Raw genomic sequence first — 49890 nt, 5'->3', positions numbered from 1 at the left:
ATACTAATACTTTAATTACATATAAAAATCACAGTATTATTTCTATAATGTCATCAGAAACCAAAAATCAACTATTAAAAATAGCAACATATTTAAAGTTTAAAACAAAATAATAAATTTAAAAATCAGTCGTAATGAATAATTTACATCGACTGATTTTTTTATACCATTTTTTACTAAAAATCAATTTTAGCATTTCTTCTTTCTCTTCCTATGTGTAACACACTATACTTATTTCATATTTTCAATATTATTTTATTTTTAAATTTTTTCATTCTTTTTAAATTATCTATTTCTACATATTGGTAAGGATAGAAAGGATTACCTTATGAAAAAATTTTATAAACTCTTATTTATACCAATCTTTTGTCTCGTCATGCTATCAAATACTACTTCCACTGTTTCTGCTGCAAATAACTGGGCTGGTTTTCAACATGTTACAATTGGATTGTCTTTCAAAAAGTGGGGGTTAGCATCTTTCTATACCACTGTCATTCCAAGCAAAAGTTCTTACTATTCTAAAATTAATATGAAATTGCAACGATATTCTGGTGGTAAATGGCATACTTTAACTAGTGGCACTAATGGAGATACTAGTATTAATATGTATAGCCGTGGCTATTATGTAACAAAAGGTTATACATACCGAGTTTACAGCACTGCCACAGTCTACAAATCTAAAGGCGGTAAAAAAATAAACAGTGATACTTTCATCTACAAAAACAAATATTAAAGTTCTAAAAAACTAATCAATTATTCACATAATCCTTACTCGTCACAAAAAAGGCAGGTTTTTCCTGCCTTTTTGACGTTCCCTCGAAATCTTTGTTTACAGCCTCAAAATTTTTTTGCCAAAAAGTTCCCTTTTTTTCTAAAACGCTAGTTTACAATATGTAAGAGAGATATGGTAAAATTTTTATTGCAACTGTTAACCATTAAGCACAAATAATAACAAGCAATCACAAAAACATAACGAAAACCCTATTTTTGTTTACATTGACGTGATTTATTAAATTGAATATAAATTTCAATTCATATCTTAATACCATCTACACTCTCTTACATGACAAAGCAGTGTGGAAACTCATCACTTTCACACTGCAAAAAACGATCGGAGTTTTCCACTTCTCCGATCGTTTTTATCGTACTCTATTTTGTTTTGGTTGTACTTCCGAATCCGCCATTTCGTACTTCTGTTACATCATCGTCAATTGTAACGCCATACTGCATAAAGATTCCCTGTACCATACCTGTTCCCTGTTCAACAGAAACTGTTTTTCCTTCATTACTGTCATTTGTTAATTTTACGAAGATATGTCCTTCATTATCTGAATAAAAATAGTCACTGTCGATAATTCCAACTGTGTTATTCATCTGCAGACGGAATTTAAATCCAAGACCGCTTCTTGGAAAAATATTTAATACCCAGTCTTCTTCGATAAAGACTCTGATTCCTGTTGGAATCTTAATTGTCTCACCTGGTTTTAATGTAAAATCAACCGGACTAAAGAAATCGTATCCTGCTGATCCTCTGGTTGCTCTCTTTGGAAGTTTGATTCCATCGTAAATTGCTTTGATCTCTTCATCTGAAGTTCCTGGAAAACTGTCTTTCCAGCTTTCTTCAAACTGCTCAAAGCTTACTTTATGAAACTGTGCAATTTTGTTCATCTGTATCTCCTGTAATCTTCATTCTTTATATTTCAACGCCACTTATTTTATCAGACTCATCTGTTTGTTTCAATAGGATGAAAGTTTTTTCAATGATTCAAACTGATATCCTTCTTTCTTCAGATTCGTGATCACTTCATCCAATGCTTCCGCATTTGACTGTGAGACGTTATGCATTAATGGGATGGCTCCATTATGTGTGTATTTCTTAAAATGTTCCACTACGTATTGCTTCCCTGGTTGCTTATTAACATCAAAGTCCACATATGCCATACTCCAAAATATCGTCTTATATCCCATTGATTTTGTTAATTTTAAAGTCTTTTCATTGTATTCCCCCATTGGAGGGCGAATGAAATGATCCATCTCATATCCTGTTGCCTCTTTACAATACTCAGCACAATCTATAATTTCCTGTTTATTATCTCTGTCTGATAATGTTGGCATACTTTTGTGATGTACCGTGTGGTTTCCAACAATATGTCCTTCCTTCTTCATCCTCCTTACAAGCTCTCTCCCCTCTCTGATAAACGGTTTCGTTACAAAAAAAGCTGCCACAATTTTTTGTTTTTTCAAAACATCCAGAATTTTCGGAGTAAATCCGTTTTCATATCCACAGTCAAATGTAAGAAAAATCTTCTTTTTCTTGCATTTTGGATTTACATAATACGCATCATATTTTGACAGATCAATATGATCAGATACTTCCGGAGTCTGGTGATTTTCATTTCTCTTTAGCCACCAGCGTTCGATTCCTTGTGCCGTCTCTCCCGATGTTTCCTGATATTTCTGCTGGTCTGTATTCAATAGCCTTAATGTACTGGAAGTTGTTTCATTTGATTGTACATTTTTCTTTTCTGCTAATCCCTGACAGGCAGTCAACAAAACCATTACCAAAAAAACAGCTGTCATACATATACTTTTCATCGTTCACGATTCCTTTTTTATATATGTATGAGTAATTTCCTGTATTTATAAATCTTTCATGAAATCTTTTAATGTTTGAATATCCTCATCTGTAAGTTGCAGCTCTTTCGCACTTGCGATCTCTCCCCAATGTTCCTTAAGTTGTCTCGCATCTTCTTTTTCTTGTTTTATTTTCTGACTTTTTTTAATTTTTTCATTTTTTTCATAATTTTGTTTTTTCAGATTTTTTTCCATGCGATTGGGAAGAATATTTTCCAAATAGTAAAGAAGATTTATCTTAATCTTTCTCTTTGTATGTTCCATATTGGTCAATCTGTCAAACAGAAACACTACTATTCCAAACATTACTCCAACGATCAGCTGTCCTCCCCAGAAATTAATATCTGAATTCATCAAAATTCCTTTTACTGCTCCAAGACAGCCTAGTCCAATACACAAGATCCCACAGATTTCTGGAATCTGTTCCAGAAAAAATGAATTTATCCCCATGATCTTATTCGCTTCAAGATATTTATCCACAATACAGCTGATATTATTCACTTTAGCATTCAATGAATAATAATTCTCTATCTTTTTCTTTAGCGTTCCGATCCAGTATCGTTTTGGCCTGTCCATTTCTTCGGACGAAGCCAATAATTTGTGATAATTGCGCCAAACAATAAGCTTTACCAATACTGCTGCAATCACAGAAACAATTAGTCCCTGCACAAAAAAAGTTTCTCTTAACATTTCCATAGCTGTCTCTCCTTTTATATTTGTTGTTTATCATTATAAAAGGATTGCTTTGAAAACTTAAGAGAAACCGTCCTACAAAGTTAGACTACATTCTGTCTAATATTCCAAGAACAAGACGAACAATGTGTTTTATTGCCGCTTTTTCAAATTCTTCGTAACTTCCTGCTGCTTCCTGATCTGCTTTATCAGAAATCGCACGTAATACGATAAATGGAATCTGATTTAAATGCGCTGCCTGTGCCATTGCTGCACCTTCCATTTCAGCACAATATCCATCAAATTCATTGATCAGATAATGTTTCTTATCATTGTCTGAAATAAACTGATCTCCACTAACAACTCTTCCTACATAACAATTAATATCTGGATTCACTTCTTCACATGTTTTCTTCGCAAGCTCGATCAGATCTTTATCGGCTTCAAAGTAAGACGTATCCATCCTAGGAATTTCTCCAACTTTATATCCAAAGACTGTCGCATCCACATCATGTTGTACCGCATCTTTTGAAATTACGATATCTCCGATTTCGATATCTTTATATAATCCACCTGCTACACCTGTATTGATCACCGCTTCTACATCAAATTTATCTGCAAGAATCTGTGTGCAAAGTGCCATATTGACCTTTCCAATTCCACTTTGTACAACTACTGCATCTTTTCCTTTTAACGTTCCAGAATAAAAATCCATACCTGCACAAGTTACTTTTTCTTTATTCTCCATAGCTTCGATCAGCTGACTGACTTCTTCTTCCATGGCTCCGATAATACCAATCATATCTGTTCTCCTTATCTTTGTAATATCATTTAATTTCAGTTTACGGGAAATCTTAAATCCTGTCAATTACGAAACCTTTCGTCCAATGCTTGAAATACGTGCTTTCTTGCTCTATAATTCATTATGTATATTTTCAGAAAGTTTTTCTAATATACAATTTTAATTTTACAGGAGGATAATTTTATTATGGTATATAAAACAAAAGGAACTTGTTCTAGTGAAATCGAATTTGAAGTAGAGAATGGAATCTTAACAGACATCCATTTTGTTGGCGGATGCCAGGGAAATACAACTGGTGTTGCTGCATTAGCAAAAGGACTTCCAATTGATGAAGTCATCGACAAATTATCTGGAATCCAGTGTGGTTTCCGTGGAACTTCATGTCCAGATCAGCTTTCTAAAGCGCTGATCGAGTACAAAGAAAATCATTAATGGGGTGAGAAAGAATCATGAAACGAATCGTATTAACCGGTGGAGGAACTGCCGGACATGTTACACCGAATATGGCACTTGTACCAAAACTGATCGATGAGGGATATAATATTTATTACATTGGATCTTACGAAGGTATGGAAAAGAAACTGATTGAAGATATCGGTATTAAATATTTCGGAATTTCTTCCGGAAAATTGCGTAGATATTTTGACATCAAAAACTTTTCTGATCCATTCCGTGTGATCAAAGGATTTTTTGAAGCGAAAAAAATCTTAAAGAAACTCCGTCCAGATGTTGTATTTTCTAAGGGTGGATTTGTTACTGTCCCTGTTGTATTTGCTGCAAAGCAACTTCATATTCCGGTTATCATTCATGAGTCTGATATGACACCAGGATTAGCTAACAAATTAAGTATTCCTAGCGCAAGCAAGGTATGCTGTAACTTCCCTGAGACAGTCAAACTTCTTCCTGAAGGTAAAGCTGTTTTAACAGGTTCCCCAATCCGTGAAGAATTATTTACAGGAAAACGTGAGGAAGGACTTCGTCTTTGTGGATTTAACGAAGATAAACCAGTACTTCTTGTTATCGGTGGAAGTCTTGGATCTGTTGCGATCAACAATGCGATCCGTAACAATATTGATGCATTACTTGAGAAATATCAGATCATTCATCTTTGCGGACGTAACAACCTTGATGAAAGCCTTGAAGGCAGAGAAGGTTACAAACAGTTTGAATATGTAAAAGCTGAATTAAAACATTATTTTGCATGTGCTAACGTTGTTGTATCCCGTGCTGGAGCCAATGCGATCTGTGAACTTCTTGCACTTCGCAAGCCTAATATTTTAATTCCTCTTGGATTAGAAGCCAGCCGTGGAGACCAGATCCTGAATGCTGAATCTTTTGAAAAGCAGGGTTACAGTTATGTACTTCAGGAGAAAGATGTTACGAGTGAGACTTTATTAAATGCTGTTAACAGCGTTTATGAAGACCGTGATAAATATGTGGAAGCAATGAATACAAGTGAGCTTGCAAATCCAATTGAAACGATTGTGAATCTTGCCAATCAGTTAGCTTCTCAAAAAAGAAAACGATAATCTTATTAATTACTTATTTAAAAAGCACGAGACTGCTACTTTCTATGGCAATCTCGTGCTTTTTATTTTCAAGAAAAACTATACGCTATTATTTATTTTTCTATTATTTAACTTTATAAGATTTTACTGTGCTGTAAGCTCCATAAAGTTTTGTTTTTCCTACAGTTTTGTATGATCTTACTCTTACATAATATTTTTTCTTAGATTTTAATTTACTGATAGTTTTCTTATATGTTTTATAAGATTTTACTGTATATGTCTTCGCACCTTTTAAGTTTTTCTTTGTTGCGATCTGAACCTGATATCCTGTTGCATTACTATCTTTTGTCCATGTGATCGTTAATTTCTTTTTAGCAGTTTTTGCTTTTACGCTCTGTTTTTTAGGTGCAACTTTGATTGTGATCTTCTTTGTAACAGTATTATAGTTGCTTCCGCTTGCTGTTACTGTGATTGTTGCGATCCCTGTTCCTTTTACAGATACTGTTCCATTAGAAGAAACTGTTGCTACTTTCTTATTACTTGAAGCATAGCTTACTTTCATCCCTGTTGTTGCTTTTGCACCAAGGTTGAAAGATTTGCTTCCAATTGCTGTATTAACTGTTGTTTTTGCTTTTGTTGTAAGCGTTCCTTTTGCTTTATTAACCTTTACAGAAACTTTTACATCCTGATATTTTGCAGATTCAAATGTTACAACATAAGTTCCTACAGCAACATTTTTATTGAAAGTAAGAACTCCATCTTTATATTCATAAGAGTCTTCACTCAGTACTTTAGATCCATTTTTTACTTTTGCAACTGTATATGCAGCATCTTCTGGAACTTTAGATGTATCAACAAATACCTTTATTCCTTTTGGATTATATGTAACATCTTTTGCTGTAATTGTTGCATCATCTGCTAATAAAGGTTTTACCATAGCTGTTACTTTCACAGTTGCATATGAACCTGATTTTGATTCTAATGTTACATAATATGCTGTATCTATGCTTGCTTCTACACTACTATTTAATGTTAACACTCCATCTTTATAGCTATACTGATCCTCTGTTAAAGATGGGACACCTTTTCCTGTTCCCTTTGTGATTTTTGTTACTTCAAAATCATTTCCTGCTGGAAGATTATTAAATGTTACCTTTGTACCATCCTTGCTTCTTTCCACATCATTTACTGTAACATCTACATAAGGTGCTACTTTCAGATTTAAATTATCAATCACAATATCTTTTCCATCACACGCTGGAACCTGTGTTACACCGCCTTTTCCAGATTCTTCATAGGCCTCTGTTTCTCTTAAGATATATGTAATCTTTTTAATTGTTTTTCCACTTAAACTCTGTGTGTGTTTATATGACATATGGTTACCATGAGGTTCGCTGAATGAAATTGCTGAAAATGCAATTTCTTTTGGCTTTAACCATAAATTATCCTCATGAAGCATTCCATATTTTGCTCCATCTGTAGTTTCAATGATCGCACCTTCCATGCTCTTCTTTGTAACATAAGAAGGTAATCCTTCAACAGAAATCTGCCAGTTTCCCCATTTTGAAGTTGATGTGATACTTGCTGTCGCATTCTCTAATTTTGTTCCTTCATCATTTGTTGCTCTAAATGTTCCATCTCCATTTAATTCTTTATAATTATCAAATGCTGTATTAGAGAATTCTGCATTTTCAAGATATTTATATACAGATAATCCCTTATTTTTATTTTCCTGATATGCATTATAATATGACTCATATAATGCTGCTGGAATTCTGATCTGAACATTTGCAATACCATTAATATTTACACCTGTTGCTGCTTCCCCTGTTTCATTATTTTGCACATTCTGTGTAAAATATGTTGCTGCAAATCCTGTAGATTTCTGTGTAGTTGCTGAAGTTACTGCATCATATTCTCCATTTTTATATGTTGCATCAACGATATCTCCTTTAGATAAATTTAATGTTGATACATCTGATACCTTATTTAACTCCCCATAATAGTAATCTGCATATTCCATATTAACTGTTGCATAATAATACCCATCAATATCTGTTAAAGTTTTTGGATCCTTTAATCCTGTTGCTTCGTCTGCTTTGACGATCGCTACATTATGAAATACTGCTGGTACATTTACAGGTCCTGCCAGCATTGCAGCTGCCATAGCTACAGATAGACCTTTTTTCCACATTGTCTTTCTCATGTGAAACCTCCTTTTAAATAAGTTAAGTAAAATAATAATGTGCTTATATTTCGGCATAAGTACTGAAATACCTACATACATTTATCTAAATTTTTGCACTTGTCATAGCATCTTTATTAGTTGTGACTAACTATATGATCAAAAAAAGACACCTCAAAATAAGATCGGGTATCTTTCTAAATGTTTTTGTTATGCTACAAACTTTGTGCAAAAATACAGACCCCAATAAACAATACAAGTTTCAGGAGAATGATAATGATTTCATTACCTTTTAATTTTTTACCTGAACCCAGATGAATGTTCTGTTTCGGGCATACATCAACACATTGCATACAATGAATGCATTCTCCTCCATTCTTCTGGTCCCTTTTGATCTGGTAATCTACAGGGCACTTGATCTCACATGCACGGCATTTCGGTATACAGTTGCTTCTGTCTCTATCTAGTACAGAAAACGGCAATACCGGTAACCATGCAAAGATTGCTCCCATCGGACATAGATATTGGCAGAAAAATCTTTCTTTAAGGCACATACCTACCAGTATCAGTACAAAGATGATCCATCCGGCTAAATATCCGGCATCTGGAATCTTACCTGTGTACAACATGGAAAATACTTCCCAAGGACTGGTTCCATGGAATTTTTTTGTAAATCCTAATGCATAAATCAGCATTAAGACTAATAACATGATATATTTAATTTTTTGAAGTTTTCGTCCGGTCTCTTCTGATACCCACGGAAGCTTCTTTTTCACTTTTTTCTGAACCCATTTTGAAAATGCATACATTCCATCTCCCAAGGTTCCAAATGCACAGGCATATCCGCAGAAGAATCTTCCAAACAAAATGGTAAATCCACATAAAGCGATCAGCATTACTAAGAATGCATTCTGCTCGATCGGCTTGCCTGCTCTGATCTGTTCAATCACATATCTCACACCAGAAAATGCCGATGTGTATAATGCCGGCATCCATAGGAAAAATATGATCTGAATGATCTGTCGTCCAAGACGTCTTATGTCTCTCTTTTGTCTAAGGTCCATTATGACGCCTCCTTCAAAGCATTCTGTACAGCTGCAATGATACCTTTTGAACTGTATGTTGCTCCACTGGCTACATCGACATCCACTGTCTGCTTTTGTTTCATTGTATCTATTATTTTTACTGCATTATTAAAATATGCACTATCTTCATTTTTGGCTTCTTTGATCTGAATGTCATCAATAGAACCATTCTTTATGGTCACATTCACAACGATCTGACCTCCAAACCCTTGACCACTACCTTGATAAGTTCCGTCTTTCCAAGAACCTGAACCACTATTTTGGGCTGCAATCTTCGCTTCTTTTTCCGCTCGGATCGTTGCAATATTGTGGTATACAAGACATATTCCAATGATCAAGGCAAGATTTAAAAGCCTCATTAAGAAATGCTTATACTGCTTTAATTGTTTCATCTTCTCTCTGTTCCTCTATTTACTTGTTAATCTTTGAAATAGCATCTTTATATGCTTTAACCAGTGCATTGCTTGAGCATGTTGCTCCACTGACTGTATCGTATTTTTCTGGTATTTCAAATCCATAACTGATCAACTTTGGTACCATAGTCTTCTGTGCCATGTTGTACCAAGCAGACATATATCGATCTGACCATTTAATATTCTGAATATTCTTTACCTTATTGTCAGCAGAAATAACAACTTCTAATGTTAATTTGTAAGCATCAAATTCTTCATCTTCATCTGGCTCACACACTGCTGATCCCTCATAAATTTTGTCTTCTTTCTCAACTGGTGTTGTAGTATTATCATCTTTTGATGTATTATTATTATTATTGTTGTTGTTATTACTGTTGTTGCTGTTATTACTGTTGTTATTATTGCTATTTGATGTATTAGAATTTGTGTTATCTTTCTTAGCTACAGCTTTCTTCAATGCATTTCGTACTGCTTCCATGATTCCATTTGAACTGTAAGTTGCTCCACTGACTGCATCAACTTTATCTGTATTGGCTGTCTGCATTGCAATAATACTGTATGGAACTTCAGACCATGCCTTGTTAAAGTATGCTGCATCGTCTTTTTCATTTTTCACAAGTTTGATCTCTACGATCTTACTTTTTTTAATTCTTACACTGACTATGATATTTCCACGGAATCCTTTTCCTGTTCCTTCATAAACACCATCTTTATATACTCCAGTGACATTATCTGTTGTATCTTTCTTTGCTGTTGAGTTACTGTTGCTTTCTGAATCTAAACTGCTTGATGATCCTTTTACTGCTGCTTTCTTTAATGCATTACGTACCGCTTTGATAATACCATTTGAACTAAATGTAGCTCCGCTGACTGAATCTACATTTGTACTTTGTTTCTTGATCATTAATGGAAGTAAAATTCCTTTTGCACGGTTAAAATAAGCTGCATCATCGTGATTTTCTAAAATCTTGATGCTTTTAATCTTATTATTTTTAATTGTTACAGATACTTTAACAGTTCCATGATATCCAGATGCAGATCCTGTAAATGTTCCATCTTTATATGTACCTGACTCATCCGCTGTTCCAACGCTTCCTGCTGACTTTGAAGAACCGCTTGCTTTCGCTGCTGTTTTATCCTCTTCCCCTGTCAATGCATTTTTTACTGCTTTGATAATACCATTTGAGCTGTATGTTGCCCCACTGACGACATCTACTTTTAATGACTGTTTTGCAAGAATATTTTTAATAACTCCAGCAGATGCACGATTAAAAAATGCTGCATCGTCTGAATTACTTAATACTTTAATTGCTGTGATCTTATGGTCTTTTACAGTTACAGATACCTTTACAAGTCCTCGATATCCATTTGCCTGTCCTTCATAAGTTCCATCTTTGATCTTACTTAAATCAATATCTCCAGCATTTGCCTTCTTTGCCTTCTTCTTTTCAGCCGTTGTTGCCGCTTCTACCTGATTCACTCCTGCATTTTTCTGGGACTTTGCTTTCGGAGCAGTGTATCCAAACACACTATTTCCAACCAAACTTATCACGAAAATTGCTGGAACAAACTGAATCAGATTGACTTTTTTTAGTTTATCAATAATTTTCATATTTTCCTTCTCTCTATTTTTTGACTACTTGATACTCATTTTCTGAACTAAAACGTTCTTCAATCCCCTGTGAAATAAGAATTTTATCATTATTGTCCACAAGGATTATATTAAATTCACTGCTATGTTTTTTCCAATACGAAATAGCTTTATCTTTCCCCATAACAAACAATGTTGTTGACAACGTATCCGATAATGTTCCATTTTTACTAATGATCGTTACAGATTTCAGGTCTTTCTCAGATGGTTTTCCTGTTGCCGGATCAATGATATGATGATATCTTTTTCCATTTTTCTCAAAATATCTCTCGTAAGCTCCCGAAGTGATGACTGCTTCATCTGCAGCTTCATATGCTCCGATCATATTTTCTGTATCATCTGGTGACTGAATTCCTACTTTCCAGTAACTTCCATCTATTTTTTTACCAATTGCCTGAACATTTCCCCCAAGACTGATCACACCGCTTTTTACACCATCTTCTTTGTAAACTTTTGCAATTCTTTGGGAAGTATACCCCTTTGCAATTCCGCCAAGATCAATCTTCATATTCTTTTCAAGTGTTACTACATTTGTTTTCTTGTTGATTTTGATCTTCTGACAATCTACATTCTTTAACAGACTTTGAATCTCACTGTCAGATGGTACACGATATTTCTGTGTTGGAAATCCCCATAACTCAACGATGGGATAGACCGAAATATCAAAGGCATCTCCTGATTGTGCTGATTTCTTTTTAGCAAATTCAATTAGTTCTAATGTTTCATCAGAAACTTTCATCTTCTTCTTTTGATTCAGCTGATAGATTTCACTATTTTTATCAACCGCTGACCATAACTGATCTAATCGTTCAATCTCTGATTTTGCATCATCAACTGCCTTTTGTGCATTCTTCCCATATGCTTTTAAATTCATATAGGTATCCATCGCAAAGACCTGTGCACTTGCTTCTTTTGTATTCGCTTCACTGGATACTTCTGTTGTCGTTTTGATACTCTCTTTCTTTCCACATCCAACTGCTGAAACAGCACACAAAACTCCTAATAATCCAATGCATATTAACTTTTTTAATTTCATTTGATTCATCCTTTTTGGTTAGTACTCACTAACGTATAGTTTATAATTATTTAATCTTTGATTCAAGCATTATTATCGAGATTTTTTATCACTAAATATACTATTTCCCATTATATAGAAAATCTTGAGATTTCAAGGGGATTTATTTGCATCAAAAAAGGAACCGCCCATGCTGTCAGGCAATTCCTTTTTCCTTTGCGATTTTTATTTTTTAATTTCGTAGTAACCGTTTGTCTTCTTTGTAACCTTACTTACCTTAACATAGTAAGTTCCTTTTTTCTTTGGAAGTTTTACTGTTTTATCCAGATGTTTCACAGAAGTTTTTACTGTTTTAATTGGTTTTTTCTTACCACTCTGATAGATTGTAAATTTAAATCCACCCTGATCTGCTGCTGTTGATATTTTTAGTTTCTTCTGTTTTTTTGTAGATGTTACTTCTGTTTTATACCAACGTGCTGCTCTTTCATTTGTTGTATAAACTTCTTTCGCATTTAATTTCTTTGCTTTGGATTTCTTATAGGCTACTTTCTTGCTGTAATATTTTCTTTCATAAACAACTGTATTTAACTGTTCTTTGGAAGCATTTAATACGAGACGGTAAGTCCCTTTTGCAAGACCATAAGCCGCTGTTATATCACTTTCTTTTGTGCTCATTGCACTAAATATTTTTGTTCTTCCAATAGTCACCCATTTTCCTTTTTCGCTTTTCTGAATCTTATAGCTTGTTTTTCCACCATTTTCTACTAATGATGCAACAAGGAAACCTGCATATCCTCTTTTTGTCAGCTTAAATGTGTGGTAGGTTTCTTTTCCTTCCCCTTTCTGCATGTTCAGATCATCTTTTACTAATCCTTTGCATTCATTTTCTAACACATAAGCTGTAAGCAGTCCTTCTTTACAGTTTCTTGGGAAGTCTACATAATATGTTTCTCCTGCTTTTACATCTGCCTTTACATATGTTAATGATACTTTTTTGATCAGCTTTTGATCTGCATCATAAATAGCTCCTGCCTGCTCATTATCTCCTGCTATCACTAAGAATAAGGATCCTGATTCAACCGGTGTGATCTTAATCTTTTCAGGATTTTTAAAGTAATTGCGGTTATAATATTTGATTCCTCCAGTCATCATATAATATAATGCATCTTCAGCGTTTCCAAACTTATAAACTTTAACATCTGTTTTGTTCCACTCTGCAGGTTCTATTTTTCTTGCAGCTTTTTTCATCGTTACTTTCTTTGGAAAATAAGCCTGCTGTACTTTTGCTGCCGCATCTTCGGATGCTGATACCTTTGCCTGTGGAAGCAACATCGTTGCTGATATTGTTGCTGCCATTAAAATACTTAATAATTTACCTCTTGTTTTTTTCATCCTGTTTCCCTCCTTAATTAAATGCATTGAAGTCCATGATCGTATAAGTTCCATTGGTTTTCTTTGTAAGTTTGTTTACTTTGACATAATAGGTTCCTTTACCTTTTGGAAGATTTACAACACCTATACTTTCATTTGTTTTTACTTTTATAGTTTTAATTGGTTTCTTCTTTCCTTTTTTATAAATAGTAAATTTAAAACCTCCGCCATTTGTTGCCTTTGTAATATTGAGAACATTCACCTTATCTGAAGCTTTACGTGTAAATTTATACCATCTTGATGCCGTTTCCCCTTGTGTATAAATATTTTGTACATAGGAATCTTTTTTTATCTTCTTGGCTTTCGATCTCGTATACGCTACATTCTTGTTCATTTTACTTATTCCATATGAAAGACAATATACCTGTCCTTTTTGTGTATTTAATGCAACACGATATTTTCCAGCTTGAAGACCATTGATCACATACTTGTTAATATCAATATAATCATCGGTTCTCGGCTTTATTGTTTTTTTGTATCCTATGTTTATCCAATTGCCTTTCACATACTTTTGTACTTGCACTGTTACGTTTCCCTTATCTTTATGCATAACTTTCAATGCCATTTGTGAAAGAGATCGTTTCGCAATTGAAAATGAATGATACATGGTATTTCCAGTTGCAGATTCTCCATAAGAATTTCCTGCTTGAATTGTTCCAAATCCGTCTTTTAAGACAGCTACTACAATGGATTGTTCTTCTATCTTCTTTGGAAGTTTTATATAAAAAACATCTCCAGCCTTTGCTTTTATCATATATTCTATTTTTTCGTCTGCTGTTAATGTTTCTATTCTATTTTTCTTCGACTGATCATATATCTGTATACTTCCATCATCAGATGCTGTCATAACATAAAATAGTCCTGAATCTTTAAGTGTCACCTTAATCCAGTGGTCTTTTTCTTTATAATTATCATTGTAATAATGTAATCCACCGGTTGTAACATATTGCGTCATTTCATTTCCAGTGTCAAATAAATATGCAAACAGTTCTTTTTGATTCCATTCTTCTGGTTCTATATACCTTGCAGATTTTTTAGAAACTTTGGCATTTGTAATAATCGTTGTTTTCGCTGTTTTCTCTGCTGCAAACACTGGTGCTGCAAATAATCCTGCACAAATACCTGCTGTTAGTAAAACTACTATAAACTTCTTTATTGTTTGTTTTACCATAAACAGCCCCCTTTCATTATTCCTTATATGTTTCTAACTCATACACTCCCGTTGTCTTATCTGTGAGCTTTGAAACTTTAATATAGTATGTTCCTTTTTTCTTTGGAAGTGTTACATATTTTTCATCATCATCTTTCTTCACTTTGACTGTTTTGATGACTTTTCCTTTTTGATAAACCTTAAACTGGAAGCCTCCGCCAACAGAGTATTTTGACAAGAGTACTCCTGTTCTCTTCTTTGTAGAAGAAACTGCAACTTTATACCATCTTGCTGTATGTTCTTCTGTTGTGTATACATTTTGCAAACTTGATTTAACATTGATTGCTTTTGATTTCTTATATGCTACATTTTTGTTTGTCGTCTTTCTCTTATATTCAATATTTATTATATTGTCTTTTGGATTCTTTAATACCATACGATATTTACCCGGTTGTAATCCATATCCAAGTGCTGTTCCATATTCTGCTGGTTTTATATTGGCACTATATCCAACTCTCTGCCATGTTCCATTGACATTTTTTTCGACATAAGCACCAACTTTTTCAACCTTTTTCCCTACTGGTGCGATTTCTAAATATACTCTTGAACGCTTTGAAATTGAAAATGGATGATATGTTGTTGTTCCTTTTCCAACTTCATAGTAGCTTTTATCATTCGCCATTGAACCAAATTCTGATTTTATAACACCTGTTAAGATAAATACCTTACTAATCTTAGTTGGCAATTTTACATAAAATTCATCGCCTGCTTTTACCGCTGTTGAAAAATCATCACTGCCTCCATTTATATCTTTTTTCAAAACTTTTTTCTTCGTTGCATCATACAATGGTATTTTAGATTCGTTTTCTGCTATAGCTGCAATTGCAAAAAGTCCTGGATCTGCAACTTTAATTTTTACCCAATGATCTTTTGCTTTATAATTTTTATTATATAAATGCAAACCTCCAGTAAACATGTACTTCAGAAAATCATCTCCTGTATCAAACTGATACGCTGTCAGTTCTTCCTTGTTCCATTCTTCTGGTTCAACATTTTTTGCTGCCTTCATTTGTGCCGCTTTGTTGATCTTAACTGCCGCTGACACTGACGGACTAAACATTCCAATACTTAGCCCTGCTGCCAGCAAAACTACTCCTACCTTCTTAATTACCTTTCTGAGCATAAAAATCCCTCCTTACTTAATTGCATTCAATAAAATATATACCATTTGTTTTCTTAGTCAGCTTAGAAATTTTAATATAGTAATTTCCTTTGTAATTTTAATAGTATCCGATTTCATAAACTCCATTTGTTTTCTTCGTAAGTTTTGAAATCTTAAAATAGTATGTGCCTTTTTTCTTCGGCAGCGTTACCATTTTTCCACTTGCTTCCTGTGTTACCTTAATTGTTTTAAATACTTTCTTGCTTCCTGCTTTATAAATCGTAAATTTATATCCTCCTGAAACTGTATCTTCCCCAAACTCCAGTCTCCTTTTCTTCTTACTGGATGTTACTTTTACCTTATACCATCTCTCTGCTTTTTCGCCTGTTGTATAAATATTAGAAATCTCTTTATTTAAAGAAATACTTTTTGCTTTTGATTTCTTATATGCTACATTTTTTGACTTGGAACTCTTTGTAAATGAAACTGCATTCAATTGCGTTTTTGGTGCTTTGATCAACAGTCTGTATTCACCCTTTTGCAGTCCATGAATAAAATCATCGTCATAAGATGCCGGTTCGATCTTTACTGTATTATCAAGTCTCTTCCATACACCTTTTTCTTTTTTCTCGATATATGCATAGGTTTCTCCACCTTTTCTGTTGATCGCGGAAATATTAAATTCTACCGCAGATCTTTTTGATATGGAAAATGGATGATATGTCGCTGCACCTGTTCCTGATTCATAATAGGTATCTGATGCCTTCATTGATCCAAATTCATCCTTGATCACACCTGACGTAATAATGATTTTATCAATCTTAGCTGGCAATTGAATATAAAATGTTTCTCCTGTCTTGGCAAGTCTTCCATATTCCAGATCTCCGTCAGATGTTGTCTGTGCCAAAACTTTCTTCTTTGTGGAATCATATAATTTTACTTTCTGTGAGCCATCTCCGTCTGTATCTGCTGATACAACAAAATATCCTGGATCTTCTACTGTAATCTTTACCATACGATCACTCTGCTTAAAATTCTTGTTATATAAATGAGCTCCACCTGTTAACAGATAGTTTTCAAACTTGTCTGTTGAATCAAACTGATACGCTTTGATTTCTGTACGATTCCATTCCTCTGGCTCAACATAACGTGCCTGCTTTGTTATATTATTATTCGTTCCTGCAAAAACAGCTGCTCCCTGATAATTCATGGATACTCCGATTGCTGCTGCCATTATCATTACTGCTGTTTTCTTTAATATCCTGTTCATGCTGTATCCTCCCATATCTTATTCTATTACCTTATTACCTTATCTATCATAAATAACCCGATCCATGAAAATATCATGTTCTTCTATCGGAACTTTATCCAACAACAATTTTCTGTAACATATCATAATCTTTGGAAATCGTGTTCCTCGTAGAAAACGATCATAAAATCCGGCTCCATGGCCTAATCTGTGGCCTTCTTTATCTGCACCTACACATGGAATCACTGCCATATCAATTTGTTCTTTCGGTAAGACTTTACATTGTTTTGAAGGTTCCATGATTCCATATGCACCTTTTTCAAAGTCAGCCAGTGTTTTGATCTGTCTTACTTCCATAATTCCTTTTCCGATACACAATGGAACTCCTACTATCTTTCCCTGATCTAATGCAAGTGCGATCAATGGCCACGTATCTACTTCATTTTCCATGCTTGCATAACAAAAAATAGTTTCAGCTTCCTTATATTCTTTTAATTCTTTGATCTGATCAAAAATCGATTGATCTGCTTTTTTGATATACTGTTTATCTAGTTGTTTGATCTTATCTTTTATCTGTTGTCTCGCTTCTTTTTTTGACATGATGTCCTCCAGATGATCAATATATTTAGGTACGAAAAAATGAACCTAATTTCTTAGGTTCATTTTATCACAATTTGTTCACAAAGTATCGTTTTTTATTTATAAAGTCTCATATAAACTCATAATTTTTTCACCAGTTGCTACATCTTCTGAAAATGCTGTTGCACTTCCTGCTGCAGTTCCCATCTTCAGTGCTTCGTTGTAATCTCCGTTGCTTCTTAAATATCCTGTTACAAATCCTGCAACCATAGAATCTCCGGCTCCTACAGAGTTCTTAACTTCACCCTTTGGACAAGGTGTCACATGAACATCTCCTGCTTCTGTAATAAGGATCGCTCCGTCTCCTGCCATGGAAACTAAAACGTTTCTTGCACCCTTTTCCTGAAGTTTCTTTGCATATTCTACAATCTCATCATTTGTCTTTAATACAACACCAAACATCTCTCCTAATTCGTGATTGTTTGGTTTAATTAGGAATGGATGATATTTTAATACATTTAACAGTAGATCTTTTGTTGCATCTACAACGATTCTGATATCTTTTTCCTGAAGACGTTCCATGATCTTTTCATATACATCAGATGGAAGTGTTGCTGGAATACTTCCTGCCAGGATTAATACATCTCCATCCTGTAACTCATCAAGCTTCTCATACATCTTCTGTAACTCGTCATCATGGATCACTGGTCCCATTCCATTGATCTCACTTTCTTCATTTGATTTTACCTTAACATTGATTCGTGTCATTCCTTCACGGACTCTGATAAAATCAGGTGCGAATCCAAGCTCTTTTGCTCCTTTTTCAATGACATCTCCTGTAAAGCCTGCAATAAATCCAAGCCCTACACTTTCCATTCCAAGGTTCGCAAGGACATGGGATACGTTGATTCCTTTTCCTCCGCAGAAAATATATTCTCTTGTTGTACGGTTGATCTCTCCTAATGTCAGATTGTCTACCTTGATTACATAGTCGATCGCTGGGTTAAATGTTACTGTATAAATCATGAAAATACCTCCTCAATGGTTGTGATTTCTCTTAATTTGTTATTCTTAAGATGATCTGTGATAATGTTTGCTTTCTTAAGATCCGCAAACTTAAATGTTGATATTTGATCAAATTTGCTCTGGTCTGTAAGTATATATCTTTGCTGGCATTGTTCCATTGCTTTTCTCTTGATCGCAGCTTCCTTCATATCTGGAGTTGTAAACCCTCGAACCTCATCAATTCCGTTCGTTCCAAAAAATCCTTTGGTAAAATTGTACTTATCAAGCTGCTCTAATGCTTCTTCTCCAACAACAGCTTCTGTCACTGCCTTTATCTCTCCACCGATCAAATGCACTTTAAACCCTGCATTCATTAACTTTCTTGCATGTGTGATTCCATTCGTAACATAGATCACATCATACTCTTTCAGAAAATCAATGATCATCTCTGTTGTCGTTCCTGCATCCAGATATACCATATCTTCTTTATTAATAAGAGATGCCGCATACTCTCCAATCTTTCGTTTCTCGCTCTGATGCTTCTTTGCTTTCGTGATAACTTCTTCTTCTCGTGATAGAACAGACTTTACTGCGGTTGCTCCACCATGAACCTTGATCAGCAATCCCTGTCGGTTCAATTCTGTTAAGTCTCTTCTTATTGTTGATTCTGAGGTGTTAAACCACTTTGTCAGATCTGTTACTGTGACTGACTGTTTCTCTCTTAAAATTTCTAATATTCGTTCAAAACGTTCTTGTGCTAACACATTCTTCACCTCTTTTCTCTCTATTTTAGTATATCACTCTTTCAGTCAAAGTCAATCATTTTCTTTCATTTTCAATCATTTATATTTTGTTCATACTTTGAAGATAATTTAAACACTTTTTCAGAATTTCCTCGTATAATAAAAATAGCGCAAAAAAAGAAATGGCAGAAAATTAATCTGCCATTTCTTTTTTTGCCTTTTGTTCTTTCACTAAGTTACCGCTTTTCCTTCAGCATGTTCTTACTTCCAATATAAGTTGCGATCATATATCCAACATAGATAACAATCACAATGATCAATGATTGCACTACCGCCTCTGATATATTGATCTGTCCTAAGGTTGAAATCAGAATGGAGGCTGTTTTAATTCCAACATAAGAATGAACCAACGCCAGACTTAATGGAAGACAGAAATATAAAATAATCTGTGCCTTGATCGCACGATTAACCATTTTTTGTGAAGTTCCAATCTTACGCAATAATTGATATTTTTCAATATTATCTGCATTTTCACTCAATTGCTTCAATGCCAATACGGCCGCACATGTAATTAAAAATACCAATCCTATATAGATTGCAATATATGTCATGATCGTACTTAGTCCCGTACTTTGTTCATACACTTCTTCTTTTGAAATCGCCATTGAATAAGGCGAATTCTGCATCTTGCCTGTTCTGATCAACTCTTTTAAATGGTTGTTATACCTTTCAGATACTTTCTTGGCATTTCCTTTCCAATTGATATTTAAATACAGTGTTGAATTATCAATCTTTAGTGTCTGAATGATATTATCATTTAACACAACTGTTCCCATATCTGTTTTGACTGGTGCCACCATAAAAGTATCCTTTTGAAGTTCATACTTTATTTTATATGTTTTTCCATCCAGTGTAATCTTCTGCTTATCTTTGGCCGTCTTCTCCATTGTCGGAATCAGATTTGCATAATTGCAGTTTAATATATATTCGTCTGTTTTTAACGTTAATTCTTTTTCTCCGATTGCTTTTCGAAGCTTGTTATACTCAGACAGCTTCACAAAAGTTAATGGCACTTCATACAGATTCTTTACATAATCCTTTGTATAGTCTGAATATTTTTCTCTTCCTTTTAACAATGGCTCCATTTTATATCTGCACTGCTTAAATACACCATTTTGATAAACTGTGATCGGCAGAGTTTCTTTTGCATCTTCTTCAATCGATAATCCAAGCGAGTTCATTTTCTTCACAAACTTCTGCTGTAATTCATCCTGATATCCTTTTTGACTTAAACTATAAAATGAATAATCAAATTTCGTCAGATCTTCCAAATCCGTTTTCACAGAAGATGCCAATCCGCTTCCTGTTGCAAATGCACTGATCGCCAGAAACAACATCAGACACAACATGGACATAGAAACAAATGTTGTCGTAATCTTTGAGTTAATCTGTCGCAGAACAAACAGGTTCAATCCATTATAGTAAAATTTCTTATTTCTTTTTGCCAGTTCTAATAAAAATCCTGACAATGAAAAGAAGAATAGAAATGTTCCAATGACACCTAAAATGATACTCATTTTAAAATCATTGTCCACACCAAGCATCTGATTCTTTGTGATCAAATGATACGCTATCCCTATACATGCAATGGACATTACAAATAAAATCACTGATAGAACAGGATTTTTTAATCTCGTTTTCTGGTTCTTTTTTGCTGCATTCAACAGATTGATCAATTTATATTTTGATATTGTGATTCCATTAAATATCATCACAATAATAAAAATAATTGCAAAATACATAATTGTCTGAATAAATGCAGTTTGCGAGAAAACAAACTTAAATTCTTTCATCTGCACTGCAAACATTTTAGCTGTCAGCATTGCTAAACCTTGAGATAAAAATACGCCTGCAATCAGTCCAGCAATCAATGCGAAAAAACCAATTAATAAAGTTTCAATTAACAAAATTTTTGAAACCTGTCGTTTCTCCATCCCCAACAACAGATAGATTCCCATCTCCTTATGTCTTCGTTTCATTAAAAACTGATTGGCATAGATGATCAGAAATCCCAAGATCACTGCGACAAATACAGAAATCCAATTAATGATCACTGACATCAAATGCATCATTGATTTCTGGCTTTCATTCAATTTTAAAACTGCCTGCTGTGCCTGAACAGAATTGAACATATAAAACAAGCAGATTCCAAACGTCAATGTCAGAAAGTAAATCGTATAATCACGAATACTTTTTTTGACATTACTAAATGCAATTTTAGAATACATTCGTACTGTCACCTCCAAGCAATGTCACAACCTCGATGATGCGGTCGAAAAACTGTTTCCTAGAATCACTTCCACGAACTAGTTCATTAAAGATTTTTCCATCTTTGATAAACAGAATACGTTTGCAATAGCTTGCTGTAAATGCATCATGTGTTACCATAAGAATCGTTGCATTTAATTCCACATTCATCGTATCCATGCTGTCGAGTAACATTCTCGCAGCCTTGCTGTCCAAAGCTCCTGTTGGTTCATCCGCAAGGATCAGAGATGGATTTGAGATCATTGCTCTCGCACTTGCCACTCTCTGCTTCTGCCCTCCAGACATCTGATATGGATATTTGTTTAACACCTCTGTGATCATTAATTTCTCTGCGATCGATCTTACTCTGTCCTCAATCTCTTTTGCCGGAACTTTCATGATCGTAAGTGCCAGTGCAATATTTTCAAATGCTGTCAATGTATCTAACAGATTAAAGTCCTGAAAGATAAATCCCAGTTCCTCTCTCCTGAATTTTGAAAGATGCTTCCCTTTCAGTTTGGTAATATCCATTCCATTGATCAAAATATTTCCGGCCGTCACATGGTCGATGGTTGATATACAATTCAGCAACGTAGTCTTACCACTTCCAGAAGCTCCCATGATTCCAATATACTCACCCTTCTCTACTTCAAAACTGATCCGGTCGATCGCCTTTGTCAGATTTGCTTTACTACCATAATATTTTTCAATATTATCAACCTTCAATACAGAACTCATTCTTCCATCTCCTTATCTTTCTTTTCAAATCATTTTGTTTTACCCTTTTGTTCCTCTTATTGACTTGTCTATAATATATCATTAGCCAAAAACTGTATCCATCGATTTTCCTTACATGAAACTTACAATTTTGTCATATTGATATTTCCCATGAAAACTACTATACTAAATTTAACATGACTATATAAAGGAGGAACTCAACATGTATTTAAAAAATGAAGACGTAAAAATTGGAACAATTCCTGACGCTAATGGTTCTGACACACCACTTAGAAAAATGGAATTCTTAACGAAGAAAGAAATGAAAGACAGCAGCCGCCTCTACGGAAAAGTCATCGTACCACCAGGATGTGCCCTTGCTTATCATACTCATGAAAATGAAGGGGAAGCTTATCATATTCTTCAGGGAACTGGTCTTTACAACGATAATGGTACAAAGTATGAAGTACACGCTGGAGACACTACATTTACAAGTGATGGTGCCGGACATGCCATTGAGAATATTGGAGATGAAGATCTTGTATTTATGGCACTGATCTTATTAGATAAATAATCTGCTTTTAAATCATTGATCATCTAAGAATAAAAATATAATATAAAACGCTGGTCCAAATAATCATTGGTCCCAGCGTTTTTCTATCTCTATTTCTAAAATTTAAATTCATGAAATTTTGGTTTCATCTGATCAAACGTATAGATTCCATTAAATCCAATTTCTTTCAGTATCTTCTGCGATTCCATAACCCTGTCTCCAACACGGTCCGCATTATGTGCATCAGATCCGATCGTAATAATCTTTCCACCCATATCATGATAAAGCTCTAAGATTTCCCTTGACGGCATCAGACTTTTCAGATGATAAGCACGACTTGAGGTATTCAATTCAATTCCTTTTCCATCTGCGATCACAACTTCAAAGATCTGTTCAATCAAATCTTTAATTTTTTCAAGCTCAATTTCACCATTCAGATCGTATCTTTTGATTACATCGAGATGTCCCAGAATACTGTAATCTTTATATGCCTTTACAACGTCTAAAATTTCCTGATAGTATCTTCGATTATATTCTAACTGAGTCTTCCCTTTCTGCGGCTCCTGTCTCCAGTACTCTTTATTCTCTACCTGATGGCAGGAAAAGATTACAAAATCAAACGGATACTGTCCAAATGTTTCCTCATACGCTTTTGTTGTATGTACCTGAATTCCAAATTCGATTCCTGTCTTTAATGTGATCTGCCCTTTATATTTTTCTTTCATTTCTTCCATTTCTTTAAAATAAGCATCATAATCACAATTGACTACTGTCGGTACATCATAGTCAGAATGTTCTGTAAAACATAGTTCATCCATTCCTAATTCAATGGCTTTCTGAATCTCCAGCTCCATTGGAAAATCTGTATCTTCACTAAAATATGAATGTACATGGTAATCTGCAAACATTGTAAACCTCCTGTTGGATCATTCATTTAGAAAAATCATCGAGCTTCTTGGAAAACCAATGGTAACAATCGTGTATTCTTCTTCTTTTGACTCAATCTTGAAACTTAACTGCAATTTGTCACAAAGCTTCTTACACAAATATAATCCCATCCCGGTTGATTTCTCATAGTTTCTTCCTGTAGTTCCAGTATAACCTTTATCTGTCACTCTTGGCAAATCTTTTGCTGCAATTCCAATTCCATTATCCCGAATCTCTAAAAATATCTGATTCGTTGATTGTCTTGCCTCAAAGGATATCTGTGGATCTTCTTTTTTATATTTTACCGCATTGCTGATAATCTGATTTAATATAAATAACAGCCACTTTTCATCACTAAATATTTTCTGGTCCAGATTGTTCATACTAATTTTAATCTTGTTGCTGATCATGATTCTTGCATTGGATCTGACAGCTTTTTGTACCATATCTTTTAAATTTAATTCTTTTACCAGATAATCTTTTTCTACGCTATTGCTTCGTGCATAATAAAGTGCTTGTTCAAGATAGTAATTAATCTGCTGTAATGCCTCATCCATTGCTTCTGTGATTTCTGACGGATGATTCTCAAGAATTAACTTGGCTGCTGCCAATGGTGTTTTCACTTCATGAATCCACATTTCAATATATTCCCGATAGCCTGCTGCCTCCGTTCTATACTGAAGTATTTCATCATTCATAGACTTATTACAGCTTTGCAGAATATCATAAATAAATTCTCCCTCAAAAAAATCTGGCCGCTCCATCATTTCAGAAAGCATATTTTTCTGATCCAGCATATCAAGTTTAATTGTCATTTCTTTATAATATCTGAACTTTTTCATATACTGTTGTCCAAGATAAATAAGCTCCAGTAAAATACCGATCACTAGTAAATAAATCATCAAATATCTATTCACTTCAAAAATATAAAATAATCCTTCTATCAGACATAGAAATATAAAATGAGTTGCCATCTGTGCATAATAAATACTTAAAAATCTTCGCAGTCTCATACCATATACCCTTGCCCTCTTTTGGTTTTTATGAAATCTTTTAACCCTGCTGACTCTAATTTCTTTCTGACACGATTAACATTTACAGTTAATGTATTATCATCAATAAATTCATTGGACTGCCATAATGTTTCCATCAGATGATCTCTGCTGACAATCTTACCTTTATTTTGTAAAAGCGTATACAATATTCTCATTTCATTTTTGCTCAATTCAATAACCTGATCTTCATAAACAACCGTACTGTTATTTAATTGTAATTTCAAGCCATGATATTGTACTGAATTCTCTACTTCTTCTTTCCGAGTTCTTTTCAGCATTGCAGAAATCCTTGCTAATAAAATCTGTGTATTATATGGTTTCGTCACAAAATCATCTGCTCCAAGATTCATGCTCATCAGTTCATCCATCTCACTGTCACGGCTTGTCACAACTATAATCGGTACTTCTGATTTTTCTCTGATGGCTCTACATACATAATAGCCATCATATAAAGGCAGATTAATATCCAGTAAGATTAAGTCTGCGTTTTCTCTTAAACAATCTTCCACAACGGTATCAAAATGTTCTATTGCTATAATCTCATATCCATATTTACTTAATAATATGCTAAGTTCATTACGAATGGGTTCATGATCTTCTACTATGATTATCTTTGCTTTCATTTTCTTTTTCCCCACCTTTCCTTATGAGTTCTTATAATAATGAATTCTTATAATATCATATCATAAACTTTTGCAAAAGAAAAAGCGCCTCACATTTGAGACGCTTTCGGAAGTTTTTTATTTCTTATTTTTTAGGCTGTAAAGATTCTTTTCCACCCATATATGGTCTTAATACTTCTGGAATTGCAACGCTTCCGTCTTCTCTTAAGTTGTTCTCTAAAAAAGCAATCAGCATTCTAGGTGGTGCTACTACTGTATTATTTAATGTATGAGCAAAGTAGTTTCCGTTTTCACCTTTCACACGGATACGAAGTCTTCTTGCCTGTGCATCACCAAGGTTAGAACAGCTTCCTACTTCGAAATATTTCTTCTGTCTTGGAGACCATGCTTCTACATCAACAGATTTTACCTTAAGATCTGCTAAGTCACCAGAGCAGCATTCTAATGTTCTTACTGGAATATCCATAGAACGGAATAAATCTACTGTATTCTTCCATAGTTTTTCATACCAGTCTTTGCTTTCTTCTGGTTTGCAAACAACGATCATTTCCTGTTTTTCAAACTGATGGATTCTGTAGACACCACGTTCTTCAATCCCATGTGCTCCTTTTTCTTTTCTGAAGCATGGAGAATAACTTGTCAATGTTTTTGGTAACTGATCTTCCGGTGTTGTTGTGTCGATAAATTTACCGATCATAGAATGTTCACTTGTTCCGATCAGATACAGGTCTTCACCTTCGATCTTGTACATCATAGCATCCATTTCGTCAAAACTCATAACACCTGTTACGACATTGCTTCTGATCATGAAAGGTGGTACGCAGTAAGTAAATCCTCTATCGATCATAAAGTCTCTTGCATATGCGATAACTGCAGAATGTAATCTTGCAATATCTCCCATCAGATAATAGAATCCATTACCTGCTACTTTTCTTGCACTATCAAGATCAATTCCATCAAAGCTTTCCATAATGTCTGTATGATATGGTACTTCAAAATCAGGAACAACTGGTTCTCCAAATCTTTCAAGTTCAACGTTTTCACTGTCGTCTTTACCAATTGGTACAGATGGATCAATAATATTTGGAATTGTCATCATGATCTCTTTGATCTTCTCTTCGACAACTTTTTCTCTTTCACTTAATTCTTCAATACGATCTGCAGATGCTGTAACCTGTTTTTTAACTTCTTCTGCTTCTTCTTTTTTACCCTGTCCCATTAAGGCACCAATCTGTTTAGATAATTTGTTACGATCTGCACGAAGTGCCTGAACTTCCTGTTTGATCTCACGATTTTCCTTATCAAGTTCGATAACTTCATCAACTAAAGGTAACTTACGATCCTGAAATTTATTTTTGATGTTCTGTTTTACTACATCTGGATTTTCTCTTAAAAATTTAATATCTAACATTTTTTCCTCCAATTATTTGTTCATACATTTTTCTAATGTTGTTTTTTCCTCATCTGATAATGCTACTTTGGCAGCACCATCTTTGATTTCTTTGGCATAAACATATGTTGCATTCTGACTGCTCATACCATTTAAAAGTGTTCCATTATTATTATGGTCAAGTAATGCAATTACAAAACTTGTTTCTCCACCCATATCAGAGAACGCATTATACTTATATACTTCCATCTTAGAAAAGCTACTCCTATGTTCTTCATCGATTCTCTGTATTTCACCTTCTAGAAAATCTTGTTCTACAATGATTTCGTTAAGCTTTTCAAATTTCTTGATAATGCTTTCTTCTAATGATTTACCATCTTTTCCCGATAGGAATTTTTCGTAACGTTTTTTTAGTTTACTAACTTTAACTAAAGCAACAATTACAAGGATCAGTGCTAATGCTAATACACCGGCCAGGCCGATCACAACATATTCCATACTTACACTGTTTAAAAAATTTGTCATCTCATGTTCCTCCTAAATTGATCTTATCATATCCACAATGCGTTCTAATTCGTCTTGTGAATAATACTCAATTTCTATTTTCCCTTTATTATTCTTTTTATTTTTAATAGTTACCTTGCTTCCCAGAACCTGTTTCATAGATTCTTCCAGCTGAGTATAAAGGATATCGTGAACATCTTTTTCTTCTTTTTTATTTTTTTTGATTTTCTTTAAATCTTTGACAAGTTTTTCAATATCTCTGACGCTTAATTTTTCATCAAAAACTTTCTGTGCAATTTCATATTGTTGATCTTTGTTTGTAATTGCTAATAATGCTCTTGCATGTCCTGTACTGATCATTTCTTCTTCCAGCATTTTTTGTACTCTTGGATCAAGTTTCAAAAGTCTTAATGAGTTTGTGATCGCAGCACGGCTCTTGCTAACCTTGCCTGCAACTTCATCTTGTTTTAATTGAAATTCTTCCATTAGGCGTTTATATGCCATAGCTTCTTCAATTGGATTTAAATTATCTCTTTGAATATTTTCAATTAAAGCGATCTCTACAACTTCATTTTCATTATACTTACGGATCATGACAGGGACTTCATTAAGGCCTGCTAATTTTGCTGCTCTCCATCTTCTTTCTCCTGCAATGATCTCATAGAAGTCATCTTTTGGAGTTACCAAAATTGGTTGCAACATTCCATATTGTTTAATTGAATCTGATAATTCCTGTAATGTATCTTCATCAAACTGATTACGTGGCTGATCAGGATTAGGTTCAATCTTGTCAATTGGTAATGTCAGTTCTTTCTCTGGATCAGCTTTTTTCTTTGATTTCGATGATCTTGATACTTTTTTCTTTACTTGTTCTACATCTTCTTCATCGACAATCGGTGCTTTTGGAATCAGTGTATTCAATCCTCTTCCAAGTCCCATTTTCTTTCCTGACATTATTTTTTACCTCCATTTTCAATCACTTCTTCTGCAAGTAGATTATAGCTTTCTGCTCCTGAAGATCGAGGAGCATATACATTGATTGGAAGTCCATGACTTGGTGCCTCTGCCAGACGTACATTTCTTGGAATGATCGTCTTGTAAATATTCTGATTTAAGTACGATTTGACATTCTCTACAACCTGCAGCGATAGATTTGTTCTACCATCATACATTGTAAACACAACACCCTCTATCTTTAATCTTGGATTCAGACTCTTCTGAATCAGGTCAATTGTATAGATCAGCTGTGTAAGTCCATCCAATGCATAAAATTCACATTGAATCGGAACAATTACGGTATTTGCTGCTGTCATGGCATTTACTGTTAACATTCCCAATGCCGGTGGGCAATCGATAATAATAAAATCGTATCTTCTTCTTACCTTTTGAAGATTCTCTTTCATGATAAACTGCATTTTATCCACAGTCATCAATTCAATTTCTGCTCCAGCTAAATTTCGATTTGCTGGAAGTAAGGATAGATTATCAAACAAGTCTTTAATGATACAATCTTGTATCTTTTCTTCTCCTGTAATCACCTCATAAGTTGTCTTATCCAGCTCGTTTTTGTCTAATCCCAAGCCACTGGTGGTATTTCCCTGAGGATCCATATCAACGAGTAAGGTTTTCTTTCCTTTTGCCGCAAGTGCTGCTGAAAGATTAACCGCTGTCGTTGTCTTTCCAACTCCACCTTTCTGGTTGGCAATTGCAATAATTCTTCCCATTTCTTTCTCCTTTTGAACAATATTATAACACTATTTTTTTTGCATTGCCATATGTTTCACGTGAAACATTTATTATTTTTTTGTGCAATATTTGTTTCACGCAATTTCAATTTTTCCAAAAATGTTTCACGTGAAACATTTTATAATATTCAGATGCGAAAAGGAGTATTCATCTGAATACTCCTCAATTACTTATAAATTTTGAAATGCATCTATCCATAATAATTAATAAAGCTTTATTATTAATTACATTTGTTCTGGACACTGGATTCCTAATAATTCTAATGCATCTTTAATTACCTGTTTTGCCAAAATAACAATCTTAACTCTTGCTTCTTTTAATTTCTGATCCTCTACATTACACTGATTTTCATGATAAAAACGATTGAAACTTTGTGCTACTCCCATAACATATCTAGAAACTACAGAAGGTTCTAATCTATCTGCTGCCACTTTGATCACTTCTGGGAATCTTTCGATTCCCTTTAATAAAGCTACAGATGTTTCATCTGTTACTAAAGATGCATCAATATCTCCAACTTCTGTGATTCCTGTTTTTCTCAACACACTTGCAGCTCTTGCATATGTGTACTGAACATATGGTCCTGTCTCACCATCAAAGCTGTGAATCTTCTCCCATGTAAATGTTACATCTTTGATTCTCTGGTTATACAAGTCATTAAAGATAATTGCTCCAATTCCAACTTTCTGTGCAACATCTTCTTTATCTTTAAGATCTGGATTCTTTTCTGCAATGATCTCTCTGATCTTAGATACAGATTCTTTTAAGATGTCTTCTGCATATACGATATTACCACTTCTTGTTGAAAGCTTTCCACCTTCTAAACTTACTAATCCATAAGGTACATGAATCAGGTTTTCTTTTGCCCATTCATATCCCATTAATTCTACTACTTTAAATACCTGTGCAAAATGTAATTTCTGCTCTAATCCAGTTACATAAATACACTTATCAAAATTATATTCTTTCTTTCGATAGAAAATTGCAGCTAAATCTCTTGTTGCATAAATACTACTTCCGTCTTTCTTCATTACAAGACATGGCGCCATATCATATTCATCAAGATCTACGATCATTGCTCCTTCACTTTCTTTTAGAAGATTTTTCTCTTTTAATTCTTCTACAACTGCTGCTGTTTTATCACGATAAAAGCTTTCACCTGTGTAATGATCAAAATCCATATTCAGCATTTTATAAATTCTTTTATATTCTACCATACTGATATCTTTAAACCATTCCCAGATAGATAATGCTTCTTCATCACCTTTTTCCATCTTGGCAAACCATTCTCGAGCCTGATCATTTAATGTATCATCTTTCTCAGCTTCTTCATGGAATTTTACATAAATTCTTAAAAGCTCAGGAATACCTTTTTCTTCAACCGCTTCTTTACTTCCCCATTTCTTATACGCAACGATCAGTTTACCAAACTGTGTTCCCCAATCACCTAAATGATTAATTCTTTCTACTTGATATCCCAATTTATCAAAAATATGATATAAAGAGTTTCCAATGATTGTCGTTCTTAAATGTCCAACATGAAAGTTCTTTGCAATATTAGGTGAAGAATAATCGATACAAACAGTTTTTCCTTTTCCGATTTCCTGGGTACCATAAGTATCATTTACTTTTGCTAAAACTTCTTTTACATAATTTTCTTTATTTAAAAAGAAGTTTACATAAGGGCCCATAGCTTCTACTTTTGATACATCGTCGCTTGCAGGAATTTTTTCTGCAAGCTCTGTTGCGATCATATTAGGAGCTTTTCTAAATACTTTCGCTAATTGAAAACATGGAAATGCGAAATCTCCCATATCATCTTTTGGTGGAATTTCAAGAATTCCATCAATCTTCTCTTTATCTAATTCTTCGATTGTCTGATCTAATAAATCAATAACTTTATTTCTCATAATCTTCCCTTTCTATAGTTCGATCAATGCCTGAACATTAATTGAATTTGTCTTCCATCTTGTCACTGAAAATTCTTTTGTAAGTTCTTTTTCAAGGGCACTGCGTTTCTCATAAAACTCTTTTGCATTTTTAATAATTTTAGGTTTTGCTTCTATTTTAATTAATATTTTATACTCATCAATAGTTTTTTCAAAGTTAATAACAAAAACCCCTATATCATCCATTAATGTCTCAAATATCTCATGAAATCCTTTCAAAAATGAAAATGTCATACAAACTTTAGATTCCTCTTTTGATTCGCGATAATTTAATCGTGCTGTTGGATATATTTTTTTAATATATTTCATCAATTCATCAAACGCTGGAACAAATGGAATCTTTTCATCTTCGTTAACATCTTCAGTTACTATATCATCAAAGAGCAGATCTTCTTCTAATCCCTTTTGATAGCTAAGTAATTCTTCGATTCTATGATCTTTATCATGAATCTTCTTCTGAAATTCTTTGATATCTTTTTCAATCTTTATAACATCTTCTGAAACACTTTGCTTTGATTCTTCGATTTCTAATGGTAACGGTGAAAATATCTTTCGTATCTGATAGATTTTCTGCTGGTTTTCAATCGTACCTTCTTTTTCATTCTTTTCCTGCATGACCTCATACATCTTGCGGTTCAACTGATGTCTGTCTGTTTTTAATAACTGTATCTGTTCTTCCAGATAATCATATAACTGACTGATCAAATAACTTTTTTCTTTCTTCTTCTCCATATTTTTACCACTTTCTTTTTATCATAAACGATAACCATCAGAAATGAAAGTAAAACCTTTTAACAAATTGGTTCCTTTGATGGTAAACCAGCTTTCCTTGGAAAACGTTTTGGTGTTGCTTTTGTCTTATGAATCTTTAAAATTGTTCTCGCCATATCTGTATCCGGAATTTCAAAAGATATAATATCTTCAATATTTCCACCTAGAATTTTCACCGCTTTTTTTGAATTCTTGGCTTCTTCTTTGATATCCCCTGATTTATATGGAAGAAAATATCCCCCTTCTTTTACATAAGGAATACAATACTCTGATAAAACTGTCAGATTTGCCACCGCTCTTGATACTACATAATCAAAATTTTCTCTATATTCTTTTTGTTTTGCAAAATCTTCTGCACGTCCATGAATCGCTGTGATTTTTTGAAGTCCTAATGTGTTGATTACTTCATTTAAAAATTTAATTCGTTTATTTAAGGAATCTAGTAATACAATCTCTAATTCTGGAAATGCAATCTTTAATGGAATCCCTGGGAATCCTGCACCTGTTCCTAGATCCAGAATTTTTTGATCTTTCAACTCAACTCCACTCTTTACCAATGCCAAGCTATCTGCAAAATGTTTATCAATTACTTCATTTTTTTCTGTGATCGCGGTCAGGTTCATCACTTTATTCTTCTCTACAAGCATCTTATAGTACATTTCAAACTGTTCTAACTGATGATCACTTAATGCAATTCCAAATGCAGCTGCTTTTTCTCTTAATCTTTCCATCTATTATCTCCTATGATGCATTTGTTCCAGATAAATCAGCAATACAGAAATATCTGCTGGTGACACCCCTGAAATTCTGGATGCCTGTCCGATAGACGATGGTCTGATCTTTGATAACTTCTGTTTTGCTTCAATTCGCAAGCTTCCAACATCTTCGTAATCAATATCTTCTGGAATTCTCTTTTTCTCCATCTTCTTAAACTGTTTTACCTGTGACAACTGACGTTTGATATATCCTTCATATTTAATATTAATATTTACCTGTTCCTGAACATCCAGATCGTACTCTGGTCTATCTGGATCGATTGGTGCCAAATCCATATAAGTAAGCTCTGGACGACGAATCAGTTCTGTCATCTTTGCAGATGATTTTAATGTTGTACTGCCAAGTTTCTCAAGCAATGTCTGAACATTTTTGGATGCACCCACATTAATATCTTCAAGACGCTTCATCTCATCTTCAATCTGCTGTTCTTTTACTAATAACTTGTCATATCGTTCCTGACTGATCAATCCTGCTTCATATCCAATCTTTGTCAGACGAAGATCCGCATTATCCTGACGAAGTAGTAAACGATACTCTGCTCTTGATGTCATCATACGATATGGTTCTTGTGTTTCTTTTGTAACCAGATCATCGATCAAAACTCCAATATAAGCCTGTGAACGATCCAGAATGATAGGATCTTTTTCCTGTAATTTACGTGCAGCGTTGATACCTGCCATCAACCCTTGTGCTGCTGCCTCTTCATATCCTGAGCTTCCATTAAACTGTCCACCAGAAAATAAACCATCAATCTCTTTAAATTCCAGAGATGCTTTTAACTGTGTCGCATCAATACAATCATACTCAATTGCGTAAGCATTTCTCACGATCTTGGCATTCTCAAGTCCTGGAACACTGTGATACATCTTATACTGTACATCTTCTGGCAATGAACTTGACATACCACCAACATACATCTCATTTGTATATTCGCCTTCTGGCTCAATAAATACCTGATGACGATTCTTATCTGGAAACTTCACGATCTTGTCTTCGATAGATGGACAATATCTAGGTCCTGTTCCCTCAATTGCTCCAGAAAATAATGGTGATCTGTGAAGATTTTCTTTGATGATTTCATGTGTCTCTTCTGTTGTATACGTTAACCAGCATGAAATCTGATCTCTCTTGATATCTTCTTCCTTATTTGTAAAGCTGAATGGTACGATCCTTTCATCTCCAAACTGCTCTGCCATCTTAGAAAAATCAATCGTATTCTTATCAATTCTGGCAGGTGTTCCTGTTTTAAATCGTCTCATGGAAATACCATGACTCTTTAAGGAATCTGTCAGATAATTGGCTGCCTGCAGCCCGTTTGGTCCTGTGTGATTACTTACTTCCCCATAAATGCAACGTGCTTTCAGATAAGTTCCTGTCGTCAATACAACTGCTTTTGCATAATAAACCGCACCTGAATATGTCTTAACTCCTTTAATCTTTCCATCTTCCACAAGGATTTCTGTAACTTCCCCCTGACGAAGTGTAAGATTTGGTGTATTCCCCATAACCTGTGTCATAGAAATAGAATACATCTTCTTATCTGCCTGTGCTCTCAAAGAATGTACTGCCGGTCCCTTTGATTTATTTAGCATCTTGGACTGTAAATAGGTTTTATCGATATTTTTACCCATTTCACCACCAAGTGCATCAATTTCTTTTACCAGATGTCCCTTAGAGCTTCCTCCAATATTCGGATTGCATGGCATCAGTGCAACACTATCCATGCTTACTGTAAAACAGATTGTTTCAAATCCCATTCTGGCTGCTGCAAGTGCGGCTTCACATCCGGCATGGCCAGCACCTACAACAATGATATCATATTTTTCTTCTAAATTATTCATCTTTATTTACCCATACAAAATTCTGCAAAAATCTCATTTACCAGGTCTTCTCCCACAGATTCTCCTGTGATAAATCCTAAATGCTCATAGGCATCTAAAAGATCAATAGAGAAGAAATCTTCTGGCATTCCATCTTCAATACTCTGTAATACCATAGAAAGGCTCTTTAATGCCTCACTTACTTCTGTTTTGTGTCTCATATTCGTCAGGTATATTTCATCATTAAACGAAACATGTCCTTCAAAGAAAATATCCTGAATCAATTGATATAATTCTTCAATTCCAGTCTGCTCCTTGGCTGAAATCTGAACAATCTGATCAAAACCTTTTTCCTTAAGATTTTCCTTTGTCACTACCTGCTCAAGATCAGCTTTATTTAATAAAACAATCGTTTGCTTACCTTCAATAAGCTGCATGATTTCTTCATCATCCTTCGTTAAAGGATCTGATGTATCTACAACATAAAGAACAAGATCAGCTTTCTTTAACAGTTCTTTGGCTTTGTCTACTCCAATCTTTTCAATCAGATCATTTGTATCTCTGATTCCTGCTGTATCAATGATGTTCAGCGGAATTCCTTTGATCTGAATTGATTCTTCCAACGTATCTCTTGTTGTACCTGCAATATCTGTAACGATTGCTCGTTCCTCTCCCAGCAAAACATTCAATACAGAAGATTTTCCTGCATTCGGTTTTCCAACAATAACAGTCTGTATTCCTTCTTTGAGAATTCGTCCATTATCTGCATTCTCCAGAAATTCATTCAACTGTTTAATAATTTTCTCAACCTGCTCTCTCAGCTCATCTGAAAATCCATCCACACTATAATGTTCTGGGTCATCCAATGCTGATTCGATAAATGCAACGCTGTGAATAATCTGTTTTCGGATCTCTGTAATTTTCTTTCCAAGCGCCCCCTCTAACTGCTTTAAAGATGTGCTCATTGCAAATTCATTCTTAGACTGAATCAGATCCATAACAGCTTCTGCTTCTGAAAGGTCGATTCGTCCATTCAAAAATGCTCTCTTTGTAAACTCACCTGGCTCTGCAGGTGCTGCTCCGGCCTTAAATACTGCTTCCAGAACTTTCTTCATAACAACCACACCACCATGGCAGTTAATCTCTACAACATCTTCTGCTGTATAAGAATGTGGACCTTTCATAACAAGCACAATACACTCATCAAGCAATGTCTCTCCGTCATATACGTGTCCATAATGTGCTGTATATGTCTTGACTTCCTTTATCTTCTTATCTATTTTCTTCGGTTTAAATACTTTTTCAATAATATCCAGTGCCTGATCTCCGCTGATCCTGATAATTCCAATTCCACTATTGGTCATCGGAGTAGCAATTGCTGCAATCGTATTTGACTTCATATAATATACCTCAAAAAAGGGCTGCCTAAATTAAGGCAGCCCTAAATCTTATTTTTTAAGCATAACAACAACTTTACGATAAGGATCCTTACCTTCGCTCTTTGTAATCACTTCCGGATCTCTCTGCAATGCAGAATGGATGATTCTACGCTCATTTGGATTCATTGGTTCTAAGTAAATTGGTTTTTTATTCTTCTTTACTTTATACGCAATGCTTCCTGCTAATTTCTCTAAAGTCTGCTGTCTTCTTTCTCTGTAATTTTCTGTATCAAGCTTGATCTTTACAAAAGAATCGCTCTCTTTATTTACATAAAGACTGATAAGATACTGCAGGGCATCCAGTGTCTGTCCGTGCTTACCGATCAATGCACCCATCTTCTCTCCAGATACATTGATGTTTAATACGTTATCTCTGCGGTTATAGTAAAGATTTAACTTTGGATCAAGTCCCATCGCTCTTAACACTTCATCCAAATACTTTTCAGTATCTTTAATGATCTGATCAATATTCTCTGGTGTCTTATTCTTCTTAGTTTCCTTTACAGGAACCTCTTCTTTTGCTTTAGAACTCTTCTTAGGCTGACGATTTGATTTCTCATCTGCCGTCTTCGCTGGTTTCTTTTCAACCTTTTTCTTAGGTTTCTCTTTTTCTATTGTCTGAGGCTTAACTTCTGTCTCTTTCTTTTCTTCTTCTTTAATTTCAATGATGACTGGTTTCTTAAACAGCCCAAAAAAGCCATTACTTCCCGGATCGATCACTGTATACTTGAGGTCTGTACTTGGAATTCCCAACTCCATTGCAGCATTCATAACTGCATCAGATTCAGTTTTTCCAGTGAATCTCTTTGCTGACATCCTTATTTACCCCCTTTGTTTTTGTTGAGTGCATTCGCTTTAGAAGCAATTCCTCCTTTAGAATTTCCTGAATAATCAATATTCTTTGTTGATTTCAGATTTGCACTCTTCTTAATGCTGGAATCTGTACCTTGCAGTCCCTGCTGTTCAGCCTGTGCTCCCAACATCTTTTCATAAAGAGAAGGACCTTTTTTCTTTCTTTTCTTAGCTGCCTTCTCACGACTTTTTTCAATAATCTTATCCATATCAGCATGATCATAATGGTAATTAAACGCAACCTGCTGAATATACTGGAATAAAGCACTCGCTGTCCAGTAAATACCAATACCGATTGGTAATGAAATACACATTACAAATGACATTAACGGCATTGTGTACATCATACTCTTTGTCATTCCTGCTCCTGGTGTACTTTCATCCATCTGATTTGTAGACATAGATGTTTTTGCACTTAAGAACTGAAAAATAAATGATAATACAGGGATGATCAGTAATGGAGTTAATCTGAATCCTGGTGCTGAATTTAAATCCATACCTAAAAATAGATTTGGATGATACTGTGTATCATGTGCAATCTGAGGAATATAAGTATTAACACCACGAATTACATAATACAGTGCCATGATGATCGGAAACTGAATTAATGTTGGTAAACATCCACCAGTTGGACTTGAACCATACTTTTCATAAACTTTCTGCATCTCTTCATTCTGTTTCATCATAGATGCCTGGTCTCTTTTGTTACGATATTTCTTAGTGATCTTATTGATCTCTGGTTGCATATGCTGATTGATCTTCATAGATCTCTGCTGTTTCATTGTTAATGGTAATAAAATTAACTTAGAAACTAATGTAAATAAAATAATACATAAACCAACATTATAGATACCCATTGTTGCTAATCCACTATAGATTGCTCGAATGATCCAACCAAAAATAATTACAAACGGAGTTAAAATACCTCCGGTGCCCGTAGTCTGGGCTTGTGCCAATAACATCATTTTTTGCACCTTTTTCCTTTCCTGACTTCCGGAACAGGGTCATATCCGCCTTTTGAAAATGGATTACATCGTAATATTCTAAAAATTGCCAAAAGACTCCCTTTGACAACTCCGTGCTTCTCCAATGCTTCTATGGCATATTCCGAACAAGTCGGAACATAAATACATGTTCCTCTTCCCTTTAATTTCGATAAATATTTTCTGTAAAACCTGATAATGGATATTAAAATCTTCTTCAATTGTGTTCAACTCTTCTTAGATGATGCAGATCTACCAAATGTAAAAATGCACTTTCAATCGTATGGCAGTCCTTTCCTTTTGCAGTTTGTCTTGCAATTACTACCATATCATATCCTGTTTTTAAATTATCCTGATTCAAACGATAGCTTTCACGAATTAAGCGTGTAGTTCTATGACGCACTACACTATTTCCAACTTTTTTACTTACTGATATTCCCAGACGATTATATTCTAGGTCATTCTTCCTATAATAAAGGACCAAGTACTTATTAGCTTTGGATTTTCCTTCATTATATACCATCTGGAACTCTTTATTATTTCTTAATGAATGATAATTTTTCATGGTTCTCTTCCTTATTAATAGAGAAAAGAAAAGGTCACATCTCTGCGACCTAAGCTGATAATCTATTTCTTCCTTTTGCTCTTCTGCTCTTCAGAACTTTTCTTCCGTTTGCAGTGCTCATTCTTTTTCTAAATCCATGAACCTTAGATCTCTGTCTTTTCTTTGGCTGAAATGTCATTTTCATTCTAAAACACCTCCTTAACAAAATTTTATGCGTTATATATATGAATAATATATTCGTAAAAACATCACTCCTATTATAGACAGAGAAATGCCAAAAAGTCAAGTAAATTCTACGTTTTTTTCACTTTCTTATGTATTTTCATATATATTGTGGTTTGCGCGAAAGTTATCCACAATTTGTAGATAACTTGTGCATAACTTGGTGATAAAATGTGGGCAATAAACACACAAAATGTCGAATTGCCTTATTTTATCACGTTTTTCAACATGTGTATAATGTGGAATAACTTATCCACAATATGTGGGCAACTTTTATTTTTCGATTGAAAAAAGAAATCTTTTGTTATACACTAAATATAGTGCCGTACTATGCACATTTATAAAAATATGATTTAGAAAGGGATTTATGTTATCCATGAAAAACGAAATTGAGAAAATTTGGGATGATGTATTAGTCAAGCTTGAGCAAGAGCATGACGTTTCCAGTGCTGCAATTAATGCCTGGATTAAACCATTACATATTAAAGATGTCCAGTCCAATAAGATAATTCTTTCTCTGGATGCTAAATATGATGAGCGGGGTATTCAATTTATTAAGAAAAAAATGTACGATTTTTATATTTCCCTTGCTATTTCTGATCTTACCGGCAAGAAATACGATATAGAGGTTGAGCTAGAAAAAGATGGAGAAAAACCAAAACAAACTCCTGCTGCTACACCTGAACATGACAATAATAACTTAAATCCCCGTTATACTTTTGATACATTCGTAATCGGTGACAATAACCGCATGGCACATGCTGCCAGTATTGCTGTTGCGGAAGCTCCAGCGGAAGCCTATAATCCGCTGTTTTTATATGGAGGTGCAGGTCTTGGAAAGACTCATTTAATGCACTCCATCGCACATTATATCATTGAACATAATAGTTCTTTAAATGTTTTATATGTAACAAGTGAAGATTTTACAAATGAAGTTATCAATTCAATTCAGCACAAAAAACAGGAAGAGTTGCGCAGTAAATACCGTAATATCGATGTTTTATTAGTCGATGATATTCAGTTCGTTATTGGTAAAGAAAGTACACAGCAGGAATTTTTCCATACCTTTAATGCACTTTATAACTCTAAAAAACAAATTATTCTTTCCTCTGATAAACCTCCAAAAGAGCTGGATGTATTAGAAGAAAGACTCCGGAGCCGTTTCAGCTGGGGACTTCCAGTTGATATCCAACCTCCAAACTATGAAACAAAGGTTGCAATCCTCAGAAAACGTGCAGAATTAGACAATATTTATATTGATGATGAAATTTTTGATTACATTGCAACACACATTAAGTCTAATATTCGTGACCTCGAAGGTGCATTAAACAAAATTAAGGTTTATTCCAAATTAAATAAAAAACCAATTGACCTTGAATTATCCAAAATTGCTCTTCAAGATCTGATCGATAATAAAACAAAACAGGCTATTACACCTGAATTGATCATGCAGACAGTTGCTGAACATTTTAATATTCAGACAAGTGATATCATCTCAAAAAAACGCAGTCATGATATTGCTTATCCACGGCAGATCTGTATGTATTTGTGTAAGAAAATGACAGATCAATCACTCGTTAAAATTGGTGAGATCATTGGTAAGAGGGATCACTCTACTGTGATTCATGGTATTGAGAAAATTGAAAAAGATCTTGAAAAAGACCCTGAATTAAGCAAGGTTATTGAAGTTATCACCAAAAAGATGGATTAATTTTTATTTTTTTCACATTTTATCGTTAGTTATCCACATTTTCTGTGGATAAGCTGTGGATATCCTGTGTATTATTGTTTTTGCAATTTTAGGTGATGTTGATAAGTTCACGATTATCCTCTGATTTTCATCAACTTTTGAACATTTTATCAACCCTTATAAAGCTTTATCCTTAGCGGTTTTTTAAGGTTATCCCCATATCCACAGCTACTACGACTATTACTACGACTTTTATTTATTTATTTAACAACAATCTGACACCGAAAGGAGTTATTCACAATTATGAAAATCATATGTACAAAATCTAATTTAGTGCATGCTGTTTCCATTGTTTCAAAAGCAGTATCAAATAATACGACTCTTCCAATTTTGAAATGTATCTTAATTGAGGCAGTTGCAGGAAATATCAGATTAACAGCAAATGATATGGAACTTGGAATTGAAACAACCATTGATGGTCATATTGATGCACCTGGTAAAATTGCAATTGAAGCAAAACTTTTTTCTGAAATTGTACGAAAATTACCAGATAATGATGTAATGATAGAAACTGATGATCAGTATAAAGCAACGATTACTTGTGAAAAAGCATGTTTTCAGATTATGGGACAGGAAGGAGAAGAATTTCCTTCTTTACCAGAGATTGAGAAAAATCAAAGCATCACTTTGTCACAGTTTTCATTAAAAGAAGTAATTCGTCAAACAATTTTTTCAATTTCTGACAATGAAAATACAAAATTAATGACTGGTGAATTATTTGAAGTGAAAGATGACCAATTAAGTGTTGTATCTTTGGATGGTCATCGAATCTCTATTCGACATATTGAACTAAAAGATCATTATGATCCGTTTAAAGTTATTGTCCCTGGTAAAACTTTACAGGAAATTGTTAAGATCATTTCCGGAGAAATGGACGAAAATGTTTCAATTTATGTAACTTCAAAACATATTTTATTTGAATTTGATAATACAAGAGTTGTTTCAAGATTGCTAGAAGGGGAATATTATAAGATAAGTCAGATGTTATCCAGCGATTATGAAACAAAAATCATAATTAACAAAAAAGAATTTTTAAATTGTATCGACAGAGCGAGTCTTTTGATTCGTGAATCTGATAAAAAACCAATAATTATCAATATTACGGATCATTCATTAAAATTAAATATCAATTCTTTCTTTGGATCAATGGAAGAAGAAATTTTGATCCAAAAAGAAGGAAGAGATCTCTTAATTGGCTTTAATCCTAAGTTTTTAATGGATGTTCTTCGAGTAATCGATGATGAAGAAATCAATATTTATCTTGTAAATCCGAAAGCACCTTGTTATATCAAAGATGATGCCGGAACATATAATTATCTGATTCTTCCGGTTAATTTTAATCATTAGAAAGGATTTTTTAGATGGAAATTAAACTTAAAGATGAATTTATTAAACTTGGTCAGGCATTAAAAGCTGCTGGACTGGTAGATTCTGGAGTTGTAGCAAAAATTGTCATTCAGGATGGAGAAGTTCTTGTAAACGGAGAAGTTGAAACAAGAAGAGGAAAAAAATTATATGGCGGTGAAGTTGTGTCTTTTGATGGACAGGAAATTCGCATTGTAAAATAGTGTGGGAGTAGTATGATTATTAAATCTTTGGAATTAAAAAATTATCGGAATTATGATGAACTTTCCATGAATTTTGCGAGTGGAACCAATTTATTGTATGGAGATAATGCCCAGGGAAAGACTAATATTCTGGAATCTATTTATCTGAGCGCAACAACCAAATCGCATCGAGGAAACAAGGATCGAGAGTTAATAAAGTTTGAAGAAAATGAAGCTCACATAAGAATTCATTTTGAAAAGCAGGGAATCGACCATCAGTTGGATATGCATCTTAAGAAAAATAAAGCAAAAGGTGTGGCAATTGACAAGATTCCGATCAGAAGATCAAGTGATCTACTTGGGCAGATTCCGGTAATTTTGTTTTCTCCAGAAGATTTAAAGATCGTAAAAAGTGGTCCTAGTGAGAGAAGAAAATTTCTGGATATTGAATTGTCGCAGATGGAACGTCTGTATTTGTATCAACTGACAAATTATAATAAGATTTTGATACAGAGAAATAATTTATTAAAACAAATACGTTTTCAGAATAATCTGATAGATACGTTAGAAGCATGGGATATTCAACTTGTAAAATATGGTTCGGAAGTTATTAAATATCGTGAAAAATTTATCAAACATTTGGGTAAAGTCTGTCAAAAAATTCACAATAAATTAACTGGTGGAAAAGAACAAATTTTACTGGAATATGATCGCAATGTAGGGTATGATAGTTATTTAACGGAACTTAAAAAAAAGAGACAAAAAGATTTAAAATATTTTACAACGACTGTGGGACCGCATCGTGATGATATTAGTTTTGTTGTAAATGGAATCGATATCAGAAAATATGGTTCACAGGGGCAGCAAAGGACAGCAGCATTATCTTTAAAGCTGGCGCAGATTCAATTGATGCGTGAAGTGATGAAAGAATCACCGATCTTGCTGCTTGACGATGTTTTGTCGGAGCTTGATAGTAATCGTAAGACGTATCTTTTGGAGAGTATTAAAGATACACAGACGATTATTACATGTACGGGCTTAGATGAATTTATTAGTAAACACCTGCCAATTCAACGTATGTTTCAAATAAAAGCAGGAAAAATTGTAAAAGAAAATTAGGAGGAAACTATGGGTACACAAAAAAATGGAGAATATGGAGCTGATCAGATCCAGATTCTGGAAGGGTTAGAAGCTGTGCGTAAAAGACCCGGAATGTACATTGGAAGTACATCAGAAAAAGGACTTCATCATCTGGTATACGAAATTGTAGATAATGCCGTAGATGAATCTCTGGCTGGATTCTGTGATACGATCATCGTAACACTGAACAAAGACGGCTCTGTTACAGTCGAGGATAACGGGCGTGGAATTCCGGTTGGGATCAATAAGAAAAAAGGTGTATCCAGCGTTGAAGTTGTATTTACGATCCTTCATGCAGGAGGTAAGTTCGGCGGTGGAGGATACAAAGTATCTGGAGGACTTCATGGTGTAGGTTCTTCCGTTGTAAATGCTTTATCTGACTGGCTGGAAGTCACAGTCTGCAAAGAAGGACATGTTCATAAACAGCGTTATGAGAGAGGAAAGGTATGCTATCCTCTGAAAGTTCTCGGTGATACAGACAAGACTGGAACAACCGTTACATTTTATCCGGATGCAACGATTTTTGAGACGATTGATTTTGATTACAATACATTGAAGAGACGATTAAGAGAGACAGCTTTCTTAACAAAGAATTTAAAGATCGTTTTAACAGATGACCGTGGGGAAGAACAGGTTTCAGAGACATTCCACTATGAAGGTGGTATCAAGGAATTCGTTGATTACCTGAATAAGGGAAAAGAAGCACTCTATCCAGAAGTTATTTATTGTGAAGGTGAGAAAGACGGAGTGTATGTTGAAGTTGCATTCCAGCATAATGATTCTTACAATGAGACATCCCTAAGTTTCGTAAATAATATTATTACGCCAGAAGGTGGAACACATTTATCAGGGTTTAAGACGGCTTTAACAACTACTTTCAATGATTATGCAAGAAAGAATAACCTTCTGAAAGAGAAAGAAGATAACTTAAGTGGTGAAGATATCCGTGAAGGATTGACTTCAGTTATCAGTATCAAGATCGGGGAACCACAGTTTGAAGGTCAGACAAAACAGAAGTTAGGAAACAGCGAGGCCAGAGGTGCTGTTAACAGCGTTTTATCTGAGCAGCTGAAATATTTCTTAGAGCAGAATCCTCAGGTTGCGAAAGTAATCTGTGAGAAGGCTGTGCTTGCACAGAGAGCAAGAGATGCAGCAAGAAAGGCTCGTGATCTTACAAGAAGAAAGACTGCTCTTGACGGTATGAGTCTTCCAGGAAAACTTGCAGACTGTTCTGACAAGAATCCAGAGAATTGTGAAATCTATATCGTTGAGGGAGATTCTGCGGGTGGTTCAGCAAAGACAGCTCGTTCGCGTGCGACACAGGCAATCCTGCCTCTTCGTGGTAAGATCTTGAACGTTGAGAAGGCAAGACTTGATAAGGTTCTTGTGAACAAAGAGATTCAGGCGATGATCACAGCGTTTGGTACGGGAATTCATGAAGATTTTGATATTGAGAAATTAAGATACCATAAGATCATCATCATGACGGATGCCGATGTCGATGGAGCACATATCGCAACATTGCTTCTGACGTTCATATACCGCTTTATGCCGGAATTGATCAAGCGAGGGTATGTATACCTTGCCCAGCCACCTCTTTACCGTGTAGAGAAGAATAAGAAGTTCTGGTACGCTTACAGTGATGAAGAATTGAACAACATTCTTCAGGAAATCGGACGAGATAACAATAACAAGATTCAGCGTTACAAAGGTCTTGGAGAGATGGATGCAGAGCAGTTATGGGATACAACCATGGATCCTGAGAAGAGAATTTTATTAAGAGTAAACCTTGATGAAGATTCTGCTTCAGAGATCGATCTGACATTTACAACACTGATGGGTGATCAGGTAGAGCCAAGACGAGAATTTATCGAAGCAAACGCAAAATATGTGCAGAATCTTGATATTTAGGAAGGGAGAAACAAATGGACGAGAATACAATTTTTGATAAAGTTCATGACATTGATCTGAAAAAAACAATGGAGAATTCATATATTGACTATGCCATGAGCGTTATCGCTTCCAGAGCTCTTCCAGATGTGCGTGACGGTTTGAAACCGGTACAGAGAAGAATTCTTTATGCGATGATCGAATTAAATAACGGACCTGATAAACCACATCGTAAATGTGCCCGTATCGTTGGTGATACCATGGGTAAATATCATCCACATGGTGACAGCTCTATCTATGGGGCGTTAGTTAATATGGCGCAGGAATGGTCTACAAGATATCCATTGGTAGATGGACATGGAAACTTCGGTTCTGTCGATGGTGATGGTGCAGCTGCCATGCGTTATACAGAAGCAAGATTAAGCAAGATTTCCATGGAACTTCTGGCTGATATTAACAAGAATACAGTTGATTTCAGACCAAACTTTGACGAGACAGAGAAAGAACCAGCAGTACTTCCTTCTCGATTCCCAAATCTGTTAGTGAATGGTACACAGGGAATCGCGGTTGGTATGGCAACGAATATTCCACCTCATAACCTTAGAGAAGTAATCAATGCGGTGATCAAGATCATTGATAATCAGGTTGAGGAAGATCGTGAGACAACGATCGAAGAATTATTAGAGATAATTAAAGGACCAGATTTCCCTACAGGTGCGACAATCCTTGGGCGTTCTGGTATCGATCAGGCTTATCGTACAGGTCGTGGAAAGATCAAAGTGCGTGCTGTTACAGATATTGAGGCAATGGCAAATGGAAAGCAGCGTATTATCGTAACAGAGCTTCCATACATGGTAAATAAAGCAAGACTGATCGAGAAGATTGCGGCTTTAGTAAGAGAAAAGAAAGTGGAAGGAATTACAGAGCTTCGTGATGAATCTGACAGAAGTGGTATGCGTATCTGCATCGAACTTCGTCGTGATGCAAATGCGAACGTAATCCTGAATCAGTTATATAAACATACACAGCTTCAGGATACATTTGGTGTGATCATGCTGGCACTTGTTGATGGACAGCCAAAGACAATGAACCTGCACGAGATGCTGGATTATTATCTGGAACACCAGAAAGATGTCGTGACAAGAAGAACACGCTATGAATTAAACAAAGCGGAAGAACGAGCACATATCTTAGAAGGATTACTGATCGCTCAGGATAACATCGATGAAGTGATCAAGATCATTCGTGGAGCAGAGAACATTCAGGCAGCCAAGCTTGAATTGATGGAACGTTTTGGACTTTCAGATGCACAGGCACAGGCAATCGTTGATATGCGTCTGAGAGCACTGAATGGTTTGGAACGTGCTAAACTTGAAAAAGAATACAAAGAATTGATGGAGCGTATCGGTGAATTGAAGGCGATTCTAGCAGACGAAAAGAAATTACTTGGAGTTATCAAAGATGAAATCGCACTGATCCGTGACAAATATGGAGATGAAAGAAGAACACAGATCGGATTTGATGTTGATGACATTTCCATGGAAGATCTGATTCCTAGAGAAAATACTGTAATCACGATGACAAAACTTGGATATATCAAGAGAATGACTGTTGATAATTTCAAGAGTCAGAATCGTGGTGGTAAAGGTATCAAGGGAATGCAGACGATCGATGAAGATTACATCGAAGAACTGTTTATGACAACGACACATCACTACATCATGTTCTTTACCAATACAGGACGTGTATACCGTCTGAAAGCGTATGAGATTCCTGAGAGTGGAAGAACGGCAAGAGGAAGTGCGATCGTTAATCTGCTGCAGTTACAGCCAGGAGAGAAGATCACAGCAGTAATTCCACTGGCAGACTACGAAGAAGGCAAATATCTGTTAATGGCAACAAAATATGGTGTTGTTAAGAAATCTTCTATCATGGAATATGCAAATATCCGTAAGACAGGATTAGCAGCGATCACATTAAAAGATGATGACCAGCTGATCGAAGTTAAATATACAGAAGATGATGAGGATGTATTCCTTGTAACAAAGAATGGACAGTGTATCCGCTTCCATGAAAGCGATGTCAGATGTATCGGACGTACTTCTATGGGTGTTCGTGGAATCAATCTGACAGGTGATGATGAAGTTATTGGAATGCAGCTTGACAGTCAGGGTGAAGCGTTGCTGATCGTATCTGCAAATGGTATGGGTAAACGTACACTGACTTCAGAGTTTACAGCACAGCATCGTGGTGGTAAAGGTATTAAGTGCTACAAGATCACAGAAAAGACAGGTGATGTTGTAGGTGTGAAAGCAGTCAATGACGATAATGAGATCATGATGATCACAACAGGGGGAATCATTATCCGTACAGCAGTAGCCTCCATTTCCATGCTTGGAAGAAATACTTCTGGAGTAAAAGTTATGAATGTTGGTGAGAATGTAGAGGTAGCCAGCATTGCGAAAGTCCGTGAAGAGAAACTTGAAGATGAGCAGGAAGAAAATACAACAGAAGAATAAAAAATAAAAATCAGGGTGCAGATGAATTGTCTGTACCCTGATTTCGTTATATAATAAAATAATAGATGCTCAAATACTTTTTGGCAGTGATAATACAAAACAAAAATATTTTTGGAGGAAAACATGAGAACGATTCATACAGATGAGATCATCAAGAATATAAAAGAGATGTGTATCGAGGCAAACTTATCTTTGACAGAGGATATGAAATGCCGTTTTAAGAATGCAACAGAAAGCGAAAAGAGTCCGTTAGGAAAACAGATTTTAAATCAATTGCAGGAGAATATGGAAATTTCGGCAGCAGATCAGATTCCAATTTGTCAGGATACAGGAATGGCAATCGTATTTTTAAATATTGGACAGGACGTTCATATTGAGGGTATGGATTTACACGATGCAGTGAATGAGGGAGTTCGTCAGGGATATACAGAAGGATATCTTAGAAAGTCTGTTGTAAAAGATCCTTTAATCCGCGAGAATACAAAAGATAATACACCTGCGATCGTGCATATAGATATTGTTCCAGGGGAGAATCTTGAAATCTTAGTAGCTCCAAAAGGATTCGGAAGTGAAAATATGAGTTGTATCTTTATGTTAAAACCAGCAGACGGAGAAGAAGGTGTGAAGAAATCTGTCATTCAGGCGGTCAAAGATGCGGGTCCCAATGCTTGTCCACCAATGGTTGTAGGAGTTGGACTTGGAGGAAGTTTTGAAAAAGCAGCATTTCTTGCAAAGAAAGCTTTGACAAGGAATTTAGATACACCTTCTGATAAACCTCATATTGCGAAATTAGAGAAAGAATTGTTAGAAGAGATCAATCAGCTGGGAATCGGTCCTGGGGGGCTTGGAGGTTCTACAACTGCGTTAGGACTTAATATTGAGACTTACCCTACACATATTGCGGGAATGCCATTAGCAGTGAATATTTGTTGTCATGTAAATCGTCATGCACATAGAGTACTGTAAAGAATTCGATATTATTTTGGATGAGTATTTAAAAATACAAGGAGTAGAAGATTATGGAGAAACATTTAAATGTTCCAGCGAAAACAGAAGAGCTTTCAGAACTTAAATCAGGAGATTATGTATATTTGACAGGAACAATCTATACAGCCAGAGATGCGGCACATAAAAGAATGTATGAAACTTTACTAGATGGAAAAGAATTACCAGTAGATGTTTCCGGACAATTTATTTATTATCTTGGGCCAACGCCAGCGAGAGAAGGACAGATCATTGGATCAGCAGGACCAACAACGAGTAGCAGAATGGATAAGTATACACCAATGATGCTTGATCAGGGATTAAAAGGAATGATAGGTAAAGGAAAGCGTTCACCAGAAGTTATTGAATCTATTAAAAAGAATGGTGCAGTATATTTTGCAGCTGTAGGAGGGGCCGGAGCTTTGCTTTCAAAATGTATCAAAGAAGCGGAAGTGATTGCGTATGATGATCTTGGAACAGAAGCTATCCGCAAATTAAGAGTTGAAAACTTCCCAGTTATCGTTGTGATTGACAGTAATGGAAACAATTTATATGAGACTGCAGTAGAAAATTTTAAAAAATTAAAATAATCAATAAAAATCTATTGACAAAAGACAAATCCTTTGGTAAGCTATTTAAGCGTCATGTGAATGACGAATGCAATTAAATATTTTAATATTTAGGCATTTGCAGAAGTACTCAAGTGGCTGAAGAGGTGCCCCTGCTAAGGGTATAGACCGTTTACGCGGTGCGAGGGTTCAAATCCCTCCTTCTGCGTTGTTAAATCTTCCGAATTGGAAGGTTTAATTTTTTGACAAAAGATATTGACATGAATGTTGAAATGTGATATCTTATAGAAGTTGCACTGCTTATAGCAGAGCGAAGAATATCGTTTGTGGAATGACGGAAAGAAATGTTTGTTTACTCAGAATATTGGACGGAGAGCGATCACAACATTCTGAAAAAAATAAATAAAAAGTTCTTGACAGAATAAAAAGAAAATGATATGATATAAAAGTTGCCGCAGTTCTTATAAAGAACGGGCCAACAAAATAAATTAAAAAAGTTCTTGACAAGCTAAGAACTAAGTGATATAATGATAAAGCTTCTTATACGAAGCGGATCACAAAAAGATCTTTGACAACTGAACAATAAGACAACCTTGAAAATTCTAATGAATTTTTCAGATGATTTTAGAAAAAATCAACGAACGTTCTTTATAAGAACAGTAATAACAAGGATAAAGAAGCTAGTGCTTCTTGAACTTGGATCAACATTGAACATGAGAGTTTGATCCTGGCTCAGGATGAACGCTGGCGGCGTGCTTAACACATGCAAGTCGAACGAAGCGCCTTATTTGATTTTCTTCGGAACTGAAGATTTGGTGACTGAGTGGCGGACGGGTGAGTAACGCGTGGGTAACCTGCCCTGTACAGGGGGATAACAATCAGAAATGACTGCTAATACCGCATAAGACCACAGCACCGCATGGTGCAGGGGTAAAAACTCCGGTGGTACAGGATGGACCCGCGTCTGATTAGCTGGTTGGTGAGGTAACGGCTCACCAAGGCGACGA

47 protein-coding genes, 1 tRNA gene and 1 rRNA gene are annotated in these 49890 nt (G+C 35.0%); 14 read left to right on the top strand and 35 right to left on the bottom strand.

What is annotated here, in order from left to right:
- Nucleotides 1-328: 328 nt before the first annotated feature.
- Nucleotides 329-733, top strand: coding sequence for a hypothetical protein (locus tag KE503_RS09825; RefSeq protein ID WP_022374753.1), 405 nt, complete (start codon nt 329-331; stop codon nt 731-733).
- Between the two features lie 416 nt (nt 734-1149).
- Here KE503_RS09825 and KE503_RS09820 read toward each other — a convergent pair whose 3' ends face one another.
- From KE503_RS09820 to KE503_RS09805, 4 genes are all read right to left on the bottom strand, one after another.
- A complete protein-coding gene (locus KE503_RS09820) occupies nt 1150-1668 on the bottom strand; it encodes a dUTP diphosphatase (protein ID WP_022374752.1) in 519 nt (172 codons plus the stop codon).
- Nucleotides 1669-1737: 69 nt separating this feature from the next.
- Nucleotides 1738-2595: a delta-lactam-biosynthetic de-N-acetylase gene (locus KE503_RS09815; protein WP_249183032.1), complete on the bottom strand. Its 858-nt coding sequence runs from the start codon at nt 2593-2595 to the stop codon at nt 1738-1740.
- A gap of 45 nt (nt 2596-2640) precedes the next feature.
- A complete protein-coding gene (locus KE503_RS09810) occupies nt 2641-3330 on the bottom strand; it encodes a hypothetical protein (protein WP_212385111.1) in 690 nt (229 codons plus the stop codon).
- An 85-nt stretch (nt 3331-3415) separates the two neighbouring features.
- A complete protein-coding gene (locus KE503_RS09805; RefSeq protein ID WP_022374749.1) occupies nt 3416-4108 on the bottom strand; it encodes a 5'-methylthioadenosine/adenosylhomocysteine nucleosidase in 693 nt (230 codons plus the stop codon).
- A gap of 186 nt (nt 4109-4294) precedes the next feature.
- Here KE503_RS09805 and KE503_RS09800 point away from each other — a divergent pair, with 186 nt between their 5' ends.
- Nucleotides 4295-4540 (top strand): TIGR03905 family TSCPD domain-containing protein, encoded by a 246-nt coding sequence (locus KE503_RS09800; protein ID WP_022374748.1) that lies wholly within the window; start codon nt 4295-4297, stop codon nt 4538-4540.
- A gap of 17 nt (nt 4541-4557) precedes the next feature.
- A complete protein-coding gene (locus tag KE503_RS09795) occupies nt 4558-5637 on the top strand; it encodes an undecaprenyldiphospho-muramoylpentapeptide beta-N-acetylglucosaminyltransferase (protein ID WP_022374747.1) in 1080 nt (359 codons plus the stop codon).
- Between the two features lie 103 nt (nt 5638-5740).
- Here KE503_RS09795 and KE503_RS09790 read toward each other — a convergent pair whose 3' ends face one another.
- The 14 genes from KE503_RS09790 to KE503_RS09725 all read right to left on the bottom strand — a co-directional run bounded on the left by KE503_RS09790 (nt 5741) and on the right by KE503_RS09725 (nt 22329).
- On the bottom strand, nt 5741-7822 hold the full coding sequence (locus KE503_RS09790) for a fibronectin type III domain-containing protein (protein ID WP_212385110.1): 2082 nt from the start codon (nt 7820-7822) through the stop codon (nt 5741-5743).
- A gap of 194 nt (nt 7823-8016) precedes the next feature.
- Nucleotides 8017-8865: a 4Fe-4S binding protein gene (locus tag KE503_RS09785; RefSeq protein ID WP_022374745.1), complete on the bottom strand. Its 849-nt coding sequence runs from the start codon at nt 8863-8865 to the stop codon at nt 8017-8019.
- A complete protein-coding gene (locus tag KE503_RS09780; RefSeq protein WP_055198434.1) occupies nt 8865-9278 on the bottom strand; it encodes an FMN-binding protein in 414 nt (137 codons plus the stop codon). The genes KE503_RS09785 and KE503_RS09780 overlap by 1 nt, the downstream gene beginning before the upstream one ends.
- Before the next feature lie 19 nt (nt 9279-9297).
- Nucleotides 9298-10911, bottom strand: a complete 1614-nt coding sequence (locus KE503_RS09775; protein ID WP_212385109.1) for an FMN-binding protein — start codon at nt 10909-10911, stop codon at nt 9298-9300.
- Nucleotides 10912-10924: 13 nt separating this feature from the next.
- Nucleotides 10925-11986, bottom strand: coding sequence for an FAD:protein FMN transferase (locus KE503_RS09770; RefSeq protein WP_212385108.1), 1062 nt, complete (start codon nt 11984-11986; stop codon nt 10925-10927).
- Nucleotides 11987-12190: 204 nt separating this feature from the next.
- A complete protein-coding gene (locus KE503_RS09765; protein WP_212385107.1) occupies nt 12191-13357 on the bottom strand; it encodes a hypothetical protein in 1167 nt (388 codons plus the stop codon).
- A 13-nt stretch (nt 13358-13370) separates the two neighbouring features.
- Complete coding sequence (locus tag KE503_RS09760; RefSeq protein WP_212385106.1) at nt 13371-14567, bottom strand: hypothetical protein; 1197 nt, start codon at nt 14565-14567, stop codon at nt 13371-13373.
- A gap of 16 nt (nt 14568-14583) precedes the next feature.
- Nucleotides 14584-15729: a hypothetical protein gene (locus KE503_RS09755; RefSeq protein ID WP_212385105.1), complete on the bottom strand. Its 1146-nt coding sequence runs from the start codon at nt 15727-15729 to the stop codon at nt 14584-14586.
- Nucleotides 15730-15826: 97 nt separating this feature from the next.
- A complete protein-coding gene (locus tag KE503_RS09750; RefSeq protein ID WP_117945149.1) occupies nt 15827-16978 on the bottom strand; it encodes a hypothetical protein in 1152 nt (383 codons plus the stop codon).
- A gap of 39 nt (nt 16979-17017) precedes the next feature.
- A complete protein-coding gene (locus KE503_RS09745) occupies nt 17018-17557 on the bottom strand; it encodes a 5-formyltetrahydrofolate cyclo-ligase (protein ID WP_212385104.1) in 540 nt (179 codons plus the stop codon).
- Between the two features lie 99 nt (nt 17558-17656).
- Entirely contained in the window at nt 17657-18562 is a 906-nt protein-coding gene (gene pfkB, locus KE503_RS09740) for a 1-phosphofructokinase (protein WP_022374737.1), read from the bottom strand.
- Nucleotides 18559-19305, bottom strand: coding sequence for a DeoR/GlpR family DNA-binding transcription regulator (locus KE503_RS09735; RefSeq protein WP_212385103.1), 747 nt, complete (start codon nt 19303-19305; stop codon nt 18559-18561). The genes pfkB and KE503_RS09735 overlap by 4 nt, the downstream gene beginning before the upstream one ends.
- Nucleotides 19306-19520: 215 nt before the next feature.
- On the bottom strand, nt 19521-21572 hold the full coding sequence (locus tag KE503_RS09730) for an FtsX-like permease family protein (protein WP_212385102.1): 2052 nt from the start codon (nt 21570-21572) through the stop codon (nt 19521-19523).
- Nucleotides 21562-22329 (bottom strand): ABC transporter ATP-binding protein, encoded by a 768-nt coding sequence (locus KE503_RS09725; protein WP_212385101.1) that lies wholly within the window; start codon nt 22327-22329, stop codon nt 21562-21564. Before KE503_RS09725 ends, KE503_RS09730 begins: the two co-directional genes overlap by 11 nt.
- Nucleotides 22330-22531: 202 nt before the next feature.
- Here KE503_RS09725 and KE503_RS09720 point away from each other — a divergent pair, with 202 nt between their 5' ends.
- Nucleotides 22532-22882 carry a cupin domain-containing protein gene (locus KE503_RS09720; protein ID WP_117945146.1) on the top strand — a complete coding sequence of 117 codons (351 nt, stop codon included), beginning with the start codon at nt 22532-22534 and terminating at the stop codon, nt 22880-22882.
- A gap of 95 nt (nt 22883-22977) precedes the next feature.
- On the opposite strand, the gene KE503_RS09715 is transcribed toward KE503_RS09720, so the two are convergent.
- The 17 genes from KE503_RS09715 to rpmH all read right to left on the bottom strand — a co-directional run bounded on the left by KE503_RS09715 (nt 22978) and on the right by rpmH (nt 38446).
- Nucleotides 22978-23769 carry a histidinol-phosphatase HisJ family protein gene (locus tag KE503_RS09715; RefSeq protein ID WP_117945145.1) on the bottom strand — a complete coding sequence of 264 codons (792 nt, stop codon included), beginning with the start codon at nt 23767-23769 and terminating at the stop codon, nt 22978-22980.
- A gap of 18 nt (nt 23770-23787) precedes the next feature.
- The gene (locus tag KE503_RS09710) at nt 23788-24801 is read right to left on the bottom strand and encodes a sensor histidine kinase (protein WP_022374730.1); all 1014 of its coding nucleotides are present in this window, start codon (nt 24799-24801) and stop codon (nt 23788-23790) included.
- Nucleotides 24798-25466 (bottom strand): response regulator transcription factor, encoded by a 669-nt coding sequence (locus KE503_RS09705; RefSeq protein WP_212385100.1) that lies wholly within the window; start codon nt 25464-25466, stop codon nt 24798-24800. Before KE503_RS09705 ends, KE503_RS09710 begins: the two co-directional genes overlap by 4 nt.
- Nucleotides 25467-25590: 124 nt before the next feature.
- A complete protein-coding gene (gene serS, locus KE503_RS09700; protein ID WP_022374728.1) occupies nt 25591-26877 on the bottom strand; it encodes a serine--tRNA ligase in 1287 nt (428 codons plus the stop codon).
- Between the two features lie 12 nt (nt 26878-26889).
- Nucleotides 26890-27381 (bottom strand): DUF4446 family protein, encoded by a 492-nt coding sequence (locus tag KE503_RS09695; protein ID WP_022374727.1) that lies wholly within the window; start codon nt 27379-27381, stop codon nt 26890-26892.
- Nucleotides 27382-27393: 12 nt separating this feature from the next.
- A complete protein-coding gene (locus KE503_RS09690; RefSeq protein ID WP_212385099.1) occupies nt 27394-28314 on the bottom strand; it encodes a ParB/RepB/Spo0J family partition protein in 921 nt (306 codons plus the stop codon).
- Complete coding sequence (locus KE503_RS09685; protein ID WP_022374725.1) at nt 28314-29084, bottom strand: ParA family protein; 771 nt, start codon at nt 29082-29084, stop codon at nt 28314-28316. Before KE503_RS09685 ends, KE503_RS09690 begins: the two co-directional genes overlap by 1 nt.
- A gap of 246 nt (nt 29085-29330) precedes the next feature.
- A complete protein-coding gene (gene argS, locus KE503_RS09680) occupies nt 29331-31016 on the bottom strand; it encodes an arginine--tRNA ligase (RefSeq protein ID WP_212385098.1) in 1686 nt (561 codons plus the stop codon).
- A 12-nt stretch (nt 31017-31028) separates the two neighbouring features.
- Nucleotides 31029-31787, bottom strand: coding sequence for a hypothetical protein (locus KE503_RS09675; protein ID WP_212385096.1), 759 nt, complete (start codon nt 31785-31787; stop codon nt 31029-31031).
- 59 nt (nt 31788-31846) lie between these two features.
- On the bottom strand, nt 31847-32557 hold the full coding sequence (gene rsmG, locus KE503_RS09670; RefSeq protein WP_022374722.1) for a 16S rRNA (guanine(527)-N(7))-methyltransferase RsmG: 711 nt from the start codon (nt 32555-32557) through the stop codon (nt 31847-31849).
- Nucleotides 32558-32560: 3 nt separating this feature from the next.
- A complete protein-coding gene (mnmG, locus tag KE503_RS09665; protein ID WP_022374721.1) occupies nt 32561-34444 on the bottom strand; it encodes a tRNA uridine-5-carboxymethylaminomethyl(34) synthesis enzyme MnmG in 1884 nt (627 codons plus the stop codon).
- Between the two features lie 2 nt (nt 34445-34446).
- The gene (mnmE, locus tag KE503_RS09660; protein WP_055198447.1) at nt 34447-35823 is read right to left on the bottom strand and encodes a tRNA uridine-5-carboxymethylaminomethyl(34) synthesis GTPase MnmE; all 1377 of its coding nucleotides are present in this window, start codon (nt 35821-35823) and stop codon (nt 34447-34449) included.
- A 48-nt stretch (nt 35824-35871) separates the two neighbouring features.
- Nucleotides 35872-36678 carry an RNA-binding cell elongation regulator Jag/EloR gene (jag, locus tag KE503_RS09655; protein ID WP_212385094.1) on the bottom strand — a complete coding sequence of 269 codons (807 nt, stop codon included), beginning with the start codon at nt 36676-36678 and terminating at the stop codon, nt 35872-35874.
- 2 nt (nt 36679-36680) lie between these two features.
- Nucleotides 36681-37679 carry a YidC/Oxa1 family membrane protein insertase gene (locus KE503_RS09650; RefSeq protein WP_117945138.1) on the bottom strand — a complete coding sequence of 333 codons (999 nt, stop codon included), beginning with the start codon at nt 37677-37679 and terminating at the stop codon, nt 36681-36683.
- Entirely contained in the window at nt 37676-37918 is a 243-nt protein-coding gene (gene yidD, locus KE503_RS09645; RefSeq protein ID WP_055198449.1) for a membrane protein insertion efficiency factor YidD, read from the bottom strand. Before yidD ends, KE503_RS09650 begins: the two co-directional genes overlap by 4 nt.
- On the bottom strand, nt 37915-38262 hold the full coding sequence (rnpA, locus tag KE503_RS09640; protein ID WP_022374717.1) for a ribonuclease P protein component: 348 nt from the start codon (nt 38260-38262) through the stop codon (nt 37915-37917). Before rnpA ends, yidD begins: the two co-directional genes overlap by 4 nt.
- 49 nt (nt 38263-38311) lie before the next feature.
- Nucleotides 38312-38446 (bottom strand): 50S ribosomal protein L34, encoded by a 135-nt coding sequence (rpmH, locus tag KE503_RS09635; protein ID WP_008392981.1) that lies wholly within the window; start codon nt 38444-38446, stop codon nt 38312-38314.
- A 414-nt stretch (nt 38447-38860) separates the two neighbouring features.
- Here rpmH and dnaA point away from each other — a divergent pair, with 414 nt between their 5' ends.
- From dnaA to KE503_RS09585, 10 genes are all read left to right on the top strand, one after another.
- The gene (gene dnaA, locus KE503_RS09630; protein ID WP_055198460.1) at nt 38861-40195 is read left to right on the top strand and encodes a chromosomal replication initiator protein DnaA; all 1335 of its coding nucleotides are present in this window, start codon (nt 38861-38863) and stop codon (nt 40193-40195) included.
- A 282-nt stretch (nt 40196-40477) separates the two neighbouring features.
- On the top strand, nt 40478-41581 hold the full coding sequence (gene dnaN / locus KE503_RS09625) for a DNA polymerase III subunit beta (protein ID WP_212385093.1): 1104 nt from the start codon (nt 40478-40480) through the stop codon (nt 41579-41581).
- A 14-nt stretch (nt 41582-41595) separates the two neighbouring features.
- Nucleotides 41596-41802, top strand: a complete 207-nt coding sequence (locus KE503_RS09620) for an RNA-binding S4 domain-containing protein (protein ID WP_022374714.1) — start codon at nt 41596-41598, stop codon at nt 41800-41802.
- Between the two features lie 12 nt (nt 41803-41814).
- Nucleotides 41815-42900: a DNA replication/repair protein RecF gene (recF, locus tag KE503_RS09615; protein WP_055198451.1), complete on the top strand. Its 1086-nt coding sequence runs from the start codon at nt 41815-41817 to the stop codon at nt 42898-42900.
- 9 nt (nt 42901-42909) lie between these two features.
- Nucleotides 42910-44832: a DNA topoisomerase (ATP-hydrolyzing) subunit B gene (gene gyrB / locus KE503_RS09610; protein WP_055198452.1), complete on the top strand. Its 1923-nt coding sequence runs from the start codon at nt 42910-42912 to the stop codon at nt 44830-44832.
- Nucleotides 44833-44846: 14 nt separating this feature from the next.
- Nucleotides 44847-47330, top strand: a complete 2484-nt coding sequence (gyrA, locus tag KE503_RS09605) for a DNA gyrase subunit A (RefSeq protein ID WP_117945136.1) — start codon at nt 44847-44849, stop codon at nt 47328-47330.
- Between the two features lie 123 nt (nt 47331-47453).
- Complete coding sequence (locus tag KE503_RS09600) at nt 47454-48296, top strand: fumarate hydratase (protein ID WP_212385092.1); 843 nt, start codon at nt 47454-47456, stop codon at nt 48294-48296.
- Between the two features lie 53 nt (nt 48297-48349).
- The gene (locus KE503_RS09595; protein WP_212385091.1) at nt 48350-48904 is read left to right on the top strand and encodes a Fe-S-containing hydro-lyase; all 555 of its coding nucleotides are present in this window, start codon (nt 48350-48352) and stop codon (nt 48902-48904) included.
- A gap of 99 nt (nt 48905-49003) precedes the next feature.
- Nucleotides 49004-49091: transfer RNA gene (locus tag KE503_RS09590), tRNA-Ser, on the top strand.
- A 501-nt stretch (nt 49092-49592) separates the two neighbouring features.
- Nucleotides 49593-49890 (top strand): 16S ribosomal RNA (locus KE503_RS09585); the annotation flags it as partial.

Source organism: Anaerostipes sp. Marseille-Q3525, assembly GCF_018223505.1.
Lineage (GTDB): Bacteria > Bacillota > Clostridia > Lachnospirales > Lachnospiraceae > Anaerostipes > Anaerostipes amylophilus.
The sequence above is the reverse complement of the archived record's forward strand: the minus strand, read 5'-3'. Positions and strand labels throughout refer to the sequence as shown.

Coding starts and splice junctions, on each gene's coding strand:
- KE503_RS09770 (WP_212385108.1), bottom strand. CDS start 11,986: ATGAAATTAAAAAAGTTAATATGCATTGGATTATTAGGAGTTTTGTGT.
- KE503_RS09695 (WP_022374727.1), bottom strand. CDS start 27,381: ATGACAAATTTTTTAAACAGTGTAAGTATGGAATATGTTGTGATCGGC.
- rpmH (WP_008392981.1), bottom strand. CDS start 38,446: ATGAAAATGACATTTCAGCCAAAGAAAAGACAGAGATCTAAGGTTCAT.
- KE503_RS09780 (WP_055198434.1), bottom strand. CDS start 9,278: ATGAAACAATTAAAGCAGTATAAGCATTTCTTAATGAGGCTTTTAAAT.
- KE503_RS09765 (WP_212385107.1), bottom strand. CDS start 13,357: ATGAAAAAAACAAGAGGTAAATTATTAAGTATTTTAATGGCAGCAACA.
- mnmE (WP_055198447.1), bottom strand. CDS start 35,823: ATGAAGTCAAATACGATTGCAGCAATTGCTACTCCGATGACCAATAGT.
- KE503_RS09720 (WP_117945146.1), top strand. CDS start 22,532: ATGTATTTAAAAAATGAAGACGTAAAAATTGGAACAATTCCTGACGCT.
- rsmG (WP_022374722.1), bottom strand. CDS start 32,557: ATGGAAAGATTAAGAGAAAAAGCAGCTGCATTTGGAATTGCATTAAGT.
- KE503_RS09805 (WP_022374749.1), bottom strand. CDS start 4,108: ATGATTGGTATTATCGGAGCCATGGAAGAAGAAGTCAGTCAGCTGATC.
- KE503_RS09820 (WP_022374752.1), bottom strand. CDS start 1,668: ATGAACAAAATTGCACAGTTTCATAAAGTAAGCTTTGAGCAGTTTGAA.
- KE503_RS09815 (WP_249183032.1), bottom strand. CDS start 2,595: ATGAAAAGTATATGTATGACAGCTGTTTTTTTGGTAATGGTTTTGTTG.
- KE503_RS09825 (WP_022374753.1), top strand. CDS start 329: ATGAAAAAATTTTATAAACTCTTATTTATACCAATCTTTTGTCTCGTC.
- pfkB (WP_022374737.1), bottom strand. CDS start 18,562: ATGATTTATACAGTAACATTTAACCCAGCGATCGACTATGTAATCAAG.
- KE503_RS09800 (WP_022374748.1), top strand. CDS start 4,295: ATGGTATATAAAACAAAAGGAACTTGTTCTAGTGAAATCGAATTTGAA.
- mnmG (WP_022374721.1), bottom strand. CDS start 34,444: ATGAATAATTTAGAAGAAAAATATGATATCATTGTTGTAGGTGCTGGC.
- KE503_RS09710 (WP_022374730.1), bottom strand. CDS start 24,801: ATGAGACTGCGAAGATTTTTAAGTATTTATTATGCACAGATGGCAACT.
- KE503_RS09750 (WP_117945149.1), bottom strand. CDS start 16,978: ATGAACAGGATATTAAAGAAAACAGCAGTAATGATAATGGCAGCAGCA.
- KE503_RS09790 (WP_212385110.1), bottom strand. CDS start 7,822: ATGAGAAAGACAATGTGGAAAAAAGGTCTATCTGTAGCTATGGCAGCT.
- argS (WP_212385098.1), bottom strand. CDS start 31,016: ATGAGAAATAAAGTTATTGATTTATTAGATCAGACAATCGAAGAATTA.
- jag (WP_212385094.1), bottom strand. CDS start 36,678: ATGTCAGCAAAGAGATTCACTGGAAAAACTGAATCTGATGCAGTTATG.
- KE503_RS09595 (WP_212385091.1), top strand. CDS start 48,350: ATGGAGAAACATTTAAATGTTCCAGCGAAAACAGAAGAGCTTTCAGAA.
- KE503_RS09620 (WP_022374714.1), top strand. CDS start 41,596: ATGGAAATTAAACTTAAAGATGAATTTATTAAACTTGGTCAGGCATTA.
- KE503_RS09650 (WP_117945138.1), bottom strand. CDS start 37,679: ATGATGTTATTGGCACAAGCCCAGACTACGGGCACCGGAGGTATTTTA.
- KE503_RS09755 (WP_212385105.1), bottom strand. CDS start 15,729: ATGCTCAGAAAGGTAATTAAGAAGGTAGGAGTAGTTTTGCTGGCAGCA.
- KE503_RS09675 (WP_212385096.1), bottom strand. CDS start 31,787: ATGGAGAAGAAGAAAGAAAAAAGTTATTTGATCAGTCAGTTATATGAT.
- gyrB (WP_055198452.1), top strand. CDS start 42,910: ATGGGTACACAAAAAAATGGAGAATATGGAGCTGATCAGATCCAGATT.
- KE503_RS09795 (WP_022374747.1), top strand. CDS start 4,558: ATGAAACGAATCGTATTAACCGGTGGAGGAACTGCCGGACATGTTACA.
- KE503_RS09725 (WP_212385101.1), bottom strand. CDS start 22,329: ATGAGTTCTGTATTGAAGGTTGATAATATTGAAAAATATTATGGTAGT.
- recF (WP_055198451.1), top strand. CDS start 41,815: ATGATTATTAAATCTTTGGAATTAAAAAATTATCGGAATTATGATGAA.
- KE503_RS09690 (WP_212385099.1), bottom strand. CDS start 28,314: ATGTCAGGAAAGAAAATGGGACTTGGAAGAGGATTGAATACACTGATT.
- KE503_RS09730 (WP_212385102.1), bottom strand. CDS start 21,572: ATGTATTCTAAAATTGCATTTAGTAATGTCAAAAAAAGTATTCGTGAT.
- gyrA (WP_117945136.1), top strand. CDS start 44,847: ATGGACGAGAATACAATTTTTGATAAAGTTCATGACATTGATCTGAAA.
- KE503_RS09715 (WP_117945145.1), bottom strand. CDS start 23,769: ATGTTTGCAGATTACCATGTACATTCATATTTTAGTGAAGATACAGAT.
- KE503_RS09600 (WP_212385092.1), top strand. CDS start 47,454: ATGAGAACGATTCATACAGATGAGATCATCAAGAATATAAAAGAGATG.
- KE503_RS09760 (WP_212385106.1), bottom strand. CDS start 14,567: ATGGTAAAACAAACAATAAAGAAGTTTATAGTAGTTTTACTAACAGCA.
- KE503_RS09745 (WP_212385104.1), bottom strand. CDS start 17,557: ATGTCAAAAAAAGAAGCGAGACAACAGATAAAAGATAAGATCAAACAA.
- dnaN (WP_212385093.1), top strand. CDS start 40,478: ATGAAAATCATATGTACAAAATCTAATTTAGTGCATGCTGTTTCCATT.
- dnaA (WP_055198460.1), top strand. CDS start 38,861: ATGAAAAACGAAATTGAGAAAATTTGGGATGATGTATTAGTCAAGCTT.
- KE503_RS09775 (WP_212385109.1), bottom strand. CDS start 10,911: ATGAAAATTATTGATAAACTAAAAAAAGTCAATCTGATTCAGTTTGTT.
- KE503_RS09685 (WP_022374725.1), bottom strand. CDS start 29,084: ATGGGAAGAATTATTGCAATTGCCAACCAGAAAGGTGGAGTTGGAAAG.
- serS (WP_022374728.1), bottom strand. CDS start 26,877: ATGTTAGATATTAAATTTTTAAGAGAAAATCCAGATGTAGTAAAACAG.
- rnpA (WP_022374717.1), bottom strand. CDS start 38,262: ATGAAAAATTATCATTCATTAAGAAATAATAAAGAGTTCCAGATGGTA.
- KE503_RS09785 (WP_022374745.1), bottom strand. CDS start 8,865: ATGGACCTTAGACAAAAGAGAGACATAAGACGTCTTGGACGACAGATC.
- KE503_RS09705 (WP_212385100.1), bottom strand. CDS start 25,466: ATGAAAGCAAAGATAATCATAGTAGAAGATCATGAACCCATTCGTAAT.
- KE503_RS09810 (WP_212385111.1), bottom strand. CDS start 3,330: ATGGAAATGTTAAGAGAAACTTTTTTTGTGCAGGGACTAATTGTTTCT.